This is a genomic window from Citrobacter sp. GW821-FHT07H02, from assembly GCF_059418505.1.
Window position 1 is genome coordinate 1 of sequence record NZ_JBWKPZ010000012.1, and the last position, 57,671, is coordinate 57,671.

Consider the following 57,671-nt stretch of genomic DNA (forward strand, 5'->3'; position numbering starts at 1 on the left):
TGCGTGCCGTTGTTCCGTGTCAGTGGAGGCGCATTATAGGGAGTTATTTCAGGCTGACAAGCGGAAATTTAAAATAATTTTCCAAGTGTTTTCTTTTTAAGCAAAACACATTTAAACAGCCAGTTTTTCGAGCGTTTTGAAGCCATAGCGCTGTAAAACGGGTAATAACTGTTCAGTCTCCGGCGTTGCCGCCATGCAAAACGCAACATTCGCATCCGTTGATTTTGCATCTGGCGCTTCATGTTCTAACAGCCAGGCAGTACGACGCGCAATTGCAGCACCGGAATCGACCAGCCGCGTCCCTTCAGGAAGCACCTGTAATAATTCTTCCTGTAATAGAGGGAAATGCGTGCATCCCAATACCACCGTATCCGGCGGCTCTTGCATGCGAAGCCAGGGACGCAGAATGCGTCGCAACTCTTCCAGGGGAACAGGAGCGCCGTGTAACTTGGCTTCAGCCAGTTCTACCAACTCTGCAGAGCCCAACAAGGAGATCTGACATTCATTAGCAAAGCGCGCAATCAGCTCATGGGTATAAGGGCGTTTAACCGTCCCTCGCGTCGCCAGTAGCCCCACCACACCATTCGCCGTCAGTCTCGCTGCCGGTTTAATAGCAGGAACGACCCCTACAACCGGGAAAGCAAACTTTTCACGTAATGCAGGCAGTGAAACCGTACTGGCCGTGTTACAGGCAATCACGGCCAGCGCGAGAGGGTAACGCTGCTGAACTGCAGTGACAATTTCAACAACGCGCTCAACGATAAACTCTTCGCTTTTTTCCCCATAGGGAAAAGCAACGTTATCGAATGCGTATATATAGTGGAGATCCGGCAGGAGATGCCGAATCTCATCATAAACTGACAGCCCACCAACGCCGGAATCAAACACCAGCACGGTGGGACGTGGATCAGAAGGTGTAGCTGCCAGACAAGGTGTATTCCCGTCCTGCAGTTGGGTAGCCATAAACCGTCTCGTAATCTTTGTCGAACAGGTTAGCTATTTTACCACGAACTGTCAGTTGTGAGGTGAGTGGATATGAAACGGCAAGATCCCACAAACTCACGCCACCCATTTTGACATTCTCATAAGTGACAAAGTCAGTATCGTAACGGGTACCTAAATACTGGTACGTCAGGCCCCAGTCAAAATCATGCACCTGCCAGTCAAGTTGGTATTTGACCAGTTGTTTTGAGCGACGAGGCAGAGGTTGGTCGGTAATGGCATTACGGGCATCAACATAATCGTAGCTGAGCGTATGCGCCAACGGTCCCGTATCAAAGTTTGCGGTTGCCTCAACCCCTTTAATACGGACCTCCCCCTCGTTGTAATATTTCTGGGCATGATCGTCATAATCGATCATGTCATCGATATCGTTACGATAACCTGAAATACGCCAGCTAACGCCTGCCGTTAACCCTTCAAACGCGCCTTCCCACTGCTTACTTTCTTCAGGATTAAGATCTGAATTGCCGTAGAAGCCATACAGTTGGCCCAGATTCGGGGCTTTGTAAGAGGTGCCGTAGGAAGCAATAAAACGATAGCCTTCAATAAATTCCCATCCGGCGCTGGTTTGCCAGGTACTATGACGGCCAAACTGGGAATTATCATCACTGCGCACTGCACCTTCAAAGGTGAAGTCACCGAGTTGCTGCAGCCCTGTCAGGTAGAGACCCGTGTTGCGCTGTTCATTACCTTCAGCCACATAACCCGTTCCGGGCGTCGTGGTTTGTTTCTGCCAGTCGATACCTGTCCCCACATTACCGTGACCAACGACGACACTGTTTGACCACTGGACATTATATTGCTTCATATCATCCAGCGTCGCGGAATCATCATAACGACCATATTCAGGGTCGTAGTTATAGTCCTTGCTATGGCTATAACTGGAAACCAGTTGAGATTGAATGCTCTCGCCGTTGAAGCGCAATCCGGCATCCCAGCTCTGGCTATAGAGTTGACGAGTGTCGATCAGCGGTGTGCCTGGCCAGTAGTAAGAGTCATAATTAGTACGGTTATCATAGCCATAGCCACGCACAAACCCGCTCCATGTCTCGGAAAAATTATGCTCCAGCGCACCATAAAGCGTCTTGCTCTGGAAGCCATCCCGATCGGATTGCGGCTGGACGCCTGTACCACCGTAAGCGACAACATCAAAACCACGCGTATAAGCGTAATCTCCCATCAGCGTGACGCGTGTGTTTTCACCAACCTGTTGCTGCGTTGAAATATTATAGTTCTGATAACTGTTCGTTCCCCATCCGGCAGACAACTCTGTGCCTGATTTCTCGCGCGTTGTAATGATGTTTACCACGCCGCCAATTGCATCCGAACCATAAATAGCTGAACGCGGGCCTCGGATGTATTCAATACGCTGAACGAGAGCCACCGGGAACTGGCTGAGATCCGCAGAACCACTAACCCCCGCCAAATTCAAACGGACACCGTCAACCAACACCAGCACATGGCTGGAATTCGTCCCGCGAACAAAAATGGAAGAGAGCTGTCCGGATCCACCGCTTTGAGAAATATCTACCCCAGGCAGACGACGTAGTACATCGTTCACGGAAGTCGATTGCCAGCGATCAATATCCTGACGCGTGACCACAGTCACAGGAGCAAGCACGGCACTGAGGGGTTGTTGAAAACGGTTTGCAGTAACGACCATGGTGTCCGGGTTAACATCCTGCGCCCACCCGGAAAATGCTGTGACGGAGAGCGCCGTCAACAGCGAGGTTTTTTTTATCATTGTAAAGCATCCACAATATAAGAAGGATGCCGCAGGCCCCATCGATAGTACGCGATGATGAAAACCAGATGCGACGTTAGCCGGCAGGTCTTCGGGCTTGGAAGATTATCCATATACAAGATAAAAAGAGATGAAGACTTCCCACCTGACGGCAGTGTCTGCTTACGCATCCATCTCATCATTCCTTACCGCTGCGCGTCAGCCCCAGATTTACACTGGGTTCCCTTTTAACTCACAGGACCGGAGCACGGATGCTACATTCTGCTATAACCTATTGTCCAGGCTGGATATCACAAATCCGTAATCATCAATGACTGGACATCTGATGAGCAATCCCTACAATCCCCGCGTACTTTTATTATTCAGGATGCATCATGACCCCCGAACACCTTCCGACAGAACAGTATGACGCGCAGCTTGCCGAGAAAGTCGTCCGTTTGCAGAGTATGATGGCGCCGTTTTCTGACCTGATGCCGGAAGTGTTTCGCTCGCCGGTCAGTCATTACCGTATGCGTGCCGAATTTCGTTTATGGCATGACGGTGCTGACCTGTACCACATCATGTTTGATCAGCAGACCAAAAACCGCATTCGCGTCGACAGCTTCCCGGCCGCCAGCGAGCTGATTAACCAACTGATGACCGCCATGATTGAAGGCGTTCGTGACAATCACACCCTACGCCACAAGCTGTTCCAGATTGATTACCTCACGACGATGAGCAATCAGGCGGTGGTAACGCTGCTGTACCATAAAAAACTGGATGATGCCTGGCGTACAGAAGCCGAAGCCTTACGGGATGCGTTACGCGCAAAAAATCTGAATGTGCATCTGATTGGTCGGGCGACGAAAACCAAAATTGAGCTGGACCAGGATTTCATTGACGAACGTCTACCGGTTGCCGGGAAAGAGATGATTTACCGCCAGGTAGAGAACAGCTTTACCCAACCCAACGCTGCAATGAACATTCACATGCTGGAATGGGCGCTGGATGCCACCAAAGGATCGGCGGGCGACCTGCTTGAGCTGTACTGCGGTAACGGTAACTTTTCGTTAGCGCTGGCGCGCAATTTTGACCGCGTACTGGCGACGGAAATCGCCAAACCGTCAGTGGCAGCAGCACAGTACAATATTGCTGCGAATCACATTGATAACGTGCAAATTATTCGTATGGCTGCGGAAGAGTTTACCCAGGCGATGAACGGCGTGCGCGAATTCAACCGTCTGCAGGGCATTGATCTGAAGAGTTATCAGTGCGAAACCATTTTTGTCGATCCGCCACGCAGCGGTCTGGACAGTGAAACCGAAAAAATGGTGCAGGCGTATCCGCGTATCCTCTACATCTCCTGTAACCCGGAGACGCTCTGCAAGAACCTGGAAACATTAAGCCAGACGCACAATGTGTCACGCCTGGCGTTGTTCGATCAGTTCCCGTATACGCACCATATGGAGTGCGGGGTCTTGCTGACAGCGAAGTAAAACATGTTGCCGTTGTAGGCCTGATAAGCGTAGCGCCATCCGGCAACATTGCCTGATGGCGGCATAAATGCCTTATCCGGCCTACTGCATTACTCTGCCAATTCCTGCTTACGATTGCGAACCTTAAAGCCAATCCAGAACACCAGAGCCACCGACAGCACCGCCGGGAAGAAGTTGGAGCCGATATCCGGATATTCCGCACGTACCACGGTACTGTAAAGCAGCACACCCAGAATAAAGCAGGCGGCAGCAAGACCTGGTAGCCCTACAGGCATCGTGCGATTTTGATAGCGTTGATGCAGGCAATACACCGCCAGTATCAGCGCAATTAACGGGAAGACAGAAAATGGCACAATGGAGCTAAACAGCGCCGCAAATGTACCATTGATTGACAAGCCAGCGACCAGCGCCAGCAATAACGTACCTTTATCTTGACCTGACTGTTTCATTGCTCATCCTTCACGTTACTCGGAGTGATGTGACATTTTCTCTTGTTCACGGCGATACCAGTAATATGCCCCTTTCGCAATCATGCGCAGTTGCAATACCAGTCGCTCTTCTAATTGCCGACGCTGTTCTGCGCCAACATCCAATGCCTCCGCACCCGCACTGAAGACAATCGTCACCATGGCTTCGGCCTGAGCTTCAGTGAACGCACGTGGCATATGGTTTTCGAGTTCAAGATAGTCCGCAAGTTCCGCGATGAAATGTTGAATTTCACGCGCAACGGCCGCACGAAATGCGGCAGAGGTACCCGAACGTTCACGCAATAATAAACGGAAGGCGTTTGGATTGTTGCCGATGAACTCCATAAATGTGGAGACCGAGGTGCGGATCACACTCCCGCCTTTGGCAATACGCTGACGCGCCTGGCGCATCAGCTGGCGTAGCATTAAACCGCTTTCATCGACCATCGTCAGACCAAGCTCATCCACATCACGGAAATGGCGGTAAAACGAGGTTGGCGCAATGCCCGCTTCCCGCGCAACTTCACGCAGGCTCAGACTGGCGAAACTTCGCTCAGCACTCAGTTGACTGAATGCGGCTTCTACCAGCGAACGCCGGGTTTTTTCTTTTTGTTGCGCTCTAACGCCCATCACGATGTCTGAATCCTTCCGTATGCCTTGTCTGGCACTATACCAGAGATTAAAAGTAACGGGTTTACGCCGGATTGTGAATGATTGTTTACGCGCAGTTTGTGCTTCGACTTCGCAAAAAAGCACAACGATAATTGGGTTATCCCGGCAATAATGTTACTATCCTGTTGCTTTTATGTATAAGAACAGGTAAGCCTTACCATGCCACATTCCTACGATTACGATGCAATAGTAATAGGTTCAGGCCCCGGCGGCGAAGGCGCTGCAATGGGTCTGGTTAAGCTTGGAGCGCGCGTCGCCGTCATTGAGCGCTATCATAACGTTGGCGGCGGTTGTACCCACTGGGGCACCATCCCGTCAAAAGCGCTCCGTCACGCCGTCAGCCGTATCATCGAATTCAATCAGAACCCTCTTTACAGCGACCATTCCCGACTGCTTCGTTCTTCCTTTGCCGATATTCTCAACCATGCCGATAACGTAATAAATCAGCAAACTCGCATGCGGCAGGGTTTTTATGAGCGTAATCACTGCGAAATTTTGCAAGGTAACGCCCATTTTGTTGACGAACACACGCTTGCACTGGAATGCCGTGACGGTACGGTAGAAACGTTGACGGCCGAGAAATTTGTCATCGCTTGCGGTTCTCGTCCGTATCACCCTGGCGATGTCGATTTCTCGCACCCCCGAGTGTATGACAGCGATTCCATTCTCAGCCTGCAACATGAACCGCGCCACGTGCTGATCTATGGCGCGGGGGTCATTGGCTGTGAATACGCCTCAATATTCCGGGGAATGGATGTCAAAGTCGACCTGATCAATACCCGCGATCGTCTGCTGGCATTCCTCGATCAGGAAATGTCCGACTCCCTCTCTTACCACTTCTGGAACAGCGGCGTCGTCATTCGCCACAATGAAGAGTACGAGAAAATCGAAGGGTGTGACGATGGCGTGATCATGCACCTGAAATCCGGCAAAAAACTAAAAGCGGATTGCCTGCTGTACGCCAACGGTCGCACCGGTAACACGGACTCGCTGGCGCTGGAAAATATTGGTCTGGAAACGGACAGCCGCGGTCAGTTGAAAGTCAACAGCATGTACCAAACGGCTTTACCGCACGTGTATGCCGTGGGCGATGTGATAGGTTACCCGAGTCTTGCCTCTGCAGCTTACGATCAGGGACGTATCGCAGCACACGCGCTGGTCAAAGGTGAAGCCACCGCCCATCTTATCGAAGATATCCCCACCGGGATTTACACCATTCCGGAAATCAGCTCTGTCGGTAAAACCGAACAGCAGCTGACAGCGATGAAAGTGCCATATGAAGTAGGACGTGCCCAGTTTAAACATCTGGCGCGGGCGCAAATCGTTGGGATGAATGTCGGAACGCTGAAAATCCTGTTCCATCGTGAAACCAAAGAAATTCTGGGAATCCATTGCTTTGGCGAGCGTGCGGCAGAAATTATTCACATTGGCCAGGCGATCATGGAACAAAAAGGTGGTGGTAACACGATCGAGTACTTCGTTAACACCACCTTTAACTACCCGACCATGGCGGAAGCCTACCGGGTAGCGGCGTTAAATGGTTTAAACCGCCTGTTTTAACGCGTTGTCAAAATGGCCATCCATCGAACCACGGATGGCCTCCGCCAACTGCTCATAACGGCTGCGCAGCGGTGATCCTGGACGATAAACCAACCCAACCGTACGACGCGGTTCAGGCTTAATACAAGGCAGATAAACCACGCCATCACGCTTACGTTCCCGCGGAACCGCCAGCGCAGGCAACAGGGTAATCCCGCTTCCTGCCGCTACCATATTGCGTAATGTTTCCAGACTGGTCGCCCGGAAATGGGTATCTTCATCCGCACCGGCTTCAAAACAGAAGCCCATCGCCTGGTCGCGCAGACAGTGGCCATCTTCCAGCATCAGCAGCTTTTCACCCGCCAGATCGGACATCGGCACGCGATCGCGGTTCGCCCACGGGTGATCTTCATAGATCGCCAGCATCATCGGTTCATCAAACAGCGGGACTTCGATAAACGCCTCGCTCTCCTTCACCAACGCCAGAATAACGCAGTCGAGTTTGCCGCTATCCAGTTGCGCTAACAACTGATGCGTCTGCGCCTCATGCAAATACATTTCTAACTTCGGGAAGGTCTGATGCAGCATGGGAATAATATGCGGCAGCAAATAAGGGCCAACCGTTGGGATCAAACCAATATGTAGCGGCCCAGACATTGTCTCGCCTTGCTGGCTTGCCATTTCCTTGAGCACTTTGACCTCACGCAGTACGGTACGCGCCTGATCCACCAGCAGCAAACCTGCCTGAGTGAACAGAACTTTACGACTCGTACGCTCCAGTAGCATCACGCCCAGCTCATCTTCCAGCTTGCGGATCTGCCCGCTCAGCGTCGGTTGGCTAACGTGACAGGAATCCGCCGCCCGCCGGAAGTGACGATGTTCGGCTAATGCCACCAGGTATTCAAGATCACGAATATTCATTATTCATCCTCCGTCGCCACGATAGTTCATGGCGATAGGTAGCATAGCAACGAACGATTATCCCTATCAAGCTTTCTGACTAATAATACATCACAGAAACGGAGCGGTACCTCTTTAACCCCTTGAAGCCACTGCCCGTTCAGAGAGTTTCTCTCATACTCGACATAACGAAAGCCAACGTGAACTTTTGCGGACCCCGTGGTCCGCTTTTTTTTTGCATAAACATTACCACTGCCGTCAATTACGACCTGCTGTAAGCAGGAAAGCCCCCGATAAAGGGGGCCTGAGAAGCATTAAATAGCGATCTTCACTCAATGCGATCCTTCACAATGAAGAAATAGCAAACCGCCCCGGTAAACGTAACGCAGGCCGCGATCACCAGTGCAAGATTAAAGGAATGGGTCGTATCCACCACCCACCCCGTAACGACGGGAGCAAAAGAGGCAAAAATGAAGCTACCAAAATTTTGAATCGCAGCCACCGAGGCCACTTTTGTTTCAGACACCATAACCTGAACCAGTCCCCAGGCCGACGTGCCAGCAAAATGTACGCAGAATAGCGCCATTGAAATAAAGGCGACAGCCTGCGCAGGCGTAGAAGATTGAACAACCAGCAGAGTCCCCAGCGCTGACATTATCAGACCTACAACAATTGCCGTTTTACGCGTTTTCGTAAGGTCATATCCATGTTTAGCTAATCGGTCTACGGCAATCCCGTTTACCCACATTCCCACCGCAGCAGCAAGAAAAGGGATGGCTGCCACCCAGCCCGTCTTCGCTAAACTAAATCCTTGCTCTGCCTGTAAATACCCCGGCAACCAGGCAATATAGAGCCAGCCTGTATAGTTGACGCCTGAGAATCCAAGAATCATCCCCCAGGTGGTACGGTGCCTGAAAAGCGCCAGCCATTCTCTAAAATGCAGTTTAGGTCGAGGCTTAGCAGGTACAGACAGCCAGGCCCGCTCAACATCCATCAAAACGAACTGCGCACGATTGCGATACCAGGCATACCAGCAGAGGCCAACCAAAATCCCCGCGACACCAATAATGACGAACATGGTTCTCCACCCCCATGCAATTTGCATAAGAACCAGTGCAGGAGGTGCAATAGCCTGGCCGATAACCGTGGAGGAGTTAAAAATTCCTAGCGCAGTCCCTCGCTCTTTTTGCGCATACCAGTCCGTAATGGATTTCACACCCGCAGGCATAAAAGGGGCTTCACCGATGCCAAGACCAATACGCATGATGATAAAATGGCTAAATGAGTTAACCATGCCGGTTAATACTTGCATTAACGACCAGAAAATTAAGCCAGCACCCAATACAATTCTTGGACCAAAGCGATCGAGCAAAATGCCCGAGGGAAGCTGTGAAAACCCATAAGAAAGTGAAAATGCAGAAAGTAGCACACCAAATTCTGTAGCCGATAATCCCAACTCACCACGAATAGCTTCACCTGCTACGCTCAGAGAAGAGCGATCTAAGAAATTAACTATTCCAGCCATGAATAATAAAACTAATGTTACCGTCTGGATATTGTTAATTCGTTTTGGTTTATTTTTAATTGCATCAACTGATACTTCAACATCCATTTTTAGTTCCTCCGGGCGGATTAATAAATGCAATTACTATTTTGAATATGATTTACACACTGAACCAATAACAATAGTGAGGATGAGGAGGTTGTTATTCGTTGTGTTTTAAAGAATTACCCATTCCATAGCGTACCGTCTTCCAGACGTGCTACCGGTAAACATGTGGGCTTATGCGGGGGTTTTGCTGCTCTCTTTTCGCCAAATGAGAGACCTGGCCCAACGCCTCCATCATCAGTCGTCATATTGAGCGTGATAAAATTACGCCCCGGACAAGTCATAAAAACTTCAGCGCCTACAATTTTCATTGTTTATTTCCTGAAATGTAAATAAGCACTTAAAATGCTATGCTTTTAACCTACTACCATACAAGATTAAAAAATTGAAAACAGAAGACTGATCACATAAAAAATGACCTATCCGATAATAGAAATAATAGTAAGTGAATCTCTAACCCTATTCTAAGTAATCATTAAAATAACACGTTACAGGTTTTCGTTATTACCAACAAGCCATCACCAATAGACACCACTTAATACTGCCGCAACAATAAAATTCATAACTCCCTTTATTAAAACACTTTAAGTTTGATAATTCATACGGCAATAAAAGAGATGAAAAACCATTAGCAGATGAAGTAATAAAGAAAGGGTGATGACATGCCAAATAATGATTTAATTATCTAATCTGATGGTGGATGGTTAAGATTGAGGAGTATCGTGAATGGCAGAGATTTCAGATATGACAGAAAACTCACACTCTCCCGTATTCCGGAGAGTGTGAGTAGAAATCGTTAACTCAGGCGCGCTTTCGCGTAGTCGATCGCCTGAGCAACCTGCTGCGGCGAAACGCCTCCTTTTGCCGCCCGTTTATCCAGACAGGATTGCAGCGACAGGATCGGATAGACATCATCGCCAATCACCGCACTGAACTTCTGCAAATCATTCAGCGACAACGCTTCCAGCGGCTTACCCTGACGAATCGCTTCGACCACCGTTTCGCCCACAATATGATGCGCTTCACGGAACGGTACGCCTTTGGCGACCAGATAATCCGCCAGTTCCGTCGCGTTGGCATAACCCTGCTGCGCTGCTTCCTGGCAGCGAGGACGCTTCACCTGAATGCCATCCAGCACCAGCGCCGCCATATGCAGACAATCCAGCCAGGTGTCGAGCGCGTCGAACAGCCCCTCTTTGTCTTCCTGCATATCTTTGTTATACGCCAGTGGCAGACCTTTCAGCGTCATCATCATGCCGGTCAGTGCGCCCTGCACACGGCCACATTTGCCGCGGATCAGTTCCAGCGCATCCGGGTTTTTCTTCTGCGGCATCAGAGAAGAGCCGGAAGTCACGCGATCGGAAAGCTCAACAAAGCCCGCTTCGCCGGTATTAAAGAAAATCAGATCTTCTGCGAAGCGTGACAGGTGGACCATCCCGATAGATGCGTCGGACAGCAGTTCAAGGACATGGTCACGATCGGAAACGCTGTCCAGGCTATTACGGGTTGCCGATGCAAAGCCCAGCCAACCGGCCAGCTGTTCACGGTCAATCTCATAAGCAGTACCCGCCAGCGCGCCGCAACCTAATGGGCTGACGTCCAGACGCTTAAGCGCATCCTGCAAGCGGCTCTCATCGCGGGCCAGCATTTCAACGTAAGCCAGGCACCAGTGGGCAAACGTGACTGGCTGCGCGCGTTGAAGATGGGTATAACCCGGCATCACCGCGTCCTGGTTATTTTGCGCGGTTTCCACCAGCGCACTTTGCAGTTGACGGGTAGCGTTCAGCAGCTCCGCGACGGTATCTTTGCACCACAGCTTCAGATCGGTCGCGACCTGATCGTTGCGGCTACGTCCGGTATGCAGCTTTTTGCCTAACTGGCCGACCTTGTCGATAAGCTTACCTTCGACCCAGCTATGAATATCTTCGGCATCGCTTTGCAGGATCTGCTGCGGGTCAAGACGTACCTCTTCCAGCAAATTGTTCAGTGCTTCTTCAAGCTGCAACTGCTCGTCTGCGGTCAACACGCCAACGGTTACCAGCGCTTTGGACCAGGCCACAGAGCCGACGATATCCTGCTCCGCCAGGCGATAGTCGAAGCGCAAAGAGTCGTTGAACTGTTTGAACCGTTGATCCGCTGCCTGTGTAAAACGCCCACCCCAAAGTGCCATAACAAATTTCCTTAATAATCAAATTTTTGCCCGGTGGCACTGCGCTTACCGGGCCTACAAGCCCACGTAGGCCGGATAAGCGAAGCGCCATCCGGCACAGAATCTTACGCCAGAATACGCGTACCGATAGGCGTACCATTAAACAGCGCCGGGAGTTGTTCCGCATGACGCCAGGAGGCGATATCCACCGGACGGCCCAGCGTACGCGCCGCATCCAGAGCCGCATTTACCTTCACAATCATGCCATCAGTAATGATGCCCTGTTCAATCAGTTGTTCCGCTTTGTCGGCGGTCATCTCGGCAATACGCTGGCCTTTCCCGTCGAGAATTCCGCTCACATCGGAGAGCAGAATGAGATCCGCACCGAGCGTTGCCGCCAGCGCTGTCGCCGCCTGATCGGCGTTGACGTTCATCAACTCGCCTTCTTCGGTCACACCGATTGAGCTAACCACCGGCAGAAAACCACTTTCCAGCAGGGTGTTAATCAGCACAGGCGAACCCGGCTGCGCCAGTCCAACATGGCCTAACGCTTCGTCGAGCTGAGTCACTTTTACGCTGTCACCGTCGCCAAGATAAAGACCCACAGAGGCAATATGATGTTTCTTCGCCCACGCCAGCAGGGTTTTGTTTGCCGTCCCCGCCAGCGCACCGGTAATGATGTCGATCTGGTCGGCAGGCGTCACACGCAGGCCGTTTTTCTTTTTCACCGGCAGGTTGAGCCCTTTCATCAGCTCATCCACCACACAGCCGCCGCCATGCACAATGACCAGCGGACGCTGATGCGACTCACGATAGTTCACCAGCGCGGTAAACAGACGCTCCAGCGCCTCTTCGCTATCAAGTAATACGCCGCCCAGCTTGATAATCAATGGATTCATCATTGCACCCTTAAATAAGAGACTGCGTTTCGGCAAAGCCAAAACGAATGTTAGCGCACTGCATGGCCTGCGCCGCTGCGCCTTTCAATAAGTTGTCTTCGGTTGCCACAACAATCAGGTGCTCGCCCTGTACTGCGAATCCGATATCGCAGAACGGTAACCCAACCACGTTTTTCAGCGCCGGAACGCCTTTGTCATACAGACGTACCAGCGGTTTATCGCCATACGCCTGCTGCAATACCTTCCCTACCTGAGCCTGCGTGACACCCGGTTTCAGGCGGCAGGTAATGGTTTCCAGAATGCCCCGTGGGAAGTTACCCAGATGCGGCGTGAAGATCACGTCTGCCCCCAGATGCGTTGCGATTTCCGGCTGATGGCGGTGAGTAAACACGCCGTACGGTTGCAGGCTCACTTCGCAGAAGCTATTCGAGATTGCAGCCTTGCGCCCGGCTCCGCTCACGCCACTGGTGGCGTTGATCACCGGCCACTGGGAGAGTTCCAGCAGATCGGCATCAATCAGTGGTTTCAGCGAAAGCTGCGCTGCCGTGGGATAACACCCCGGTACGGCAATCAGGTTTGCCTCTTTCAGTTTATCGGCGTTCCACTCAGCCAGACCGTACACCGCCTGCTCCAGCAGTTCAGGGTGCTGATGCGTAAAACCATAATATGTCTCGTAGAAGGCGCCATCATTAACGCGGAACGCACCGGAGAGGTCGAACACCACACAGCCTGCCGCCAGAAATTGCGGCGCGAGATCGTGGCTCACCTCATGGGCAGTGGCGAGGAACACCACATCCACCCCTGCGCTAAACTCGCTAATATCAGACATCGGCTGCAACGCCAAATCGACAATGCCCTTTAACTGCGGATGTAAATCAGAGATTAATTTTCCTGCATCATTGCTTTGCGCTGAGACGGTCAAAGCGGTTATGGTCATATCAGGATGGCGATTTACATAGGTCACAAGCTCTGCGCCAGCGTAACCACTGGCACCCACAATCAGCGTATTCAACATCGGGGCTGTTCACCTTCTTACGTCTATGTGATCGGGAAGACGGGAATCTTCCTCACCGGGTTAAGGTTTTTCACCTCACCTTACACTTGGTGGGTTTTATTACGCTTAACGTTATTGTATTTTTATTCACAAATACTGCATGAATATTGATACTATCATGACCTAAGGTGTGTCAACAATGAAAAACGATTTACCGCCATTTATCGAGATTTACCGCGCTCTGATTGCCACACCATCGATTAGCGCAACCGAAGAATCACTGGATCAAAGCAATGCGTCTTTAATCACTCTGCTGGCTGAATGGTTTAAGGATTTGGGCTTTCAGGTTGACGTTCAGCCCGTCCCCGGAACCCGTCATAAATTCAATATGCTCGCAAGTATTGGACAAGGTGCGGGTGGTCTGTTGCTGGCCGGGCATACCGACACCGTACCGTTTGATGATGGACGCTGGACGCGCGACCCTTTCACGCTGACCGAACACGACAATAAGCTCTACGGTCTGGGCACGGCTGACATGAAAGGTTTCTTCGCGTTTATTCTCGACGCCCTGCGCGACGTGGATGTGACAAAGCTGAAGAAACCGCTCTACATTCTGGCGACCGCCGATGAAGAAACCAGCATGGCGGGCGCACGCTATTTTGCAGAGACCTCCTCTCTGCGCCCGGACTGCGCGATTATTGGCGAACCAACATCGCTGCAACCGATACGCGCCCACAAAGGCCATATTTCAAACGCGGTACGTATTCTGGGTCAGTCGGGACACTCCAGCGATCCGGCGCGTGGCGTTAATGCGATTGAACTGATGCATGACGCTATTGGCCACATCATGCAACTGCGCGACGACCTGAAAGAACGTTATCACTACGAAGCGTTTACCGTCCCGTACCCGACGTTAAATCTGGGTCATATTCATGGCGGTGATGCGGCGAACCGCATCTGCGCCTGTTGTGAACTGCATATGGATATCCGCCCGCTGCCGGGCATGACGCTGAATGATCTTAACGGCCTGCTCAATGATGCCCTGGCGCCAGTGAGCGAACGCTGGCCGGGTCGCCTGACGGTGTCAGAATTGCACCCGCCCATCCCAGGCTATGAGTGTCCGCCCAATCATCAACTGGTTGAAGTGGTCGAAAAGCTGCTGGGGACGAAAACGGACGTGGTGAACTACTGCACCGAAGCGCCGTTTATCCAGACGCTATGCCCAACGCTGGTGCTCGGACCGGGTTCCATTAACCAGGCCCATCAGCCGGATGAATATCTGGAAACACGCTTCATTAAGCCAACCCGTGAATTAATCACTCAAGTGATACATCACTTCTGCTGGCACTAACGATCCCTCGCCTCGCCCATCCGAAGGGAATACGCGAGGCGATATTTTTACATTTTCATAAGCAATACTTATCTGATTCTTGCTGAATTAAATAACGTAAATTGCCGCCATTTATTCGTTTGCTGAACCGATTTCGCAGCAATTGACGTCACGTCTTTTACGTGGCTTTATAAAAGACGACAAAGAACAATGTCCGAAAGATTCCATATTGCAGCAAGGCCGCGCACCAGCACATCTCAGGGAACTGACATAAGCCAGTGACCCCGATGGGCGAGCGCAGCCAACACCGCTGCGGCGTGAAAGATACAGGGCAATCAAATTAAAGATGGGGTGTCTGGGGTCATATGAACGAACAATATTCCGCGTTGCGTAGTAATGTCAGTATGCTCGGCAAAGTGCTGGGAGAAACCATCAAAGATGCGTTGGGAGAGAGCATTCTTGATCGCGTAGAAACAATCCGTAAGCTGTCGAAATCTTCTCGCGCTGGCAATGAAGCCGACCGCCAGGAATTGCTCACTACGTTACAGAATCTGTCTAACGACGAGCTTTTGCCGGTTGCCCGTGCGTTCAGTCAATTTCTGAATCTGGCCAATACCGCTGAGCAATACCACAGTATTTCGCCGCATGGCGAAGCTGCCAGCAACCCGGAAGTGATCGCCCGCACCCTGCGTAAACTAAAAAACCAACCCGATCTCGACGATGCCACCATCAGAAAGGCCGTGGAGTCCTTGTCCCTGGAACTGGTGCTCACCGCCCACCCGACAGAGATCACTCGCCGCACGCTGATCCATAAAATGGGTGAAGTTAACACCTGCCTGAAGCAGCTTGATAACAAAGACATCGTCGATTACGAACGTCATCAACTGATGCGCCGTTTGCGTCAGTTGATCGCCCAGTCCTGGCATACCGATGAGATCCGCAAGCTACGCCCAAGCCCGGTGGATGAAGCCAAATGGGGCTTTGCCGTTGTAGAAAACAGTCTGTGGCAGGGGGTACCTAACTACCTGCGTGAGCTGAACGAACAGCTCGAAGAGAATCTGGGTTACACGCTGCCCGTTGATTTCGTTCCCGTCCGTTTTACCTCCTGGATGGGCGGTGACCGTGACGGCAACCCGAACGTAACGGCAGATATTACCCGCCATGTGATGCTGCTAAGCCGCTGGAAAGCCACCGACCTCTTCCTGAAAGACATTCAATTTTTAATTTCCGAACTGTCCATGGTCGATGCCACGCCGGAACTGTTAGCGATGGTCGGCGAAGAAGGTGCATCGGAGCCTTACCGCTATCTGATGAAAAACCTGCGCGCGCGCCTGATGGCAACTCAGGCCTGGCTGGAAGCACGTCTGAAAGGTGAGAAGCTGCCGAAACCGGCAGGTCTACTGACCCAAAACGAACAGCTATGGGAGCCTCTGTACGCCTGTTATCAGTCACTTCAGGCATGTGGCATGGGCATCATCGCCAACGGCGAACTGCTCGACACCCTTCGCCGCGTAAAATGCTTTGGCGTACCGCTGGTCCGCATTGATATCCGTCAGGAGAGCACCCGTCATACTGAAGCGCTGGGCGAACTGACCCGTTACCTCGGTCTTGGCGATTATGAAAACTGGTCAGAAGCCGACAAGCAGGCCTTCCTGATCCGCGAACTGAATTCCAAACGTCCGCTGCTGCCACGTAACTGGGAACCCAGCAATGAAACCCGCGAAGTGCTTGATACCTGTCAGGTCATCGCCGAAGCGCCTCTCGGTTCTATTGCCGCTTACGTCATATCGATGGCAAAAACACCGTCTGACGTACTGGCCGTTCATCTGCTGTTGAAAGAAGCCGGTATTGGCTTTGCCATGCCTGTCGCGCCACTGTTCGAAACGCTGGATGACCTGAACAATGCCGATAGCGTGATGACGCAGCTGTTGAATATCGACTGGTATCGCGGGCTTATCCAGGGCAAGCAGATGGTCATGATCGGCTACTCTGACTCCGCGAAAGATGCCGGTGTGATGGCCGCATCCTGGGCGCAGTATCAGGCGCAGGACGCTCTGATCAAAACCTGTGAAAAAGCAGGCATTGAACTGACACTGTTCCACGGGCGCGGTGGCTCCATTGGTCGCGGCGGTGCCCCGGCTCATGCCGCACTCCTCTCCCAACCGCCAGGCAGTCTGAAAGGCGGACTGCGCGTCACCGAACAAGGCGAGATGATCCGCTTCAAATACGGTCTGCCGGAAGTGACCATTAGCAGCCTGTCGTTGTACACCAGCGCGATTCTGGAGGCTAACCTGTTGCCGCCGCCAGAGCCGAAAGAAGACTGGCGTCATATTATGGATGAGCTGTCTGTCATCTCTTGCGATATGTATCGCGGCTACGTACGTGAAAACAAAGACTTTGTGCCGTATTTCCGCTCGGCAACGCCAGAACAGGAACTGGCTAAGTTGCCGCTTGGCTCGCGTCCGGCAAAACGTCGACCCACCGGGGGCGTTGAATCACTGCGCGCCATCCCGTGGATCTTTGCCTGGACGCAAAACCGCCTGATGCTCCCGGCCTGGTTAGGTGCTGGTACCGCACTGCAAAAAGTGGTCGAAGATGGCAAGCAGAGCGAACTGGAAACCATGTGTCGTGACTGGCCGTTCTTCTCCACACGTCTTGCGATGCTGGAAATGGTGTTCTCAAAAGCGGACCTGTGGCTGGCAGAATACTACGACCAGCGTCTGGTCAAAAAAGAGCTGTGGCCGCTGGGTGCAGAGTTGCGCCATCTGCAGGAGGAAGACATCAAGGTGGTGCTGGCGATCGCCAACGACGCCCATTTAATGGCTGATCTGCCGTGGATTGCCGAGTCTATCCAGTTAAGAAACGTCTACACTGACCCGCTGAACGTCCTGCAGGCAGAGTTGTTACACCGTTCGCGCCTGGCGGAAGAACAAGGCAAAGAACCTGATCCACGCGTTGAACAAGCGCTGATGGTCACCATCGCTGGCGTGGCTGCCGGCATGCGTAATACCGGTTAATTCCCCCCAGTAAACCGCCCTGTGACATAGTCCAGGGCGGGCATTTCAAACTGATGTTATAGTCTCCATAGATTCATTCTATTCTGTCTGCATTTCATTCACTGAGTGGATATTTATTATTCATCTTGATGGTTCAGATTTTCTTAAGGTTTGGGTGCTACGTTTGGCGCCACTATTAAAGACAGGCTTACTCTATGCAATCCTTAAATTTCCAGCCTAAGCCAGCATTCAGCTGGAAAGCTCTGGGCTGGGCACTTCTCTATTTCTGTTTTTTCTCAACGTTACTGCAAGCGATTATCTGCATTACCGGGTTCAGCGGCACAAACGGGCTACGTGACTCGTTGCTGTACAGTTCGCTCTGGCTGATCCCGATTTTGCTGTTTCCCAGCCGGACGCGTGTTATTGCCGCCGTGGTAGGTATCGTACTGTGGGCAGCATCACTGGCAACGCTCTGTTATTACGTCATTTACGGTCAGGAGTTTTCACAAAGCGTCCTGTTCGTGATGTTTGAAACCAATGCCAACGAAGCCAGCGAGTTTCTGGGTCAGTATTTCAGTCTGAAAATCATTGTCATTGCGATAGCCTATACCGCTGTAGCGGTGCTGCTGTGGACACGTCTTCGCCCCATTTATATTCCGGGACGCTGGCGTTGGTTCGTCTCCTTTGCTCTGCTGTACGGCCTTTTTCTGAACCCGTTCGTGGTCAAGTCAGCAGTTAACGGCGCACCGTATGAAAAGACGCTAAATGTCCTGTACTCGCGCATGGAACCTGCGGCCCCGTGGCAATTTGTTATTGGCTATTCTGAGTATCAGCGCCAGCTGACCGCGCTAAACAATCTGTTGAGCCAGAACCACGCGCTGCCGCCGCTGGAGAACTTTAAAGACAATTCCGGTGATGCTCCGCGCACACTTGTCCTGGTGATTGGCGAGTCCACCCAACGTGGTCGCATGAGTTTGTACGGCTACCCGCGTAAAACCACGCCGGAACTGGACGCCCTGCGCAACTCAGACCCTAAGTTGAGCGTCTTCACTAACGTAGTGACCTCACGGCCATACACGATTGAGATCCTGCAACAGGCACTGACTTTCGCCAATGAACAGGAGCCCGATCTGTATCTGTCGAAGCCGTCACTGATGAACATGATGAAACAGGCAGGTTATAAGACCTTCTGGATCACCAACCAACAGACAATGACCGCCCGTAACACCATGCTGACCGTGTTCTCAAAACAGACCGACAAGCAGTTCTATATGAACCAGCAACGCACTCAAAGTGCACGCGAATATGACACCAACGTGCTGACACCGTTTAAAGAAGTGTTAGCCGACCCGGCACCGAAGAAATTCATTATCGTTCACCTGCTGGGTACGCACATTAGGTACAAATTTCGTTACCCGGAAAACCAGGGCACGTTTGATGGTAAGACCGACCACGTCCCTGCCGGGCTGAGCGACGATGAGCTGGAGTCGTATAACGATTACGACAATGCCAATCTGTACAACGATCACGTGATTGCCAGTCTGATTAATGACTACAAAGCAACCGATCCGAACGGCTTCCTGCTCTACTTCTCTGATCACGGCGAAGAGGTGTACGACACGCCGCCGCATAAAACACAGGGGCGTAACGAAGAAAATCCAACGCGCCATATGTATACCGTCCCCTTCCTGTTGTGGACGTCGGAAAAATGGCAGGCTGCGCATCCGCGTGATCTCTCACAGGATGTCGACCGTAAGTACAGCAGCTCCGAGTTTATTCACACCTGGTCTGACTTAGCAGGATTAACCTACGATGGTTATGACCCAACGCGTTCCATCACCAGCCCGCAATTTAAAGAAGTGACGCGCTGGATTGGTAATCCCTACAAGAAAAACGCGCTGATAGATTACGACACCCTCCCGTATGGGGATCAGGTCGCAAATCAGTAACAGACGTCATCGTTCGATTGAAGGTCACTCTTTTTAGAGTGGCCTTTTTTTATGATGCCAGTTAATGTTGCCCTGTCAGCGCCAGGTAAGGGAACATCATGTATCACGACGTCAGCCACCTTCTTTCTCGTCTCATTAATGGTCCCACGGCGCTACGTCAGATTTATTTCGCTACGGCCAACGGTCCGATCCCTGAGCTGGCTTATCGGGTTGATTTTCCGCGCCTGGAGATTGTGCTGGACGGTGAGTTCGCCGATGCAGGGATCTCTGGAACTCCTGCTGCACTGACGCCAGGAGACGTTTTGTACGTCCCGGCTGGCGGCTGGAACTTTCCGCAATGGAGAGCGCCCGTCACCACGCTCAGTATTCTGTTTGGCAAGCAGCAGTTAGGTTTTAGCGTGGTTCACTGGGACGGAAAACACTACCAAAATCTGGCCACACAGAATGTGGCGCGCCGTGGCCCCCGCATTGGCTCTTTCTTGCTGCAAACGCTGAATGAAATGCAAATGCAGCCGCAGGAACAGCAGACCGCCAGACTGATCGTGGCCAGTCTGCTGAGCCATTGCCGCGACCTGCTCGGCAGTCAGATCCAAACCGCATCACGAAGCCACGCGCTGTTCGAAGCTATTCGCGATTATATTGATGAACACTACGCCACACCGCTCACCCGGGAATCGGTCGCCCAGGCCTTCTACATCTCGCCAAACTACCTCTCGCACCTGTTTCAAAAAACCGGCGCTATTGGCTTTAACGAATACCTGAACCACACACGGCTGGAGCATGCGAAGACACTGCTCAAAGGTTACGATCTTAAAGTCAAAGAAGTGGCCCACACCTGCGGGTTTGTCGACAGCAACTATTTCTGTCGTCTGTTTCGTAAAAATACGGAGCGTTCACCGTCAGAGTATCGTCGGCAATACCACAGCCAACTCACCGAGAAGGACGTTAATCCAGAATGATGTGGGTATGCTGCGGCTAATGCCTGGCTGATATCCACTTCCACTAAACGATTAACGAGTCTTTCTCAGGATCTGCACCAACTCCCCCCATGCCCATCATGTTGTTGTAGCAAACAACAGGTAATCCAACGTGACGAAGACAGTGGATAAAAATGTTATTTACTGGATTTTTGTAATATCAAAACAAGAATGACATCTGCAATATGGCGACTTGTGAAGCATATCGCATTTTGATACTTACATTACATTTGTCCAGTTTTTGGCAGATTTGTCACATAGCGTAGCCTGATACAACTCTTTTATCCTGTAACCAGAAAACGGTTATGGGGAGAGGCAATACCCAATCATTCCGCCACCCGCTGGTTAACGCAGCCTCTGCCGAGACGATTGCCAGCCCGCTGCAACACGAACTGGAACTGTAAAAGGACAAATGATGGAACTGTATCTGGATACCGCCAACGTGGCGGAAGTTAAACGTCTGGCGCGTCTCTTTCCGATCGCTGGGGTGACGACGAACCCCAGCATCGTGGCAGCCAGCAAAGAGTCTATCTGGGATGTGCTGCCCCGGCTGCAAAAAGCCATTGGTGAAGAAGGAACGCTGTTTGCCCAGACAATGAGCCGCGACGCGCAAGGCATGGTGGAAGAGGCCAAACGCCTGAGCGATGCGGTTCCAGGGATCGTGGTGAAAATCCCGGTCACGTCCGAAGGGTTAGCCGCTATAAAACAGCTGAAAAAAGAAGGCATCACGACGCTGGGTACCGCCGTGTACAGCGCAGCGCAAGGGCTACTTGCCGCGCTGGCTGGCGCGAAATATATCGCACCCTATGTGAACCGCATTGATGCTCAAGGTGGCGATGGTATTCGTACGGTACAGGAACTGCAAACCTTGCTGGAACTTCACGCGCCAGAAAGCATGGTGCTCGCCGCCAGCTTCAAAACCCCGCGCCAGGCGCTGGATTGCATGCTGGTAGGATGCGAAGCAATCACCCTGCCATTAGATGTAGCGCAACAAATGCTGAATACCCCTGCGGTAGAGTCGGCTATAGAGAAGTTTGAGCAGGACTGGAAAAACGCATTTGGTCATATCAACCTGTGAGGGAAATAGAGTATGGATCGCATTATTCAATCACCTGGTAAATACATCCAGGGTGCTGATGTCATCACCCGTCTTGGCGACTACCTCAAACCGATGGCGGAACGCTGGCTGGTTGTCGGCGACAAATTTGTCTTAGGTTTTGCCCAGGCAGCCCTGGAAAAAAGCTTTAAAGATGCCGGACTGGTACTGGAAATTGCGTCATTTGGCGGCGAATGTTCGCAAAATGAAATTGATCGCCTGCGTGGCGTGGCGGAAAAAGCGCAGTGCGGCGCGGTGCTGGGTATCGGCGGCGGTAAAACGCTGGACACCGCAAAAGCGCTGGCCCACTTTATGGGAATTCCGGTAGCCATTGCGCCAACCATTGCCTCAACCGACGCACCGTGCAGCGCGCTCTCCGTTATCTACACTGACGCGGGTGAGTTCGACCGTTACCTGTTGTTGCCGCAAAACCCGCATATGGTCATTGTTGATACCAAAATCGTTGCCGGCGCGCCTGCGCGACTGTTAGCTGCAGGTATCGGTGATGCGCTGGCGACCTGGTTTGAAGCCCGTGCCTGTTCACGTAGCGGCGCAACCACCATGGCAGGCGGTAAATGCACGCAGGCGGCGCTAGCGCTGGCCGAACTGTGCTACAACACACTGATCGAAGAAGGTGAAAAAGCCATGCTGGCCGCTGAGCAGCATGTGGTGACACCGGCTCTGGAACGCGTCATTGAAGCCAACACCTACCTGAGCGGCGTGGGCTTTGAAAGCGGCGGTCTGGCGGCAGCACATGCCATACACAACGGCCTGACGGCGATTCCGGACGCGCATCACTACTATCACGGTGAAAAAGTCGCTTTCGGGACGCTGACACAACTGGTTCTGGAAAATGCGCCGGTCGAAGAGATCGAAACCGTTGCCGCGCTGTGCCATTCCGTCGGTTTGCCTATCACCCTGGCGCAACTGGATATTAAACAGGATATTCCGGCAAAAATGCGCACGGTTGCAGAAGCCTCTTGCGCAGAAGGCGAAACGATTCACAACATGCCTGGCGGCGCGACACCGGATGAAGTCTATGCCGCCCTGCTGGTTGCCGACCAGTATGGTCAGCGTTTCCTGCAAGAATGGGAATAAAATCCGACTGAGGTTCCCGGCATTGTCCTGACACCGTTAGTTTAAGACCGAGATATCCGGGGCGACCACCGGGTTTGGCGTCCCTCCGGGAACCAAATCCCGGTGTTTCCCCTCATTCATTGGCTTAAGTGAACGGTGTCAGGCATTGTCCGGGCATTTTTTTAGGTTCTTTTTACTGCAAATTACCAGGAAGAGATGGCCGTCACGACGATGACGTAACCTTTTGTACCTGCGCCTCACGCTTTTTATAGCTGACGATAGCCAGCGCCAGAACGATCAGCACAATGCCGCCGCCTTCCACGACGCCGGGATTCTCACCGAGCAGCCACCAGGAAAACAGAACGCCGCAAACCGGAACCGCCAGGGTACTTAAGCTGGCAATACTGGCAGGCAGATTCCTCAGAACAAACAGCCACAAACTCCAGGCCAGCGCCGTCGCCAGAATCGCGCTATAACCCAGCGCCCAGAATACGATGGGCTGCCAGTCAACTTCAGGCTGCGGAACCCACCAGGCCACCAAGCTCATGATCAGCGCCGCATACAGCATCTGCCATGCGGTCAACGCGAGTAAATCGATACGAGGATGGCGGGCATACATCCGCTTGGCGACAATAGCGCTCGCTCCCCAGCTTATCCCGGAAAGGATCGCCAGCAACGCGCTCTTCAGCGAAGAATAATCCAGTTGCCACGGCTGCATCACCAGCAGTAAACCAATTGCCGCAATCATAATCGCCGCGTATTGCAAACGCCGTAATCGTTCGCCCAGAAACAGCGCCGCCAGAATCACCACCCAAAACGGCATGGTATACGTCAGAATAGCCACCTTCCCCGCACCGCCGCTCATCAGCGCCCATTGCGCCAGTCCTATCATGCCGCAGGTCTGTAATAGCGCAATCGCCAGCGTGTATTTGAATGGCGTCGGGCGCAGCCCACGGCCGCGTAAGAGCAGTACGATAAATAAGATTAAGGCTCCGAAGATACAGCGCAGTGAAGTGAAGTCGAACGCGCCAATATAGCTCGTGACTTGCTTCATAAAGATCCAGCTATAGCTCCAGATAAGGGTGAGGGTAATAAGACCACTGATTGCCAGTGAGTGACTCTTTCCTGAGGCTGACATGATAAATCCAGTAAATTGGTGTTCCCGGCAAATACTATACGCTGACAAATACACTTCAGCGACGACAATCACGCCGCCGCTGAAGTGTTATCCGGTTACATCACTACCAGTGATTACAGCAGATCGAAACGGTCCAGGTTCATCACTTTCACCCATGCCGCGACAAAGTCTTTCACAAACTTCTCGTGGGCATCACTGCACGCGTAAACCTCCGCCAACGCACGCAGCACGGCATTTGAACCAAACACCAGGTCAGCGCGAGTCGCCGTGTATTTCACTTCGCCGTTTTGACGATCGCGGCCTTCAAACAGCTCCGCAGACTCATCGGTCGCTTTCCATTCGTTGCGCATATCCAGCAGATTAACAAAGAAATCATTGCTGAGTACGCCTGGACGCTCGGTGAAAACGCCATGCTGGCTGCCATCATAGTTGGCGCCCAGAACACGCATCCCACCCACCAGCACCGTCAACTCCGGCGCGGTAAGCGTCAGCTGCTGCGCTTTATCAATCAGCAGAGATTCCGTTGTCGCCTCGCCGGGCTCGCCGCGATAGTTGCGGAAACCGTCTGCAACAGGCTTAAGCAGTTCAAACATTTCAACGTCGGTTTGATCCTGACGCGCATCAACACGCCCTGGTGTAAACGGCACGCTAATGCTCACGCCCGCTGCGCTTGCCGCCTGCTCTACACCCACTACACCAGCCAGAACGATAATATCGGCCAGTGAGGCTTTACCGGAAGATTTCTGAATGCCTTCCAGTACGGGCAGAACGCGAGCGGCCGTCGCGTTAACATCCCAGTATCTCTGAGGATCCAATGCCAGCCGCGCACCGTTAGCGCCACCGCGTTTATCACCACCACGGAAGGTCGATGCCGATGCCCATGCCACCGACACCAGCTCGCTGACGGAAAGCCCGGAACCTGCAATCGCAGACTTCAGGTTAATAATGTCTTCCTGAGTCGGATTGAATACCGGCTGTGGCAGCGGATCTTGCCAGATCAAATCCTCTTTCGGCACTTCCGGTCCAATGTAACGCGCTTTTGGCCCCATATCTCTGTGCGTCAGTTTGTACCAGGCACGTGCGAAAGCTTCGTTAAACGCCTGAGGATCGTTCAGGAAACGACGGGAAATTTTCTCGAATTCCGGATCGAAACGCAGCGTCAGGTCCGTCACCAGCATGGTAGGTTTGCGTTTCTTCGACGGATCAAACGGATCCGGAATAATTTCAGGCGCGTCGACCGCTTCAAACTGGATCGCGCCCGCCGGGCTGCGCGTCTGCACCCATTCGTATTTGAACAGGTTTTCAAAGAAATAATTGCTCCACTGGGTTGGCGTCTGTGACCAGACCACTTCCAGACCGGAGGTAATGGAATCCGCCCCGACACCCGTGCCATGGCTGCTCTTCCAGCCTAAACCTTGTTGCTCAATAGGTGCTGCTTCCGGGTCCGCGCCCACATGCGATGCTGAGGCTGCGCCGTGAGTTTTACCCAGCGTATGTCCGCCCGCAATGAGCGCCACGGTTTCTTCGTCGTCCATCCCCATGTTGCCGAAGGTGGCGCGAATAGCGGATGCCGCAGAGAGAGGTTCCCCGCTGGCGTTAGGCCCTTCCGGGTTAACGTAGATCAGCCCCATTTCGGTGGCGGCTAACGGACGTTTTGCCAACGCTTCCGGGTCGCGATGGGTCAGCCAGGCTTTCTCATCACCCCAGTTGACGTCGAGATCCGGTTCCCACACATCTTCACGACCGGCACCAAAGCCAAAGGTACGGAAGCCTGAGTTTTCCAGCGCGACGTTACCCGCCAAAATAAACAGGTCGGCCCATGAGATTTTCTGGCCATATTTCTGTTTGATAGGCCACAGCAGGCGGCGTGCTTTGTCCAGGCTGACGTTATCCGGCCAGGAGTTTAAAGGCGCAAAACGCTGCTGTCCGCGCCCGGCACCGCCGCGACCATCCACAGAACGGTAAGTCCCGGCACCGTGCCATGCCATACGGATAAAGAGACCGGCATAAGTGCCCCAATCCGCAGGCCACCACGGTTGAGAGTCGGACAGGAGCGCTTTGAGATCCCCTTTCAGGGCGGAGTAGTCGAGTTTGCTAAATTCTTTACGGTAGTCGAAGTCTTCACCCAGCGGGTTCGAACGGTTGGAGTGTTGATTAAGGAGGTCAACGCGAAGTTGCTTTGGCCACCAATCGCGGTTATTCATACCAGCGCCTGCGCTCTGGTCCGGGTTTGCTTGATGGAAAGGACACTTCCCGGCGGACACGTTATTCTGGCTATCGTCGGACATGCTCATCTATATGCTCCCTTTACAGTGTTCTAACTACGATATACACCACCAGAGATAAGATATAGTTGAAATAATCCACAGATTCGATAGCTGATACCTTTTATATTTTTAGTTACAGGGATGTAGATCAATGTGATCAAAAAAAAGCCCTCCGAAGAGGGCGAGGCATTTTATAAACCAGGCCTTACACCCAGCGTGTGGCAAATGGCATAACTCATCTCTGCACGGTTCAGCGTGTAGAAGTGAAAATCTTTTACCCCTTCGCGACTTAGAATCTTCACCATGTCCATCGCGATATTAGCGCCGACCAGTTTGCGGGTTTCCGCGTCATCGTCCAGGCCTTCAAACATTTGTGACATCCAGGCCGGAATACGCACGTTGGTCATGTCAGCAAATTTCTTCGCTTGCTTAAAGTTGGAAACCGGCAGGATGCCCGGAATGATTTCAACATCGATGCCCGCGGAGACACTGCGATCGCGAAAACGCAGATAACTTTCCACATCAAAGAAAAACTGAGTGATAGCACGGCTGGCGCCGGCATCCACTTTACGCTTCAGATTAAGCAGATCGGCCTGGGCGCTTTTTGCTTCAGGATGCACTTCCGGGTAGGCGGCAACGGAGATATCAAAGTCCGCGACCTCTTTTAGCAATCCCACCAAATCAGCCGCATACATCTCCGGCTTACCGCTGCCCGGCGGCAGATCGCCACGCAGCGCAACGATATGGCGAATACCGTTATTCCAGTAATCCTGCGCAATCGTGCGCAGTTCATCGCGTGTCGCATCGATACAGGTCAGGTGCGGCGCCGCTTCCAGACCGGTACGATCCTTAATCCCTTTAATAATGCTGTGTGTACGGTCGCGCTCACCCGAGTTGGCACCGTAAGTCACAGAGACAAATTTTGGCTTCAGGCTACTCAGGCGATCGATGGAGTTCCACAAGGTCTGCTCCATTTCACTGGTGCGCGGCGGGAAGAATTCGAACGAAACGTTAATCTGACCCTGGACTTCTGCCAGGCTCTGATTCAGGGCTTCCCGCTGGTTGGCGTGAAAAAAGCTCATACCTTACCTCATCAATCTTTTGTCATTATATGTTGTGTTGTGAACATCTATCCATTTAGACGTCTAGATGTAAAAATGACGGAAAAGCGGCGTGGCGTCAACTGAAAAATCACCATTAACGGTGAGGAATCCTCAGTGAAGATGAAAATAATTCAAGTTAGTCCGAACAGACAAGGGATTGCAACATCTCTGTTTTAAGCCACTCCAGTCGTGCAGCGTTTTCAGGCAACATTACCAACCCGGCCGTGATACGCAATTCGTTGTCGTTCAACGCGCAGAAAACGACTCCCTGACGCTGAATAGCCGCAAACGAGGCCGGGAGCAGACTCAGACCGTCGCCATGCGCAATGCGCGCGAGCAGTACGTCATGCTCCAGTGGCTCTTCAAGGCAGGAAGGAACGTAATCGACGCGATGAAAAACATCCCGGGTATAGTCGAAGAATGCGGGGTTACGTTCACGTTTAAACCAGAAAAGTGGTCGGTGATTAAGCGCCGCTAAAGAGAGGGGTTCCCTGCCCGCTTCTGGCCAGGCTGCAGGGATGGCAGCAATCAGCGGCTCATGCCAGTTGAGCGGTGTGACGTCCAGACCTGCTGCCTCAAGCGGCAGCGCCACCAGCGCGGCATCCAGCTTCCCGCGCCGTACCTGACGCACCAGTTCAGGTGAACCATGACGCACAATATTCAGTGTCTCAACACGCGTATTAAGCGGCGTTTCCAGAGACGCGAAAACCCCTTGCTCAAATGCCGTTGTTAATCCCAGCCGCAGCGACGGTACGCCAGATTGTGTGAGCTGATGCAGAGCAGCGTACGTTTTTTCTTGCTGCGCCAGCAGCGGACGAATGATCTCCAGCACCCGCTTTCCCTCCTCCGTCAGCGTAAGACCTTTGGTATGACGGACAAACAACGTCACCCCCAGGCGGTCTTCGAGCTGGCGTATATGGCGGCTGAGCGGCGGCTGCGACATAAACAGTCGCTGTGCGGCGCGGCTCATATTGTTCTCTTCCGCCACCACAGCAAAGTAGCGCAGTTGGCGAATATCCAGAGAGTACAGCGGCGGCGTTGTCATACCGAAAAGGTATCACGGAAACGGTATTATCCAAATCATTCTGCGCGCCCTATCCTCACGTCACCTACTGAACAAACGAGGAAGATGTGATGCATTCAGAACGCTTTATAACGGGTCAGGACATGCTGCAACAGGTGGATGGCAAGGGTGGCGATGCCGTCGTCAAAAGTTTGCAAGATATCGCGCCGGACTTCGCCCGCTACCTGATCGAATTTCCTTTCGGCGATATCTATTCCCGTCCGGGGCTGGATTTACGCAGTCGGGAAATTGCAACCGTCGCCGCATTGACCGCGCTGGGTAACGCCACGCCACAGTTGAAGGTGCATCTCGCCGCTGCACTGCACGTCGGGTTAACGCAAGAGGAGATCATTGAAGTGATAATGCAGATGGCGGTTTACGCCGGTTTTCCGGCCGCGTTGAACGGTCTGTTCGCCGCAAAAGAGGTGTTTGCGAAGCAATAAATACGCCGGATGGCGCTGCGCTTATCCGGCCTACGAGTGGTACTTAACGTAGGCCGGAGGGCGACACAGGACTACAGCAGTTGCGCCAGACGGTTGATGTCTGACTGAATGGCCCCGGCAGTCACATCACGACCGGCACCCGGCCCACGAATGACCAGCGGGTTATCGCGATACCAGCGGCTTTCGATGGCGAAGACATTATCGCACGGCAACAACGCTGCCAGCGGGTGTTCCGCACGCACCGCTTCCACGCCGACGCGCGCTTTGCCGTTGGCATCGAAACGCGCCACATAGCGCAGCACCAGCCCCATTTCGTGGGCGGCTTCCAGACGCTGCACCATCTGCTCATTCAGTTCATCGCCATTCTCAAAGAAATGGTCAATTGACCCCTCTTCGCAATGCGCAGGCACCAGCGACTCTACACGCACCTGATCCGGCTCGATGTCGTAACCCGCTTCACGCGCCAGAATCACCAGTTTGCGCATCACATCCTTACCGGAAAGGTCAACGCGCGGATCCGGCTCTGTCAGCCCCTGCTGCCACGCCTGATCCACCAAATCGGTAAAGGGAACCGTGCCGTCAAACTGCAGGAACAGCCACGATAGCGTGCCGGAGAAGATCCCGCTGATCGACAGAATGGTATCGCCACTGTCGATCAGGTCGCGCACCGTGTGGTTGATCGGCAAACCCGCACCCACGGTGGCGTTGTACAACCAGTGACGCCCGGTTTTTTCAAACGCGTCATGGATCTGGCGATACTTATCGCTGGTACTCGCCCCAGCCAGTTTATTGGCGCTGATGACGTGGAAACCGTGGCTGGCAAAATCAAGATACTGATCGGCTAGTTGCTCACTGGCAGTCACATCCAGCACCACCAGATCGTCATACGGGTGCGCACGCATCCACAGGAACAGCGACTCTTCATCCTGCTCAATGGCTTCGTCGTTAAAGAACGCCAGCGCGCGGCTGGCATCCAGCCCTTCATAGTTCAGCAGGCTACGGCGGCTGTCCACCACGCCTGCCAGCACAAATTCAAAACCGGTACGCGCCGAGAGCGTGCTTTGCTCGCGAGCAAACAGCTCCAGCCAGCGTGAGCCGATGTTGCCTTTGCCAAACAGCATCAGACCGATCCGTTTTTCCGCCCGGAAAATCGACTGGTGCAAGCCCTGAATCAGGCTCTCGGTCGGCCCGGTGCGAAGGACCGCCACCAGGCTAATGCCCTCTTCCGACTGCCAGGTAAACTCAACCGGTTGACCTTTCAGCTGCTGCCAGAAACGGTGGCAGTGCAGCGGGTTACGGGTGACGCCAGCGCCGACCATAGCCACCAGCGCCAGCCCCTGACGCAAACGCAGCTCGCCCGGTAAACCTGCTTCATCGAGAATTTTCAGCGCGCTGTCGGCCACTTCGGAGGTGTAGCAAAACTGCAGCAACTGGCGGTCATTATGGACGCCAACGGCCAGCGGACGCACCTGCGCCCGTTTCAGAATCTGATCGATATCTTTGTATGCCAGCTTAAAATCCTGGCTTGCAGGTACCTGAAACTCAATCAGGCAGACATCATCATGGCTGGTCACAATCCGCGCGCCTGTACCAGAAGCCAGCACGCGTTCGATACGGGTGGAACCCTGATCCGGCGTGTAGCTACAGCGCAATTGCAGATCGATATCGCTTCCGGAGACCGGCTGCAACGTACGGGCATGCAGAACCGGCGCCGCCAGACGCGCCAGCTCGCTGGCTTCATCCAGACGCAGCAGCGGCAGCAGGCAGGCATCTTTCACTTTACGCGGATCGGCGCTGTACACCCCGGCCACATCGCTCCAGATAGTGACGCGGGAGGCTCCGGCCAGTGCGCCAATTTGCGTAGCGGAATAGTCAGAACCGTTACGGCCCAGCAGTACCGTTTCGCCCGCATTACAGCGGCTGATAAATCCGGTCACCACCAGGCGTTTTCCCGGATGCTGCGCCAGCAGTTGCTGCAATAATGGGTAAGAGAGCCCCTCGTCTACCTGCGGCTGTGCGGCGCGCTCGGCACGTAAGAACTCACGCGCGTCCAGCCATGCAGACGCCAGTCCCTGTTGGTTAAGCACCGCCGACATCAGACGCGCCGACCATACTTCACCGTGCCCGACCACTTCCGCATAAACAGCATCGGTCACGCCGCTGTCGAGCAAACCCGCCAGCCGTTCCAGGTCATTGACGAAGGCGCTGAGCAGGTCGTCTGCGACCTCTGCCGGTAATAATCCACTGATAAGATCGCTCTGATAGCGACGCAACGTCTGCTGAACCTGATGCGCAGAGAGTCTGTCGGTCTGGCTTAATTTCAGCCAGCTAATCAACTGGTTGGTGGTACTGCCTGCGGCGGAAACGACCATCATATCGTCAGGCTGTGAGTACTCTGCCATGATGCCTGCGACACGCAGATAACATTTCACGTCTGCCAGACTACTGCCACCAAATTTATGCAGTTGACGACCCGTCGTCCCTGCCTGCGCAATCACACTCATGTTTACCCCTTGTTTGCAGCCCGGAAGCCATTTTCCAGGTCGGCAATTAAATCTTCGCCATCTTCAATACCCGTGGAGATACGCAGCAACGTCTCGGAGATCCCGGCGGCGGCACGCGCTTCCGGCGCCATGCCCGCATGCGTCATCGTCGCGGCATGAGAGATCAGACTCTCAACGCCCCCTAAGGATTCCGCCAGCGTAAACAAAGACAGCCCGCTCAGGAAGCGGCGCAACGTCTGCTCATCGCCATCCAGTTCAAAACTCAACATGGCGCCAAAGCCTTTTTGCTGGCGCGCAGCAATCTCGTGCCCCTGATTCTCCGGCAAAGACGGATGATACAGTTTTTTCACCAGCGGCTGAGTTTGCAGATAATCAACAACGGCCTGCGCATTGCGTTGAGCCACTTCCATACGCGGCGACAACGTACGCAACCCACGCAACAACAGGTAGCTATCAAACGCGCCGCCAGTTACGCCGATATTATTCGCCCACCACGCCAGTTCAGTCACGGTATCCGGATCTTTGGCAATCACCACGCCTGCCACCACATCCGAGTGACCATTCAGATATTTAGTGCATGAATGCAACACCAGATCGGCACCCAATGCCAGCGGATTTTGCAACGCCGGGCTTAAAAACGTGTTGTCCACGACGCTTACCGCCCCAGCCTCACGCGCCAGCGTGCAGATTTTCGCAATATCCACCACGCGTAACAATGGATTACTTGGGCTTTCCACTAACACCAGTTTGGGTTTTTCTGCCAGCGCGGCCAGCAGAGCCTGCTCATCACCTTGATCCACAAACAGCACACGATAGCAGCCACGTTTTGCCAGGCTGTCGAATAAACGGTAACTGCCGCCGTAACAGTCATGCGGCGCTACCAGCAGATCGCCAGGCTTCAGGAACACCGTCGTCACCAGGTGAATCGCCGACATACCGGTATTGGTGAGCACCGCGCCTGCGCCACCTTCAAGCTCTGCCAGCGCGCGCTGGACCACATCGCGCGTGGGATTGCCACGTCGGGAGTAATCGTGTGCACGAGGTTCATTAAAACCGGTAAAGTTATAGGTGCTGGAAAGGTGAATCGGCGGGACAACGCAACCGTACTGCTCGTCGTCGTTTAACCCGCTACGCACTGCGATGGTGGCCTGTTTACGCGTCATGTTGAGAAGTTCCTGGGCTGAGTCAGTGAAAGTCAGACCTCAGAGTAAACATAGTTATAATAGACGTCAATACATCTGGACATCTAAACTTCTTTGCGTATAGATTGAGCAAACGGAAAATAGCCGTTAAAATTATACGCATTAGCGCACATCCGCGACGGCTAACTTCGTGTAAGGGCCGCGCCACTACGGTAAACTACGCGCAATTATGGCCTGGATTCAGTTTCCGGCCTCATATTAATGACGAAGAGGATTAAGTATCTCATGGCTGAATGGAGCGGCGAATATATCAGCCCATACGCTGAGCACGGTAAGAAGAGTGAGCAAGTCAAAAAAATTACGGTTTCCATTCCTCTGAAGGTGTTAAAAATCCTCACCGATGAACGTACGCGTCGTCAGGTGAATAACCTGCGTCACGCCACCAACAGCGAACTGCTGTGTGAAGCGTTCCTGCACGCGTTCACCGGACAACCCTTGCCGAATGACGACGATCTGCGTAAAGAACGTAGTGATGAAATCCCGGAAGCGGCAAAAGAAATTATGCGTGAACTGGGGATCGACCCGGAGACGTGGGAATACTAAAGCAGTAAAGAGCGGCGTGGGGTTACCCTGCCGCTTTTTTTAAAGGTGTAACAAGGACGTTTACCGATGAAACAACAAAGGCAGAGGTTTCCCCCCTGCCTTTCAGACTCATAACCCCATCACTTTCATAGGATACTCACGGGTTATTTGCTAATCCCATTGAATTTATTCAGAGTTTCCTCCATTTTGAGCGTTTCTTTTCGGCCCAGTGGATAGAAATAAATCAAAATCAGTGCTGCCAGAAACAGGCATAAGGCCGGTATGAGATTCGCCATCGTGTAAATGTTTTCCTGCACGGCGCTGGTTTGTACAGCCCCGCCCGTTGACGAGGATTGATAACCGATGATAGCCAGCATAAAACCGCCAATGGCCCCTGCGCATGCCTGACCCACTTTGCGGGCAAAGAAGTTCACACCATAAACGGTGCCATCCTCACGTTCGCCAGTGACATACTGATGATAATCGCACACGTCAGTCATAAACGCCCAAATCATCAGGTTGAATAACCCGGCCCCCAGCGTCGCAAGGAACAGGAAGACCAGATAGACTTTCGCATCCGTAATGTGGATGAAGTACATAATCAGATACATCACCACCGAAAATAACAGCGCGCCGACGCTGGCTTCTTTTTTACCAAACCGCTTCGTGAGCCAGGACGCCGACGGCGCCAGCAGAATCAGGGAACCAAAGGTAAACAGGAGTGCGACAGACATTGCGGCTTTATTGTGGAAATAGTCATTAAACAGATAGGTCATATTGGTGCCGGAGAGTCCCTGATTAATAACAATAAGCAGATCCACAATGACTAAAACGATCAGTGCTTTATTACGTAATAATCCCTTCAGCAAAACAGAAACGGGCATGCTCTCTTTCTTTTCCACGCGCACGCGTTCTGTCGTTAAGTGACAGGTCAGTGTTAAAAAGATAAAAGCCAGTATTGAGCAGCCAATCGCAATCCAGAAGAAATGTTGCCCGGAAATAACCTGACTTCCGTCAACCAGGGTTGTATACATCAGAATGGGAATAAAAAAGCCGGTTGCCCCGCCACCAATCGCCGAACCAATGCTGCGGTAGGTCGAAAGCGAAACACGATCGTCCGGATTCGAGCTAATCGCTGCTGACATGGCACCATAAGGAATGTTAACGGTCGATAACAACGAACCATAAATAAAATAAGAACAGCAGATATAAATAATTTTCGCCGTTTCAGAAAATTCATGAACAAACGGCAGAAAAAGAACGACCGAAATGATACAGAAAGGGTATCTCATGCGACGAACCCAGGGATTAAAACGCCCGTAAGCGGTCAGTTTAGATGTATCGCATAAGCGCCCTACGGCGACATCAACAAACGCATCAAAGAGTTTTGTCACAAAATAGAGTGACCCGACAATGACGCCGGAAACACCGAGCACGTTAGTGTAATAAATCATTAAAAAACTATTCACTAACCCAAGAATAAAACAGTTCCCCAGGTCACCACATAAATAACCAATTTTATCTCTGAATCCGAAAGGCCTAATGGCAATGCTTGTACTTCCTATAACATGTTCATCACTAGACATTATGTCAACTCCTTAGACACGTTATTCACGCGAAGTATGCGTACGTCCTGATACTCAGGGTAATAATAAGACGCGCTACCACTAACTCTATTTTCTATACTCGCCATACTTCTGGTTGCATGTGCATTGGTTGCACTCGCTCGCCCTAATCGCTTATTATCGGAATTCACGCCCTTGCTGCGTTATTCGGCTTGTAGTCTCACGCCTGCATGATCAGGGAAAACGTTGTTCAAGACGCTGATGCGTGTTGAAATGCAATTCGAATGATGTTTTGTATATATAAATGGGATTAACAATTAGAAGTTATAACCAAGACCAACACGATAACGTGTCTGGCGATCGTCCGTCGTTGTCGTGTTATAACCTGAGGAGACGTTACCAATTTCAACAAACGGGACCCAGGAACCTATCTTATAAGCAACACGGAAGTTATATTCATAATCTTCTTTTTTGTTATTATACAAATCTTCACTATCAGCAATTTTATAAATGCCGTTTAGTTCAAACATCCAGTCATTGATGTTATAACCGAGCCAGGCTTCTGGACGATAAACCATGCGGTCATCTTTACCGTCAGCGTTTCTACGCGCATATTCCTGACGGTAGCGGAACGCCGTCCACCAGTTGTCATTGATATTATATTGCACGCGAAGGTAAGGCTTATATATCGCGATATTATCACCCGTTTCGACTGCGATACCTGGCTGCCAGATAAGATCATGCCAGGTGAATTGATAGCTTGCAGTATACTCGTTACCGTTGCTTTCCATATTATTCCACGCATCATTAGATTGCGCATCATCGGAACGTGAAATGGCTTCTACTGCCACACCAAAACCAGTAGCAAAACGGTGAGACATATAAACACGATCATAGTTACGTCCATCGTCATAATATTCATGACGATAATCAACATAACCTGCGTGTGCGGCCGCAGAGAATAATGGAATAAGTAGTAACGCGGACTTTAATTTCATGACCATCCCTTTTTATACAAAATTAAGAAATCAATCCACATGCTTCTCCGAAAAGGAGCAGACAAAAAGGATTTATGAATAATTTTAAATTTCTAAATGATTGTATTTAAGCAGGAGAGATAAAACCTTTTAAATTTTGCCAACAAAAAAAATAAATGGCAAAAACGAAAAGATAAAAACGATGAAGGTCACTAATAGAAATAATTTACCTATAAAATAGAAACACTGTTTTATTTTATAGGTAAAGATTATTCATTCAACAAAGAAATGGTTTTTTCAATTTTAAATCTGCAGACACAAAAAAAGCGCCGTAAGGCGCTTTTTTCTGAGGAGCAAAACTTATTTGCTGCCCGGGATGCTGAAACGCTTGTTGAAGCGGTCAACACGGCCACCGGTTGCAACATCACGCTGCTTGCCAGTGTAGAACGGGTGGCACTGGCCACATACGTCCAGGTTCAGATCGTGACCAACGGTGGAGCGGATCTGGATGGAGTTACCGCAAGAGCAGTTTGCAGTAATCATTTCGTATTTCGGGTGAATATCTTTTTTCATGGGAAACCTCAGTTAAGGCCGCGTCGCTCTTCCAGCCCTAACGCCAGACACCACGCGATGTTGATAGTATAGTTTTGACGCAATCAATTTGCATCAAAGGCGGCGAATCATACAGAAATTAGCCAGCGTATGCAAACTGATCCGCGCTCCCTTACCACAATGTGTATACTAACCCGCCAGATTTCAAGTCAGGATGATGACATGCCCGTTGCGCACGTTGCCTTACCCGTTCCGCTTCCCCGTACCTTTGACTATCTCTTGCCGCAGGGCATGAGCGCTAAAGCCGGGTGTCGTGTGCGCGTGCCGTTTGGTAAACAGCAAGAACGCGTTGGGATTGTTGTCTCCGTCAGCGACCAAAGCGAATTACCGCTTAATGAACTCAAAGCGGTGGTCGAGGTGCTGGACGTCGAACCGGTTTTTTCAACCTCAGTCTGGCGTTTACTGCTGTGGGCTGCGGATTATTACCATCATCCTGTCGGTGATGTGCTATTTCATGCCCTGCCTATTTTGTTGCGCCAGGGCAGACCTGCCTGCAACGCCCCGATGTGGTACTGGTTTGCCACGGAAGAGGGACAGGCTGTCGACCTCAACAGCCTGAAACGCTCGCCAAAACAACAGCAGGCGCTGGCCGCGCTACGCCAGGGTAAAATCTGGCGCGATCGGGTGGCGGATCTCGACTTTACTGATGCGGCACTGCAGGCGCTGCGTAAAAAAGGGTTGAGCGATCTGGCGAGCGAGACGCCAGCCTTTACCGACTGGCGCACGCACTATGCCGTCTCGGGTGAACGCCTGCGGCTGAACACAGAGCAAGCAACAGCGGTGGGCGCGATTCACAGCACGTCAGACAGTTTCTCGGCCTGGCTGCTGGCTGGTGTCACGGGTTCTGGCAAAACGGAAGTGTATCTTAGCGTGCTGGAAAACGTGCTTGCCCAGGGAAAACAAGCGCTGGTGATGGTGCCGGAGATCGGCCTGACCCCACAAACGATTGCCCGTTTTCGCGAGCGCTTTAATGCGCCTGTCGAGGTGTTGCACTCCGGCCTGAATGACAGCGAACGTCTCTCGGCATGGCTGAAGGCCAAAAATGGTGAAGCGGCGATTGTTATCGGCACCCGCTCATCGCTGTTTACGCCATTTAAAAATCTCGGCGTCATCGTCATTGATGAAGAACACGACAGCTCTTACAAGCAACAAGAAGGCTGGCGCTATCATGCCCGCGACCTTGCTGTTTATCGCGCCCACAGCGAGCAGATCCCCATCATTCTCGGCTCCGCCACACCGGCGCTGGAAACGCTCTGCAATGTGCGGCAGAAAAAGTACCGCATGCTGCGCCTGACCCGTCGGGCAGGCAATGCCCGTCCTGCCATGCAGCATGTGCTCGACTTGAAAGGCCAGAAGGTGCAAGCCGGACTGGCTCCCGCGTTAATCACGCGTATGCGTCAGCATCTGCAGGCCGATAATCAGGTTATTCTGTTCCTTAACCGTCGGGGATTTGCCCCTGCGCTGTTGTGTCACGACTGCGGCTGGACCGCAGAATGTCCGCGCTGCGACCACTACTACACGTTGCATCAGGCACAACACCATTTACGCTGTCACCACTGCGACAGCCAACGCCCGGTGCCGCGCCAGTGTCCTTCCTGCGGCTCCACGCACATGGTGCCGGTCGGGTTAGGCACTGAGCAACTTGAACACGCATTGGCCCCCTTCTTTCCGGGGGTGCCGATTTCCCGTATCGATCGCGATACCACCAGCCGTAAAGGGGCGCTGGAGCAGCATCTGGCGGAAGTACATCGCGGCGGTGCACGCATTTTGATCGGCACGCAAATGCTGGCCAAAGGTCACCATTTCCCGGACGTCACCCTGGTGGTGCTACTGGACGTTGACGGCGCGCTGTTCTCAGCGGATTTTCGCTCGGCTGAACGCTTTGCCCAGCTCTATACCCAGGTTTCCGGGCGTGCAGGACGCGCCGGTAAGCAGGGTGAAGTCGTGCTGCAAACACATCATCCGGAGCACCCACTGCTGCAAACGCTGCTGCACAAAGGTTATGACGCATTTGCAGAGCAAGCGCTGGCCGAACGGCAAACGCTCCAGCTTCCTCCCTGGACCAGCCATGTCATTGTACGGGCGGAAGATCATAACAATCAGCAGGCACCGCTATTCCTGCAGCAGTTGCGCAACCTCATTCAGGCCAGCCCGCTGTCGGATGACAAGCTCTGGGTTTTGGGGCCGGTTCCCGCCCTGGCACCCAAACGCGGCGGTCGCTATCGCTGGCAAATTTTGCTCCAGCATCCGTCCCGGATACGGCTGCAACATATCGTCAGCGGCACGATGGCGCTGATCAATACACTGCCCGATTCACGCAAGGTCAAATGGGTGCTGGATGTCGATCCGATTGAGGGATAACCCCCTCATGATGCGAGGTGGATCGAAATATTCAGGACTCATCACACTTTTTATGAAAATTCTGTAACCGCTTCCATTAACTATCTGATAAAAATGATCCTGACATTAGTTTTCCAGGGATAGGTCTGCGCCTGCATGCCCCAGGCGAGGAGAGAGAGTGAAACCGAAGAATCAGGTTGCTGCCGCTACAATGAAAGATGTTGCTCTAAAGGCGAAAGTCTCAACGGCAACCGTGTCCCGCGCGTTAATGAACCCAGATAAAGTCTCCCAGTCGACCCGTAGCCGGGTGGAACAGGCAGCTATGGAGGTGGGCTATTTACCGCAATCGATGGGGCGAAACGTTAAACGCAATGAATCACGCACAATCCTGGTGATAGTCCCGGATATCTGCGATCCATTTTTCAGTGAAATTATCCGTGGCATCGAAGTGACCGCGGCAAAGCAAGGCTATCTGGTGTTGATCGGCGATTGCGCCCACCAGAATCAGCAAGAGAAAACGTTTATCAATCTGATCATCACCAAGCAGATTGACGGTATGCTGCTGCTCGGTTCACGTCTTCCCTTTGACGCCAGTATCGAAGAACAGCGCAATCTGCCGCCCATGGTGATGGCGAACGAATTTGCACCCGAACTGGAGTTGCCGACCGTTCACATCGATAACCTGACTGCCGCCTTTGATGCCGTGAATTATCTGCATGAACAAGGGCATCAGCGTATTGGCTGTATCGCCGGCCCCGAAGAGATGCCGCTTTGCCACTACCGTTTACAAGGCTATGTTCAGGCATTGCGTCGTAGCGGTATTACGGTTGATCCGCATTATATCGCTCGCGGCGATTTCACCTATGAAGCCGGTGCGAACGCGCTTCAACAACTGCTCGAACTGCCGCAACCGCCTACGGCCGTGTTCTGCCATAGCGATGTTATGGCGCTCGGGGCACTTTCCTGGGCCAAACGCCGTGGTTTGAGAATTCCCGACGATCTGTCCATTATTGGTTTCGATAACATCGCGCTGGCGGAATTTTGTGATCCACCCCTGACTACCGTTGCACAGCCACGCTTTGAAATTGGACGAGAAGCTATGCTTTTATTGCTCGATCAACTGCAAGGACAGAATGTCAGCAGTGGTTCACGTTTACTGGACTGCGAGCTTATTATTCGGGGTTCAACGCGCGCTTTAACTTAAAGTAAACGCTTTAAGACTCCCCTGTCTGGTCAAAGGCCCGTCGCTTAAGTAACATGGCGGGCTGACGAACGAATAAATACAGCGAAACGATAGTGGCACAACGAGATTATGTACGTCGCGGCCAACCGGCACCTTCGCGGCGCAAAAAGAGCACCTCACGGAAAAAGCAACGCAACATACCTGCGGTCTCACCAGCAATGGTCGCAATTGCAGCCGCCGTTCTTGTGGCCTTTATCGGTGGTCTGTACTTCATTACTCATCACAAGAAAGAAGAGTCCGAAACACTGCAGGGCCAGAAGGTCACCGGTAATGGATTGCCGCCAAAACCGGAAGAGCGCTGGCGCTACATCAAAGAGCTGGAAAGTCGCCAGCCTGGCGTACGTGCGCCTACTGAACCCTCTGCGGGCGGCGAAGTGATGAACCCGGACCAGCTCACCAATGAACAACGTCAGTTACTGGCACAGATGCAGGCGGATATGCGCCAGCAGCCGACACAGCTGAACGAAGTGCCGTGGAACGAGCAGACGCCTGAACAGCGTCAGCAAACATTGCAGCGCCAGCGCCTGGCCCAGCAACAGGTGCAACAACAGCAGTGGGCCAATACTCAGCCGGTTCAACAGCCGCGTACGCAGCCTCGCGTGACTGAGCAGTCTTCTCAGCAGCCGCAGCAGCAAACACGCACAGCGCAAACCGCCCCTGTACAGCAGCCTCGTCAGACGCAGCAACCCAAACAGACTGCGGCCGCGCAGCCTTATCAGGATCTGTTGCAAACACCGGCGCACACCACCGCTTCACAGCCAAAAACGCAACAGGCCGCACCGATTGCGCGAGCAGCGGAAGCGCCGAAGCCAACGACAGAGAAGAAAGATGAGCGCCGCTGGATGGTGCAGTGCGGCTCGTTTAAAGGCGCAGAGCAGGCAGAAACCGTACGTGCGCAGCTGGCCTTTGAAGGTTTTGATTCCCGAATTACCACCAATAACGGCTGGAATCGCGTGGTGATCGGCCCGGTGAAAGGCAAAGAAAATGCCGACGGTACCATCAACCGCCTGAAGATGGCGGGTCACACAAACTGCATTCGACTCGCTACTGGGGGTTGAAACCCCCAAAATCCCCCCCATCTATACTTGCATTATGCCCCGTAGACTGTGCGGGGCCAGTATTCTGCATTTGTAACCAAGGGGTCTGCTCGTGACAACAATAGTAAGCGTACGCCGTAATGGCCATGTAGTCATCGCCGGTGATGGTCAGGCCACACTGGGTAATACCGTAATGAAAGGCAACGTGAAAAAAGTTCGCCGCCTGTACAACGACAAAGTCATTGCGGGCTTTGCCGGCGGCACTGCGGATGCCTTCACACTGTTTGAATTGTTTGAGCGCAAATTAGAAATGCATCAGGGTCACCTGGTCAAAGCCGCCGTGGAGCTGGCGAAAGACTGGCGTACCGATCGCATGTTGCGCAAACTCGAAGCGCTGCTGGCGGTAGCAGATGAAAATGCCTCTCTCATCATCACCGGTAACGGTGACGTCGTGCAGCCCGAAAACGATCTGATTGCCATCGGCTCAGGCGGCCCGTACGCCCAGGCGGCAGCACGCGCTCTGCTGGAAAACACCGAGCTCGGCGCGCGTGAAATCGCTGAAAAGGCGTTGGATATTGCAGGTGATATCTGCATCTATACCAACCACTTCCATACCATCGAAGAATTACCGTCTAAAGCGTAAGGATCTCCCATGTCTGAAATGACCCCACGCGAAATCGTCAGCGAACTGAACAAGCACATTATTGGCCAGGACGCAGCGAAACGCTCCGTTGCTATCGCCTTACGTAATCGCTGGCGCCGCATGCAGCTCAACGAAGAGCTGCGCCATGAAGTGACCCCGAAAAATATTCTGATGATCGGCCCGACCGGTGTCGGTAAAACCGAAATCGCCCGTCGCCTGGCGAAACTGGCCAACGCGCCATTCATCAAAGTTGAAGCCACCAAGTTCACCGAAGTGGGCTATGTCGGCAAAGAAGTTGATTCTATCATCCGCGATCTGACGGATTCAGCCATCAAAATGGTTCGCGTCCAGTCTATCGAGAAAAACCGCTTCCGCGCGGAAGAGATGGCGGAAGAGCGTATTCTTGATGTGCTGATCCCACCGGCGAAAAACAACTGGGGCCAGGCTGAACAACCGTCTGAGCCGTCTGCTGCACGCCAGGCATTCCGCAAAAAACTGCGTGAAGGTCAGCTCGATGATAAAGAAATCGAGATCGATCTCGCCGCAGCACCGATGGGCGTTGAAATTATGGCGCCTCCGGGAATGGAAGAAATGACCAGCCAGTTGCAGTCTATGTTCCAGAACCTGGGCGGCCAGAAACAAAAACCGCGCAAACTGAAAATCAAAGATGCAATGAAGCTGTTGATTGAAGAAGAAGCGGCAAAACTGGTCAACCCGGAAGAGCTGAAACAGGACGCAATCGACGCGGTTGAGCAGCACGGTATCGTGTTTATCGACGAAATCGACAAAATCTGTAAGCGCGGCGAATCCTCCGGCCCGGATGTCTCCCGCGAAGGCGTACAGCGCGACCTGCTGCCGCTGGTTGAAGGCTGCACCGTCTCCACCAAACACGGTATGGTCAAAACTGACCACATTCTGTTTATCGCTTCCGGCGCATTCCAGGTGGCAAAACCATCTGACCTGATCCCTGAGTTACAGGGTCGTCTGCCGATCCGCGTTGAGCTGCAGGCGCTGACCACCAGCGACTTTGAGCGTATTTTGACTGAACCTAACGCTTCTATTACCGTCCAGTACAAAGCGTTGATGGCGACCGAAGGTGTGAACATTGAGTTCACCGAAGACGGTATCAAACGTATCGCTCAGGCAGCATGGCAGGTGAACGAAACCACCGAGAACATCGGTGCCCGTCGTTTGCACACCGTGCTGGAACGTCTGATGGAAGATATTTCTTATGATGCAAGCGATCTGAACGGTCAAAGCATAACAATTGATGCGGATTATGTGAGCAAACATCTGGATGCGCTGGTCGCAGATGAAGATCTGAGCCGTTTTATCCTATAATCGCGTTCAATGCATTTTCATCATTGTTGATGGGGCTGAAAAGCCCCATTTTTATTGGCGCTAAATATGACTGAACAACAACAAATTAGCCGCTCACAAGCCTGGCTGGAAAGTTTACGACCCAAGACCCTACCGCTCGCCTTCGCGGCGATCATCGTCGGTACGGCCCTGGCATGGTGGAAAGGATTCTTCGACCCGCTGGTCGCTGTGTTGGCGTTGATTACTGCAGGGCTGCTGCAGATCCTGTCAAATCTCGCTAACGACTATGGCGATGCCGTCAAAGGCAGCGACAAACCTGACCGCATCGGCCCACTGCGTGGAATGCAAAAAGGGGTTATCACTCAGCAGGAGATGAAGCGGGCGTTGATCGTCACCGTCGCGCTCATTTGCCTGTCCGGTCTCGCGCTGGTCTTCGTGGCATGCAACACACTGACAGATTTTGTCGGTTTCCTGGTGCTGGGCGGCCTGTCGATTATCGCGGCCATTACCTACACCGTGGGTAACCGCCCGTATGGTTACATCGGTCTGGGCGATATTTCCGTACTGGTGTTCTTTGGCTGGCTGAGCGTCATGGGTAGCTGGTATTTGCAGGCACACACGCTGATTCCTGAACTGATTCTACCGGCAACCGCCTGTGGTCTGCTGGCAACAGCGGTGCTCAACATCAATAACCTGCGTGACATCAACAGTGACAAAGAAAACGGTAAAAACACGCTGGTTGTGCGTTTAGGCGCGGTCAACGCCCGTCGCTATCACGCCTGCCTGCTGATGGGGACTCTGGTCTGCCTGGCGCTGTTTAACCTGCTCTCTTTGCAAAGCCTGTGGGGATGGTTGTTTATTCTGGCGGCGCCGCTACTGATCAAACAGGCGCGGTATGTGATGCGCGAAATGGAACCGACTGCGATGCGCCCAATGCTGGAACGAACGGTCAAAGCCGCGCTATTAACTAACCTACTGTTTGTGGTTGGCATTTTCTTAAGTCAGTGGCCAGTTTAACTGACAAATATCAATTAACAATTGATGATTTTGCCAACAGTACACATAGCGCGATATACTAAAAATTCTCGCAGCAACTGAACGTTGATCCTATGAAATACGATACTTCCGAGCTTTGTGACATCTACCAGGAAGATGTCAACGTCGTGGAACCGCTGTTCTCTAACTTTGGAGGACGGTCGTCGTTTGGCGGACAAATCATTACGGTAAAATGTTTCGAGGACAACGGGTTGCTGTATGATCTGCTCGAACAAAATGGCCGTGGACGCATCCTGCTGGTCGATGGCGGTGGTTCTGTCCGTCGTGCGCTGGTCGACGCCGAACTGGCGCGTCTGGCTGTACAGAATGAATGGGAAGGTCTGGTCATCTACGGCGCAGTGCGTCAGGTAGACGATCTGGAAGAGCTGGACATTGGTATTCAGGCGATTGCCGCCATTCCGGTGGGTGCGGCAGGTGAAGGCATCGGGGAAAGCGATGTACGCGTCAATTTTGGCGGCGTGACGTTCTTTTCCGGCGACCATCTGTATGCCGACAATACCGGGATAATCCTTTCCGAAGACCCCCTAGATATCGAGTAATCAAAAAAGGCACCGAAAGGTGCCTTTTTTATTTGTCATCATTCTTTTCATAATGAATGATGAGTAGTTTAATCTCGCCCTTCTCTTCTTCCTCAGAAACGCTCATCATATCGTGTCGTTCCGGATAATTATCAATAAAAGCATTAAGTCTATCCTTTAAATTCTGAACATCTTGTTTCTTCACACCCTCGAACACGAGAGTACTTATTTGCAGACCGCTTCCTTCATCTACCAGACTAGTAAAGTACCAATTATCAGTTATTTTCGGTGCTTGTTTAAGTGGTTTTGGCGTCATCAAATAATATTTGATGATATTAGTCTGAGTATACTTTTCATCAATAAATGGCCTGGTGATTATAAGTAAATACAATAGCGTAAATGTAGCCATCATAAATAATATGATGAAACCCCTATGTTTTTTCATATGTGTATCTCACGGATGATTGAAGGATCCGATATCGGGGCAATCAAACACATAAACGCGGGTAGTTTTCCTGAATAAGGTTGATACTTAATATTTTTATCCGTAGGGTCTGGAAACAACAAAGGAAGTACAGTTTTGTTTTTAAATTGCCCTACCGGACCATAGTAATCCCATATACGATAAGCTATTTCTTTCGAACATATATGAAGGAAAGGGGTATAATCTGCGTAATTTACCGCCTGGCAAAAACCAAAAAGATTTGAAACCAAATCTTCTGCACTATAACTACTGTCTGTTATAAAAACGTACGGCCAAAAATTCTGTAAAGACTCAAATTGCACAGAAGTACTCAAAAAAATGGATAAAGCTACTCCTTTTAATAATTTCTCATCAAGCCCTCTTCGCACCAGAAACTTCCTGTAAATTCCCGTAGTGGTTCTCAATCCAGCAATATTTTTTGACATGCTTTGAAAGTAACTGACCTCAAAATACTCATTATCACCACTGTGATAAGATGTCATTTGTGACCATAACATTTCAGCACCACGTGGATTTGCATGCCCCAGGTCAATCCAACCTAAATTATCAGTATAAATAAGACCATGTGTAATATCTCGAGTAATAAACCTGTCTGAATCGTCAATAATATCGCTTCTAGCCGTCATCTCGCATTCCTTGTGGGTAACTGTACGAAACGATTCTAATCTCGCTAAATAAAAAAGCACCCATGATGGGTGCTTTTTAAAAGAAATTCGGAATTAGACTTCTTCCATACGGCCGAGGAGAGCCTGCAGACGATCCTGCCAGCCGCTCTGCTGTTCTTTCAGACTGTGGTTCTCGCGCTCCAGTTCTTCACGCTGGTGCTGTGCAGACTGAACATCCTGTACCAGGCTGTTGTTCTTTTCTTTCAGCTCTTCAATTTCCATCTGTAGCAGCGTGATGGTATCAATCGCCTGCTGTACTTTTGCTTCCAGTTTCTCAAACACTTCTAATGACATGGTCATACCTCTCCTGAATTGCAAGGCGACGCTTTAATGTAAACGCGCACAACATATAGTGCCGATTGTATGAAGCCCCGTCGCCGCTGTCCAGCGGCATACCGCGCAGATCGCGGTTTGCAACACTTTTCATCTTTGTCCTGGTGACATCAATTCAATATCGCTAAAGTGGTAACATATTGGTTAATGAAATGATTCAGCTCACACTCTTGCTTTGTCTCAAAATGCGCTTCATAGCGCGATAACGCTCATTTTGTTGACGCAGTACACACATTTCAATTTCGATATTTCTCGCTTTTGCTCGTTAACGCTAAATTAACAGCGTGCCTACAGGGCATCGCGGATGTCAGTGACCTCCTCGCATACAATAAACATTAAACTCTCTTCAGGATCCGATCATGAGTCAAACATCAACCTTAAAAGGCCAGTGCATTGCTGAATTCCTCGGTACCGGGTTGTTGATTTTCTTCGGTGTGGGGTGTGTCGCTGCACTCAAAGTAGCCGGGGCTACTTTTGGTCAGTGGGAAATCAGTGTCATCTGGGGTCTGGGCGTAGCGATGGCTATCTACCTGACGGCAGGTGTTTCTGGCGCGCACCTGAATCCAGCAGTGACCATCGCACTGTGGCTGTTTGCGTGTTTTGACAAGCGCAAAGTTGTACCTTTCATCATTTCTCAATTTGCCGGTGCTTTCTGCGCTGCGGCGTTAGTTTACGGGCTTTACTACAACCTTTTTGCCGACTTTGAACAAACGAATCATATCGTGCGTGGCAGCGTCGAAAGTCTCAATCTGGCAGGGACGTTCTCTACTTATCCAAACCCACATATCAATTTTGTGCAGGCCTTCGCGGTTGAAATGGTGATTACCGCTATTCTGATGGGGGTCATTCTGGCACTGACTGATGACGGTAATGGCGTGCCTCGCGGCCCACTGGCACCACTGCTCATCGGCTTACTGATCGCCGTTATTGGTGCATCAATGGGTCCATTGACGGGATTTGCGATGAACCCGGCACGTGACATCGGCCCGAAAGCTTTCGCCTGGCTCGCTGGCTGGGGCAATATTGCCTTTACCGGTGGCAAAGACATTCCTTACTTCCTGGTGCCGCTGTTCGGCCCTATTGTGGGCGCCATTTTAGGGGCATTCGCTTATCGCAAACTGATTGGCCACCATTTACCTTGCGATACCTGTGTCGTGGAAGAGAAAGACGCCACGACGACTTCACAACAAAAAGCTTCGCTGTAATGTGACTACGGGAAAAAATGATGACTGAGAAAAAATATATTGTTGCGCTCGACCAGGGCACTACCAGTTCTCGCGCGGTCGTAATGGACCACGATGCAAATATCATAAGTGTTTCGCAACGCGAATTTGAGCAAATCTATCCAAAAGCAGGATGGGTAGAACATGACCCAATGGAAATCTGGGCCACCCAAAGCTCTACGCTGGTAGAAGTGCTGGCGAAAGCAGACATCAATTCCGATCAGATTGCGGCTATTGGTATTACTAACCAGCGTGAAACCACCATCGTCTGGGAACGTGAAACCGGTAAACCAATCTACAACGCGATTGTCTGGCAGTGTCGTCGTACCGCCGACATTTGCGAGCGCCTGAAGCGCGATGGTATGGAAGAGTATGTTCGCAACAATACCGGTCTGGTGATTGACCCGTACTTCTCTGGCACCAAAGTGAAGTGGATCCTCGATCACGTAGAAGGCTCACGTGAGCGAGCTCGTCGCGGCGAACTGCTGTTTGGCACCGTGGATACCTGGCTCATCTGGAAAATGACTCAGGGACGCGTTCACGTCACGGATTACACCAACGCCTCACGTACCATGCTGTTCAACATCCACACGCTGGACTGGGATGACAAAATGCTGGACGCGCTGGACATTCCGCGCGCCATGCTGCCGGAAGTTCGTCGTTCTTCTGAAGTGTACGGTCAGACCAACATTGGCGGTAAAGGCGGCACACGTATTCCAATCGCGGGTATTGCAGGTGACCAGCAGGCCGCGCTGTTCGGCCAGCTGTGCGTAAAAGAAGGGATGGCGAAAAACACCTACGGTACCGGCTGCTTTATGCTGATGAATACCGGAGAGAAAGCCGTTAAATCCGAAAACGGTCTGCTGACGACCATTGCCTGCGGCCCGACAGGCGAAGTGAACTATGCGCTGGAAGGTGCCGTGTTCATGGCCGGCGCGTCTATTCAGTGGCTGCGCGACGAGATGAAACTCATCAGCGACGCGTTCGACTCCGAATACTTTGCGACCAAAGTGAAAGATACCAACGGCGTGTATGTCGTACCGGCCTTTACCGGTCTGGGCGCTCCCTACTGGGACCCGTATGCGCGTGGCGCTATCTTTGGCCTGACCCGTGGCGTGAACTCTAACCACATCATCCGTGCCACCCTGGAATCCATTGCCTATCAGACGCGTGACGTGCTGGAAGCAATGCAGGCTGACTCCGGTATTCGTCTGCACGCCCTGCGCGTGGACGGCGGCGCTGTTGCCAACAACTTCCTGATGCAGTTCCAGTCAGACATTCTCGGCACTCGCGTTGAGCGCCCGGAAGTACGCGAAGTCACCGCGTTGGGCGCCGCCTATCTGGCCGGTCTGGCAGTGGGTTTCTGGCAGAATCTGGATGAGCTGCAGGAAAAAGCGGTCATCGAACGTGAATTCCGCCCAGGTATCGAAACCACCGAGCGTAATTACCGTTACAGCGGCTGGAAGAAAGCGGTCAAACGCGCCCTGGCGTGGGAAGATCACGAAGAATAATGTTGTAATACCGGATGGCGGCTTCGCCATCCGGTAAAACCTTCGCGTGAAGGCGACTCTGCACACGCACACACATCAATAATCCCATCCCCTCCCCTGTGCTACACTTCGCGCAATTTCTTTCTGCTACGGGTTTGCTATGAGACGAGAACTTGCCATCGAATTTTCCCGCGTGACCGAAGCGGCTGCGCTGGCTGGCTACAAATGGTTGGGGCGCGGCGATAAAAATACCGCTGACGGCGCGGCTGTTAACGCCATGCGCATTATGCTCAATCAGGTCAATATTGACGGGACGATTGTCATCGGCGAAGGCGAGATCGATGAAGCGCCAATGCTGTTTATCGGCGAAAAAGTCGGTACTGGACACGGCGACGCGGTAGACATTGCTGTCGATCCTATCGAAGGCACCCGCATGACGGCGATGGGCCAGGCTAACGCGCTGGCGGTTCTGGCTGTCGGCGACAAGGGCTGCTTCCTGAACGCGCCGGATATGTACATGGAAAAGCTGATCGTGGGTCCGGGAGCAAAAGGGTCTATCGATATCAACCTGCCGCTGGCGGAAAACCTGAATAATGTGGCAAAGGCACTCAGCAAACCGCTGAGCGAACTGACCGTCACCATTCTGGCGAAACCACGCCATGATGACGTAATCGCAGAGATGCAGACGCTGGGCGTGCGCGTATTTGCGATTCCTGACGGTGACGTTGCCGCCTCTATTCTTACCTGCATGCCAGACAGCGAAGTCGACGTGCTGTACGGGATTGGCGGCGCGCCGGAAGGTGTTGTGTCCGCCGCCGTGATCCGCGCACTGGATGGCGATATGCAGGGCCGCCTGCTGGCGCGTCATGATGTCAAAGGCGATAGCGAAGACAATCGTCGCATTGGCGAGCAAGAACTGGCGCGCTGCGAGGCGATGGGCATTGAAGCGGGTAAAGCGCTGCGTCTGGACGAAATGGCGCGCAGCGACAACGTCATTTTCTCCGCGACCGGGATCACCAAAGGTGACCTGCTGGAAGGGATCAGCCGTAAAGGCAACATCGCGACCACCGAAACGCTGCTGATCCGCGGGAAGTCACGCACCATTCGCCGCATCCAGTCAATTCATTACCTCGATCGCAAAGACCCGGACGTACAGGCGCACATCCTTTAAAATCTGACACAAATTCCTTCACATTGCGTCGCGACGGCAAGCGAGCAATATCCCAGGCGCATAGATAACGATGTGACAGGGTTGCGCGAATGCTGCCAACAAAGAGGCAGCGTGAAGGATGACGTGTAATTTGATCAATAGAGCCTTCCGGCCCATATGGGCTGGAAATCTTTCGCCCAACGAACGAAGATAGGGCTATTGGATCGGAACAGGAGAAGACCATGGCAGAGTGGGTAACAGGCAAAGTGACTAAAGTGCAGTACTGGACTGAGGCGCTGTTGAGTCTGACCGTTCACGCCCCGGTTCATCCCTTCACGGCGGGTCAATTTACCAAGCTCGGACTGGAGATTGACGGCGAGCGCGTCCAGCGCGCCTATTCTTATGTCAACGCCCCCGAGAATCCCGATCTGGAGTTTTACCTGGTCACCGTTCCCGACGGAAAACTGAGTCCACGTCTGGCGGCGCTGAAACCCGGCGATGAAGTCCAGGTCGTCAGTGAAGCTGCCGGTTTTTTTGTGCTGGATGAGGTTCCCGAGTGCGACACGCTGTGGATGCTGGCGACGGGAACGGCAATTGGCCCTTACCTGTCAATTCTGCAACAGGGTAAAGACGTCGATCGTTTTAAAAATCTGGTGCTGGTGCATGCCGCACGTTACGCCGCTGACTTAAGCTATTTGCCGCTCATGCTGGAGTTACAAGCACGCTACGAGGGTAAATTACGAATTCAAACGGTGGTAAGCCGGGAAACTATCGCGGGTTCGCTAACCGGGCGTATACCGGCGCTGATTGAAAGCGGTGAGCTGGAAAAAGCGGTTGGCTTGCAGATGAATAAAGAGACCAGCCACATTATGCTTTGCGGCAATCCACAGATGGTTCGCGACACGCAGCAATTGCTGAAAGAGACCCGGCAAATGACCAAACACCTGCGCCGCCGACCGGGCCATATGACCGCCGAACACTACTGGTAATTTTTTGCCCGATGACAGCAGCGCAATCAATCACGCCTTATACTTAACGTCCTGCGTATCTTTACCAAATTTATTCTCGCCCTGGGTGCCGACAAATGCGCCCAGGTCTACCAGCATCATGACCAGAATCACTGTTGGGACAAAACGTCCGACGACCCACTGCCACATGCCCGGCAGCATCACCCAGTTGCCCGCCAGCAGCATCCACGCCAGAATCATCAGTAACGCCCACAGGCCTGAACGTCCTCTGTCATGCAGCCGTTTTACCATTACCGCCGCCGTCGGCCAGAGCATACATACCAGAGCAAACGCCGCCGTTTTAATCTCAAGCCATTGTTTACTGGCCAGAGTGAACAGAACCAGCATACCGACAAACCAGAGGCCGACCCAAATCCAGAAATCACGGCGCCCGATACGCCCTTTAAATGAGAATAACCACTGCTGTATGGTCATGTAAGTTCCTTTATTATTGCCCTACCCCACAGTTTACCCTTTTGACAAGCCAGGCAGTTATCGTTTTAATCGTGAGCAGCCATAACGAAAGGTAAGATTGATGAAGCCAGGATGTACGCTGTTTTTACTATTGTTTTCTGTGATTTCCGTAAGCACACCGGTGCAGGCAGCAGAACCCTCGACGACGACGGCGCCGTATCTGCTGGCTGGCGCCCCGACGTTCGATCTCTCGATCAGCCAGTTTCGCGAAAACTTTAACAGCCAAAACCCTAAGCTTTCACTGAACGAATTTCGCGCTATCGACAGCAGTCGGGACAAAGCCAATCTGACGCGCGCCGCCAGCAAGATCAACGAAAACCTGTACGCCTCTACGGCGCTGGAGCGCGGCACGTTAAAAATCAAAAGCATGCAGATAACCTGGCTCCCCATTCAAGGGCCAGAGCAAAAGGCGGCAAGGACGAAAGCGCTGGAGTATATGGCGGCCGTCATTCGTAGCGTCGCGCCGTTACTGACGAAGGAACAAAGCCAGAAAAAACTGCAGCGGTTGCTTATTGCAGGCAAGAATAAGCGCTACTACGCTGAAACCGAAGGCGCAATTCGCTATGTTGTCGCAGATAACGGCGAAAAGGGACTGACCTTCGCTGTTGAACCGATTAAGCTGGCACTATCTGAAGGTCTGGAAGGGGCGAATAAATGACAAAAAGCAAAGCCTTTCCAGCGACGAATCTCTATACTGTTTCACAGACCATGCTGCCCTGAAGGGTGGCCATATTCCTTAATTCGCTGATAAAGCGTGGAGAATTGAAATGCGACATCCTTTAGTGATGGGTAACTGGAAACTGAACGGCAGCCGCCACATGGTAAACGAGCTGGTTGCTAACCTGCGCAAAGAGCTGGCTGGCGTTGCTGGCTGTGGCGTTGCTATCGCTCCGCCGGAAATGTACATCGACCTGGCGAAACACGCTGCGGCCGGTAGCCACATCATTCTGGGCGCGCAGAACGTTGACCTGAACCTGTCTGGCGCGTTTACCGGTGAAACTTCAGCAGAAATGCTGAAAGATATCGGTGCTCAGTACATCATCATCGGTCACTCAGAGCGTCGTACTTATCACAAAGAGTCTGATGAACTGATCGCTAAGAAATTCGCAGTTCTGAAAGAGCAGGGCCTGACCCCGGTTCTGTGCATCGGTGAAACCGAAGCAGAAAACGAAGCGGGCAAAACAGAAGAAGTGTGTGCACGTCAGATCGACGCAGTACTGAAAACTCAGGGCGCAAGCGCATTCGAAGGCGTGGTTATCGCTTACGAACCTGTATGGGCGATCGGTACGGGCAAATCTGCTACTCCGGCACAGGCTCAGGCGGTTCACAAATTCATCCGTGACCACATTGCTAAAGCTGACGCGGCAATCGCACAGCAGGTTATCATCCAGTACGGCGGTTCTGTAAACGCGTCCAACGCAGCAGAACTGTTCGCTCAGCCGGACATCGACGGCGCGCTGGTTGGCGGTGCTTCACTGAAAGCTGATGCTTTCGCCGTGATCGTCAAAGCTGCAGAAGCGGCTAAACAGGCGTAATCGCTGTTGTGGCGGTAGATGCGTCATCTACCGCCACATTTTTATTTACCAGTATCCCAGCCAGTGCCACCAGACCGCCCCGACGATCCCCCAGACAGTCAGGTTTACCACGCTCATCACCAATCCCGTTTTCCACCATTCCGCAAGTGTGACGTATCCGGAGCCAAAGATGATCGGCGCGGTGCCCGTACCATAATGCGTTAACGACATCATCAGCGATGAAGAAAAAGCGAGCATTAAGCCCAGCAATGCCGGCGGCGCGCCCAGTGCTAATCCTGCTGCGAAGAACGCCGCAAACATCGCCGTAATATGCGCGGTCGTACTGGCAAAAAAGTAGTGAGAGTAAACATAGAGCAGAACCAGTAACAGTGTGGCGACGCCCCAGTGCACGCCAAGATGATCGATCGTATTCCCCACGCTCACGGCCAGCCAACTCACCAGACCCAACTTGCTGAGAAACTCAGCCATCATTACCAGTGCCGCAAACCACACGACGGTATCCCAGGCACTGCGACATTTAAGAATGTCATCCCAGCTCAATACCCCTGAAATCAGCAATATTGAGAGCCCAATTAAGGCAGCGCTGGTCGGGTTAACTGTCCAGCCACTCCCCATAATGAGCGCCGGGATCCCCGCCCACAAACACAGCAGCAGCGCAAAAACGGCGAGCGTAATTTTCTCGGCAAGCGCCAACGGACCAAGTGATTCCAGCTTTTGTCGCGCGAACTGCGGCGCATCAGGCGTGCGGGTAATGGCAGGGGGATAAAGCCACCAGATGACGAGCGGCATCAGCACCAGTGACACCACCGCAGGGAGCAGCGCGGCTATCGCCCACATCCCCCAGGTCATGTTCAAAACCCCATCAGTACCTTTGGTTAAAAAGCTCACTATCAGTGGGTTAGGCGCAGTCGCAGTAATAAACATCGCCGAGCTGATGGGGTTAATATTGTAGTTCACCAGCGCCAGATAACGGCCCGTCGACCCATTTTCGCTATTCCCCGGTTGCGACCCCAGGCTTTCCGCGATAGCACGCATGACCGGATGGATGATACCGCCACCGCGCGCGGTGTTACTGGGGGTCACTGGCGCAATCAATGTTTCAGCCAGCGTCAATGCCCAGGCGATACCCAGCGTTCGTTTACCAAACAACGCGATAAATCCATAGCCAATACGCGCCCCCAGCCCCGTTTTCAACAAACTTTGCGAGAGCATAATCGACAAACCAATCAACCAGATCAATTGGTTAGAAAAGCCGCTCAGGGCATCATTCAGTGCCGCAGAGGGTTTACCTGGATTAGTAACGCCCGTCATTGCCACCAGCATAATCGCAATGATTGCGATAGCGCCAATAGGCAGGGCTTTACCGATAATAGCCGCGATAGTACCTATAAATAATGCCAGTAAATGCCAGGCTTCAGGCGTCACACCGGAAGGGTTGGGGACAGCAAACCACAACATCAGGGTAATGAAAACCGAAAGAAATGCAGGCCAGAGACGAATGGGGGTTAACCGGTCCATGTATTAATCCTTGAATTTCTTCTGAACGAGTGTGTTCACGGCTATTAACCGATATTTATGCTGATAAAACAATCAGCTACATCACAAAACAGAAGGGGTGACCATTCAAAATATATCGGGTCTGTGACGCCGCGCAGCTACAATTTTCCCAGCACGCTAAACCACAGATAATCCAGCGGCAGCAACACCATCCAGGTGACCAGCGCCAGTGCCAGACACAGCAACATCCCTGCTCTGGCCGGTACTTTCCCTAACGCCATCGCCACGACAATCGGCGATGCCTGATACGGCAGTAGCGGTGTGGAATAGCCCAGTACCTGAATCATAATGACCGAAAGCAGCGGGAACCCGGTCGCATCAGAAAAACTCTCTGCCAGCGTGGTGTACAACGCCGGAACGCCATTGGCGGTCATGATAAAGTTGAGGACGGTGGTGATCCCGGTCAGCGTGACAAAGTTGGTGAAAGGATTTTCTGCGTTCAGAGGCATAATCTGCAACAGCGCCTCTCCGACCGCGCTACCAATCCCGGTATGCGTCACGGTAATCGCCAGCCCCAGAATACCCGCCACATAGATGCACGTGCGGATATTCACGCCACTGGAAAACTCCTCGCCATTGATAAAGCCTACGCGCGGCAGCAGGGTAATCACGGCCGCCGCCAGCCCGGTCCACGCCGGACCAATACCATGCCAGGTTTCACTGACCCACATCACCAGCACCACCGCCAGCATCCAGGATAATCGCTTTTCATCGCGACTCATGGGCGCAGGCGATGAGGTATCGTCCGGCACATGGGGCTTCCCCGGAAACAGCCAGCAAATCAGGAGGACAAGCGCTGCCCCTTTGAGCCAGCCGAGAACGGGGGTGTGCAGCAACAAATACGGCAAATAATTCAAATGGATGCCATACGAACCTTCCGTTGCGCCGCTCATGACAAGGTTAGGCACGTTAGCAGGGAGGATTGTGGCGGAAAGCTGGAAGGTGCCAAAACCCACCGCCAGCGCCAGACCGTACCAGGCGCGTGAATTGTCAGCAATTCCGGCGCGTTTCGCCATTGCCGCAACAATCGGCATCAGCAATGCGATACGCCCCATGTTGGAAGGCATGACAAACGCCAGTGCATAACTGAGTAACACCACACTCGCCACCATCAACGGCCAGGAGTCGGTTAGCCTTGCCGACAATGCCCTCGCCGCCCGGTCCGCCAGCCCCGTTTTACGGATCGCAATTCCCAGCACAAATCCGCTAAATACCAGCCAGAATGCCGAAGAGGCAAAGCCGCCGAAGATAACGTCCGGCGGCGCAATCTTTGCCACCATCGCAACGGTAAAAAACAACAACGCCGTAATAAATTCCGGCAGCAGGGACGTCGCCCAGAGCAGAATGGTGAGACCGACAAGCAGTGAAGGGATGAACAGAGGGTGCGAAAACCAGAGCGACATGCCTGTCTCCTGTTGTTTTTTTCAACAAGGATACGGGGACAGGCTGATAGAGTAAACGCCAGATATGGTGGGTTACTTCAGAATATCACATTGATGATCCTGAATTTCCTCGGCAGACGCCAGGTTGAACGCCAACAGATTGCGTTGTGTTGCCAGCAATACAAAAGTGTCATCGCTCTGGCGCACCATTGCCAGTGCGTAGCTACCCATATGATCGCGCGCTTCTGGCACCTCTTCCGCCAGCATCATAAAGGGACTGCGCTGCGCCAGTTCGTTCTCGGTGACCCGACGGGCCAGATACTCGTGTCCGCGTAATCCACCCGCGAGCGGCAACCAGCGAGTGCCGATTTTTGCCATATTGTCATCAAGTTGCGCTCTAACGTCCTTGCGCAAACAGGAGATATGGATGTGGAAATGGTTTTGCGTCCGCCCGGTGCGTGAGTTGATTGCCAATGACACGGCGCTGTCAGGGATCTCCTGTCCGTACTTTTGGCTCATAAAACTACGCGCCTGCCAGGCCAGCCAGAAGAAATTGGGCGTGAACGGCTCCGTCAATAAGGGACTCTCCGTGCCGTTAATGCGGTAAGTTGGCATTAACAGATATTGCAGAGGGCCATTTCTGTCTTTAAACACCACATAACCTGCCTCCGGCGTCACTTCTGTACAGGGCGCCGGATTGTGATGCTGACGCTGATTAGGTACGCACTGCTTCAGGACTTTCTCCCGTAGCGCATCCGGATTTCCTGCAAATTTCCAGTAGCCGATACCCGCTGCGGCGGCGATGACGACAATCGCCAGTGAAAGATAACCTGCTTTTTTCATTGTGCGTTTCCTGTATCTCATTGAAGTGCAAGAGTAACGCAAAATGATGACAATTAAAAAAGCCCGATGGCATAGCGCCAGCGGGCCTGAAAATCGCAGAAATGGTTAGCGTTTGCTGATTTGGTCGAAGGTTCCACCGTTTGCAAAGTGCTCTTTTTGCGCTTTTGTCCAGCCGCCGAACGCCTCATCAATGGTGAAGAGTTTCAATTTCGGAAAAGCGCCTTCATATTTCTTCGCAACATCAGGATTGCGCGGACGATAGTAGTTTTTCGCTGCAATCTCCTGGCCTTCCGGCGAATAGAGGTACTTCAGATAGGCTTGCGCCACCTCAGTGGTGCCTTTTTTCTCAGCCACTTTATCGACGACCGAAACGGTCGGTTCCGCCAGGATTGACTCGCTCGGGGTCACAATCTCGAATTTGTCTTTACCGAGTTCATGAGTTGCCAGCAGCGCTTCGTTCTCCCAGGCAATCAGGACATCACCAATCCCGCGTTCTACGAAGGTGTTGGTTGAACCACGAGCACCGGAATCGAGGACTTCCACATTCTTAAACAGCGCCTTCACGAAGTCCTGGGCTTTCGCCTGGTCGTTGTTGTTGTGGTGCAGGGCGTAACCCCACGCCGCCAGATAATTCCAGCGTGCGCCGCCTGAGCTTTTCGGGTTCGGCGTGATGACGGATACGCCAGGTTTTACCAGATCGTTCCAGTCATGAATTTGCTTTGGATTCCCTTTACGCACCAGGAAGACGATGGTGGAGGTGTAAGGCGCAGAGTTATCCGGCAGACGTTTGATCCAATTTTTATCAATGCGACCACGTTCCGCAATGGCGTCTACATCGTAGGCCAGCGCCAGGGTTACCACATCCGCCTCAATGCCGTTAATCACGGAGGTCGCTTGCTTGCCGGAACCACCATGTGACTGGCGGGTCACCACGTTATCACCCGTTTGCTGTTTCCAGTGCGCGCTAAACGCTTTGTTGTACTGCTCGTACAACTCACGCGTTGGATCATACGAAACGTTAAGTAATTGAATATCCTTCGCCAGAACGCTGGTGGATGCCAGCAACAACGTTAATCCCACGCCCCATTTGTTCATCGCCC

General features: G+C 52.4%; 49 protein-coding genes, 1 pseudogene and 1 riboswitch. Of the genes and pseudogenes, 23 read left to right on the top strand and 27 right to left on the bottom strand.

The features are described 5' to 3' along the window. Window positions 1-111: 111 nt before the first annotated feature. The gene (gene murI / locus AC07NP_RS13205; protein WP_192613839.1) at window positions 112-963 is read right to left on the bottom strand and encodes a glutamate racemase; all 852 of its coding nucleotides are present in this window, start codon (window positions 961-963) and stop codon (window positions 112-114) included. Beyond that, a complete protein-coding gene (btuB, locus tag AC07NP_RS13210) occupies window positions 908-2,746 on the bottom strand; it encodes a TonB-dependent vitamin B12 receptor BtuB (protein WP_494660747.1) in 1,839 nt (612 codons plus the stop codon). The genes murI and btuB overlap by 56 nt, the downstream gene beginning before the upstream one ends. A 65-nt stretch (window positions 2,747-2,811) precedes the next feature. Further along, window positions 2,812-3,006: riboswitch (cobalamin riboswitch) on the bottom strand. A 114-nt stretch (window positions 3,007-3,120) separates the two neighbouring features. Between btuB and trmA the strand changes: the two genes are divergently transcribed. After that, window positions 3,121-4,221: a tRNA (uridine(54)-C5)-methyltransferase TrmA gene (gene trmA / locus AC07NP_RS13215; protein WP_494660748.1), complete on the top strand. Its 1,101-nt coding sequence runs from the start codon at window positions 3,121-3,123 to the stop codon at window positions 4,219-4,221. Between the two features lie 89 nt (window positions 4,222-4,310). On the opposite strand, the gene AC07NP_RS13220 is transcribed toward trmA, so the two are convergent. Together AC07NP_RS13220 and fabR are read right to left on the bottom strand one after the other, a co-directional pair. After that, window positions 4,311-4,670 carry a YijD family membrane protein gene (locus tag AC07NP_RS13220; RefSeq protein WP_203359353.1) on the bottom strand — a complete coding sequence of 120 codons (360 nt, stop codon included), beginning with the start codon at window positions 4,668-4,670 and terminating at the stop codon, window positions 4,311-4,313. 15 nt (window positions 4,671-4,685) lie between these two features. Then, window positions 4,686-5,321 (bottom strand): HTH-type transcriptional repressor FabR, encoded by a 636-nt coding sequence (fabR, locus tag AC07NP_RS13225; protein ID WP_162380271.1) that lies wholly within the window; start codon window positions 5,319-5,321, stop codon window positions 4,686-4,688. Window positions 5,322-5,519: 198 nt separating this feature from the next. Here fabR and sthA point away from each other — a divergent pair, with 198 nt between their 5' ends. After that, on the top strand, window positions 5,520-6,920 hold the full coding sequence (gene sthA, locus AC07NP_RS13230; protein ID WP_203359354.1) for a Si-specific NAD(P)(+) transhydrogenase: 1,401 nt from the start codon (window positions 5,520-5,522) through the stop codon (window positions 6,918-6,920). Here the strand turns inward: sthA and oxyR are convergent. The 6 genes and pseudogenes from oxyR to argC form a co-directional block, all read right to left on the bottom strand. Continuing rightward, complete coding sequence (gene oxyR / locus AC07NP_RS13235; RefSeq protein ID WP_192613843.1) at window positions 6,903-7,820, bottom strand: DNA-binding transcriptional regulator OxyR; 918 nt, start codon at window positions 7,818-7,820, stop codon at window positions 6,903-6,905. The two genes, sthA and oxyR, sit on opposite strands and share 18 nt — an antisense overlap. A gap of 307 nt (window positions 7,821-8,127) precedes the next feature. Then, window positions 8,128-9,411 carry an MFS transporter gene (locus AC07NP_RS13240; protein ID WP_494660749.1) on the bottom strand — a complete coding sequence of 428 codons (1,284 nt, stop codon included), beginning with the start codon at window positions 9,409-9,411 and terminating at the stop codon, window positions 8,128-8,130. Between the two features lie 212 nt (window positions 9,412-9,623). Continuing rightward, a pseudogene (locus AC07NP_RS13245) lies at window positions 9,624-9,719 on the bottom strand (starvation-sensing protein rspA); the annotation flags it as partial. Window positions 9,720-10,204: 485 nt separating this feature from the next. Then, complete coding sequence (argH, locus tag AC07NP_RS13250; RefSeq protein WP_494660750.1) at window positions 10,205-11,578, bottom strand: argininosuccinate lyase; 1,374 nt, start codon at window positions 11,576-11,578, stop codon at window positions 10,205-10,207. Between the two features lie 104 nt (window positions 11,579-11,682). After that, entirely contained in the window at window positions 11,683-12,459 is a 777-nt protein-coding gene (gene argB / locus AC07NP_RS13255) for an acetylglutamate kinase (protein WP_494660751.1), read from the bottom strand. 7 nt (window positions 12,460-12,466) lie between these two features. Then, complete coding sequence (gene argC, locus AC07NP_RS13260; RefSeq protein ID WP_494660752.1) at window positions 12,467-13,471, bottom strand: N-acetyl-gamma-glutamyl-phosphate reductase; 1,005 nt, start codon at window positions 13,469-13,471, stop codon at window positions 12,467-12,469. Between the two features lie 178 nt (window positions 13,472-13,649). On the opposite strand from argC, the gene argE reads away from it, so the two are divergent. From argE to gldA, 6 genes are all read left to right on the top strand, one after another. Further along, window positions 13,650-14,801, top strand: coding sequence for an acetylornithine deacetylase (argE, locus tag AC07NP_RS13265; RefSeq protein ID WP_494660753.1), 1,152 nt, complete (start codon window positions 13,650-13,652; stop codon window positions 14,799-14,801). A 344-nt stretch (window positions 14,802-15,145) separates the two neighbouring features. Further along, a complete protein-coding gene (gene ppc / locus AC07NP_RS13270; RefSeq protein ID WP_494660754.1) occupies window positions 15,146-17,797 on the top strand; it encodes a phosphoenolpyruvate carboxylase in 2,652 nt (883 codons plus the stop codon). Between the two features lie 194 nt (window positions 17,798-17,991). Next, window positions 17,992-19,725, top strand: a complete 1,734-nt coding sequence (locus tag AC07NP_RS13275; RefSeq protein WP_494660755.1) for a phosphoethanolamine transferase CptA — start codon at window positions 17,992-17,994, stop codon at window positions 19,723-19,725. A gap of 98 nt (window positions 19,726-19,823) precedes the next feature. Then, the gene (locus AC07NP_RS13280; protein ID WP_494660756.1) at window positions 19,824-20,684 is read left to right on the top strand and encodes a helix-turn-helix transcriptional regulator; all 861 of its coding nucleotides are present in this window, start codon (window positions 19,824-19,826) and stop codon (window positions 20,682-20,684) included. A gap of 433 nt (window positions 20,685-21,117) precedes the next feature. Further along, a complete protein-coding gene (gene fsa, locus AC07NP_RS13285; protein ID WP_203361344.1) occupies window positions 21,118-21,780 on the top strand; it encodes a fructose-6-phosphate aldolase in 663 nt (220 codons plus the stop codon). Window positions 21,781-21,792: 12 nt separating this feature from the next. Beyond that, window positions 21,793-22,896, top strand: a complete 1,104-nt coding sequence (gene gldA / locus AC07NP_RS13290; RefSeq protein ID WP_494660757.1) for a bifunctional L-1,2-propanediol dehydrogenase/glycerol dehydrogenase — start codon at window positions 21,793-21,795, stop codon at window positions 22,894-22,896. A gap of 202 nt (window positions 22,897-23,098) precedes the next feature. On the opposite strand, the gene AC07NP_RS13295 is transcribed toward gldA, so the two are convergent. The 4 genes from AC07NP_RS13295 to AC07NP_RS13310 all read right to left on the bottom strand — a co-directional run bounded on the left by AC07NP_RS13295 (window position 23,099) and on the right by AC07NP_RS13310 (window position 28,428). Further along, window positions 23,099-24,013: a DMT family transporter gene (locus tag AC07NP_RS13295; protein ID WP_494660758.1), complete on the bottom strand. Its 915-nt coding sequence runs from the start codon at window positions 24,011-24,013 to the stop codon at window positions 23,099-23,101. Between the two features lie 113 nt (window positions 24,014-24,126). Then, a complete protein-coding gene (gene katG / locus AC07NP_RS13300) occupies window positions 24,127-26,307 on the bottom strand; it encodes a catalase/peroxidase HPI (protein WP_494660759.1) in 2,181 nt (726 codons plus the stop codon). Between the two features lie 164 nt (window positions 26,308-26,471). Continuing rightward, window positions 26,472-27,362: a methylenetetrahydrofolate reductase gene (gene metF / locus AC07NP_RS13305; RefSeq protein WP_494660760.1), complete on the bottom strand. Its 891-nt coding sequence runs from the start codon at window positions 27,360-27,362 to the stop codon at window positions 26,472-26,474. A gap of 157 nt (window positions 27,363-27,519) precedes the next feature. Next, window positions 27,520-28,428 carry a LysR family transcriptional regulator gene (locus AC07NP_RS13310; protein ID WP_494660761.1) on the bottom strand — a complete coding sequence of 303 codons (909 nt, stop codon included), beginning with the start codon at window positions 28,426-28,428 and terminating at the stop codon, window positions 27,520-27,522. A gap of 89 nt (window positions 28,429-28,517) precedes the next feature. Here AC07NP_RS13310 and AC07NP_RS13315 point away from each other — a divergent pair, with 89 nt between their 5' ends. Further along, on the top strand, window positions 28,518-28,889 hold the full coding sequence (locus tag AC07NP_RS13315; protein WP_494660762.1) for a carboxymuconolactone decarboxylase family protein: 372 nt from the start codon (window positions 28,518-28,520) through the stop codon (window positions 28,887-28,889). A gap of 71 nt (window positions 28,890-28,960) precedes the next feature. On the opposite strand, the gene metL is transcribed toward AC07NP_RS13315, so the two are convergent. Together metL and metB are read right to left on the bottom strand one after the other, a co-directional pair. After that, complete coding sequence (metL, locus tag AC07NP_RS13320; RefSeq protein WP_494660763.1) at window positions 28,961-31,393, bottom strand: bifunctional aspartate kinase/homoserine dehydrogenase II; 2,433 nt, start codon at window positions 31,391-31,393, stop codon at window positions 28,961-28,963. A 2-nt stretch (window positions 31,394-31,395) separates the two neighbouring features. Beyond that, on the bottom strand, window positions 31,396-32,556 hold the full coding sequence (gene metB, locus AC07NP_RS13325) for a cystathionine gamma-synthase (RefSeq protein WP_192613863.1): 1,161 nt from the start codon (window positions 32,554-32,556) through the stop codon (window positions 31,396-31,398). Window positions 32,557-32,820: 264 nt separating this feature from the next. Here metB and metJ point away from each other — a divergent pair, with 264 nt between their 5' ends. Then, complete coding sequence (gene metJ, locus AC07NP_RS13330) at window positions 32,821-33,138, top strand: met regulon transcriptional regulator MetJ (protein ID WP_162380293.1); 318 nt, start codon at window positions 32,821-32,823, stop codon at window positions 33,136-33,138. 143 nt (window positions 33,139-33,281) lie between these two features. Here metJ and AC07NP_RS13335 read toward each other — a convergent pair whose 3' ends face one another. The 3 genes from AC07NP_RS13335 to rpmE form a co-directional block, all read right to left on the bottom strand. Then, window positions 33,282-34,703 (bottom strand): MFS transporter, encoded by a 1,422-nt coding sequence (locus AC07NP_RS13335; protein WP_203359371.1) that lies wholly within the window; start codon window positions 34,701-34,703, stop codon window positions 33,282-33,284. A 296-nt stretch (window positions 34,704-34,999) separates the two neighbouring features. Continuing rightward, on the bottom strand, window positions 35,000-35,680 hold the full coding sequence (locus AC07NP_RS13340; protein ID WP_494660764.1) for an oligogalacturonate-specific porin KdgM family protein: 681 nt from the start codon (window positions 35,678-35,680) through the stop codon (window positions 35,000-35,002). Between the two features lie 339 nt (window positions 35,681-36,019). Next, window positions 36,020-36,232: a 50S ribosomal protein L31 gene (rpmE, locus tag AC07NP_RS13345; protein WP_103177500.1), complete on the bottom strand. Its 213-nt coding sequence runs from the start codon at window positions 36,230-36,232 to the stop codon at window positions 36,020-36,022. Between the two features lie 201 nt (window positions 36,233-36,433). On the opposite strand from rpmE, the gene priA reads away from it, so the two are divergent. The 7 genes from priA (at window position 36,434) to rraA (ending at window position 44,449) form a co-directional block, all read left to right on the top strand. Then, the gene (priA, locus tag AC07NP_RS13350; RefSeq protein WP_494660765.1) at window positions 36,434-38,632 is read left to right on the top strand and encodes a primosomal protein N'; all 2,199 of its coding nucleotides are present in this window, start codon (window positions 36,434-36,436) and stop codon (window positions 38,630-38,632) included. Window positions 38,633-38,789: 157 nt separating this feature from the next. Then, complete coding sequence (gene cytR / locus AC07NP_RS13355) at window positions 38,790-39,815, top strand: DNA-binding transcriptional regulator CytR (RefSeq protein WP_203359374.1); 1,026 nt, start codon at window positions 38,790-38,792, stop codon at window positions 39,813-39,815. Between the two features lie 92 nt (window positions 39,816-39,907). Further along, window positions 39,908-40,912, top strand: a complete 1,005-nt coding sequence (gene ftsN, locus AC07NP_RS13360) for a cell division protein FtsN (protein ID WP_494660766.1) — start codon at window positions 39,908-39,910, stop codon at window positions 40,910-40,912. A gap of 91 nt (window positions 40,913-41,003) precedes the next feature. Continuing rightward, a complete protein-coding gene (gene hslV, locus AC07NP_RS13365) occupies window positions 41,004-41,534 on the top strand; it encodes an ATP-dependent protease subunit HslV (protein WP_007369227.1) in 531 nt (176 codons plus the stop codon). A gap of 9 nt (window positions 41,535-41,543) precedes the next feature. Then, window positions 41,544-42,875, top strand: a complete 1,332-nt coding sequence (gene hslU / locus AC07NP_RS13370; RefSeq protein ID WP_192613867.1) for an ATP-dependent protease ATPase subunit HslU — start codon at window positions 41,544-41,546, stop codon at window positions 42,873-42,875. Between the two features lie 66 nt (window positions 42,876-42,941). After that, a complete protein-coding gene (gene menA / locus AC07NP_RS13375; protein ID WP_203359376.1) occupies window positions 42,942-43,871 on the top strand; it encodes a 1,4-dihydroxy-2-naphthoate polyprenyltransferase in 930 nt (309 codons plus the stop codon). A gap of 92 nt (window positions 43,872-43,963) precedes the next feature. Then, complete coding sequence (rraA, locus tag AC07NP_RS13380) at window positions 43,964-44,449, top strand: ribonuclease E activity regulator RraA (protein WP_103779966.1); 486 nt, start codon at window positions 43,964-43,966, stop codon at window positions 44,447-44,449. Between the two features lie 28 nt (window positions 44,450-44,477). On the opposite strand, the gene AC07NP_RS13385 is transcribed toward rraA, so the two are convergent. The 3 genes from AC07NP_RS13385 to zapB all read right to left on the bottom strand — a co-directional run bounded on the left by AC07NP_RS13385 (window position 44,478) and on the right by zapB (window position 45,877). After that, a complete protein-coding gene (locus tag AC07NP_RS13385) occupies window positions 44,478-44,873 on the bottom strand; it encodes a hypothetical protein (RefSeq protein ID WP_494660767.1) in 396 nt (131 codons plus the stop codon). Continuing rightward, window positions 44,870-45,538 carry a hypothetical protein gene (locus tag AC07NP_RS13390; RefSeq protein ID WP_494660768.1) on the bottom strand — a complete coding sequence of 223 codons (669 nt, stop codon included), beginning with the start codon at window positions 45,536-45,538 and terminating at the stop codon, window positions 44,870-44,872. Before AC07NP_RS13390 ends, AC07NP_RS13385 begins: the two co-directional genes overlap by 4 nt. A 93-nt stretch (window positions 45,539-45,631) precedes the next feature. Beyond that, window positions 45,632-45,877: a septal ring assembly protein ZapB gene (gene zapB / locus AC07NP_RS13395; protein WP_162379680.1), complete on the bottom strand. Its 246-nt coding sequence runs from the start codon at window positions 45,875-45,877 to the stop codon at window positions 45,632-45,634. A 392-nt stretch (window positions 45,878-46,269) separates the two neighbouring features. Between zapB and AC07NP_RS13400 the strand changes: the two genes are divergently transcribed. The 4 genes from AC07NP_RS13400 (at window position 46,270) to fpr (ending at window position 50,762) form a co-directional block, all read left to right on the top strand. Then, complete coding sequence (locus tag AC07NP_RS13400) at window positions 46,270-47,115, top strand: MIP/aquaporin family protein (RefSeq protein ID WP_203359378.1); 846 nt, start codon at window positions 46,270-46,272, stop codon at window positions 47,113-47,115. 20 nt (window positions 47,116-47,135) lie between these two features. After that, complete coding sequence (glpK, locus tag AC07NP_RS13405; RefSeq protein WP_203361346.1) at window positions 47,136-48,644, top strand: glycerol kinase GlpK; 1,509 nt, start codon at window positions 47,136-47,138, stop codon at window positions 48,642-48,644. A 139-nt stretch (window positions 48,645-48,783) separates the two neighbouring features. Beyond that, entirely contained in the window at window positions 48,784-49,794 is a 1,011-nt protein-coding gene (gene glpX / locus AC07NP_RS13410; protein WP_494660769.1) for a class II fructose-bisphosphatase, read from the top strand. A 221-nt stretch (window positions 49,795-50,015) separates the two neighbouring features. Further along, window positions 50,016-50,762 carry a ferredoxin--NADP(+) reductase gene (fpr, locus tag AC07NP_RS13415; protein ID WP_494660770.1) on the top strand — a complete coding sequence of 249 codons (747 nt, stop codon included), beginning with the start codon at window positions 50,016-50,018 and terminating at the stop codon, window positions 50,760-50,762. 30 nt (window positions 50,763-50,792) lie between these two features. On the opposite strand, the gene AC07NP_RS13420 is transcribed toward fpr, so the two are convergent. After that, the gene (locus AC07NP_RS13420; RefSeq protein ID WP_192613876.1) at window positions 50,793-51,215 is read right to left on the bottom strand and encodes a DUF805 domain-containing protein; all 423 of its coding nucleotides are present in this window, start codon (window positions 51,213-51,215) and stop codon (window positions 50,793-50,795) included. 100 nt (window positions 51,216-51,315) lie between these two features. Here AC07NP_RS13420 and AC07NP_RS13425 point away from each other — a divergent pair, with 100 nt between their 5' ends. After that, on the top strand, window positions 51,316-51,912 hold the full coding sequence (locus AC07NP_RS13425; RefSeq protein ID WP_494660771.1) for a YiiQ family protein: 597 nt from the start codon (window positions 51,316-51,318) through the stop codon (window positions 51,910-51,912). Window positions 51,913-52,021: 109 nt separating this feature from the next. Beyond that, window positions 52,022-52,789, top strand: a complete 768-nt coding sequence (gene tpiA, locus AC07NP_RS13430) for a triose-phosphate isomerase (RefSeq protein WP_192613878.1) — start codon at window positions 52,022-52,024, stop codon at window positions 52,787-52,789. A 45-nt stretch (window positions 52,790-52,834) separates the two neighbouring features. Here the strand turns inward: tpiA and AC07NP_RS13435 are convergent, their stop codons facing one another. The 4 genes from AC07NP_RS13435 to sbp all read right to left on the bottom strand — a co-directional run bounded on the left by AC07NP_RS13435 (window position 52,835) and on the right by sbp (window position 57,666). Continuing rightward, window positions 52,835-54,307 (bottom strand): DASS family sodium-coupled anion symporter, encoded by a 1,473-nt coding sequence (locus AC07NP_RS13435; RefSeq protein ID WP_494660772.1) that lies wholly within the window; start codon window positions 54,305-54,307, stop codon window positions 52,835-52,837. A gap of 137 nt (window positions 54,308-54,444) precedes the next feature. Then, on the bottom strand, window positions 54,445-55,749 hold the full coding sequence (locus AC07NP_RS13440; protein ID WP_203359384.1) for an SLC13 family permease: 1,305 nt from the start codon (window positions 55,747-55,749) through the stop codon (window positions 54,445-54,447). A gap of 72 nt (window positions 55,750-55,821) precedes the next feature. Next, on the bottom strand, window positions 55,822-56,571 hold the full coding sequence (locus AC07NP_RS13445) for a CDP-diacylglycerol diphosphatase (protein WP_494660773.1): 750 nt from the start codon (window positions 56,569-56,571) through the stop codon (window positions 55,822-55,824). A gap of 105 nt (window positions 56,572-56,676) precedes the next feature. Next, window positions 56,677-57,666, bottom strand: a complete 990-nt coding sequence (sbp, locus tag AC07NP_RS13450; RefSeq protein WP_494660774.1) for a sulfate/thiosulfate ABC transporter substrate-binding protein Sbp — start codon at window positions 57,664-57,666, stop codon at window positions 56,677-56,679. Window positions 57,667-57,671: the final 5 nt, after the last annotated feature.

What these genes read in the sequence shown, in the direction of transcription:
- murI (WP_192613839.1), bottom strand. Translation starts at nt 963, where the DNA reads ATGGCTACCCAACTGCAGGACGGGAATACACCTTGTCTGGCAGCTACA.
- btuB (WP_494660747.1), bottom strand. Translation starts at nt 2,746, where the DNA reads ATGATAAAAAAAACCTCGCTGTTGACGGCGCTCTCCGTCACAGCATTT.
- trmA (WP_494660748.1), top strand. Translation starts at nt 3,121, where the DNA reads ATGACCCCCGAACACCTTCCGACAGAACAGTATGACGCGCAGCTTGCC.
- AC07NP_RS13220 (WP_203359353.1), bottom strand. Translation starts at nt 4,670, where the DNA reads ATGAAACAGTCAGGTCAAGATAAAGGTACGTTATTGCTGGCGCTGGTC.
- sthA (WP_203359354.1), top strand. Translation starts at nt 5,520, where the DNA reads ATGCCACATTCCTACGATTACGATGCAATAGTAATAGGTTCAGGCCCC.
- oxyR (WP_192613843.1), bottom strand. Translation starts at nt 7,820, where the DNA reads ATGAATATTCGTGATCTTGAATACCTGGTGGCATTAGCCGAACATCGT.
- AC07NP_RS13240 (WP_494660749.1), bottom strand. Translation starts at nt 9,411, where the DNA reads ATGGATGTTGAAGTATCAGTTGATGCAATTAAAAATAAACCAAAACGA.
- argH (WP_494660750.1), bottom strand. Translation starts at nt 11,578, where the DNA reads ATGGCACTTTGGGGTGGGCGTTTTACACAGGCAGCGGATCAACGGTTC.
- argB (WP_494660751.1), bottom strand. Translation starts at nt 12,459, where the DNA reads ATGATGAATCCATTGATTATCAAGCTGGGCGGCGTATTACTTGATAGC.
- argC (WP_494660752.1), bottom strand. Translation starts at nt 13,471, where the DNA reads ATGTTGAATACGCTGATTGTGGGTGCCAGTGGTTACGCTGGCGCAGAG.
- argE (WP_494660753.1), top strand. Translation starts at nt 13,650, where the DNA reads ATGAAAAACGATTTACCGCCATTTATCGAGATTTACCGCGCTCTGATT.
- ppc (WP_494660754.1), top strand. Translation starts at nt 15,146, where the DNA reads ATGAACGAACAATATTCCGCGTTGCGTAGTAATGTCAGTATGCTCGGC.
- AC07NP_RS13275 (WP_494660755.1), top strand. Translation starts at nt 17,992, where the DNA reads ATGCAATCCTTAAATTTCCAGCCTAAGCCAGCATTCAGCTGGAAAGCT.
- AC07NP_RS13280 (WP_494660756.1), top strand. Translation starts at nt 19,824, where the DNA reads ATGTATCACGACGTCAGCCACCTTCTTTCTCGTCTCATTAATGGTCCC.
- fsa (WP_203361344.1), top strand. Translation starts at nt 21,118, where the DNA reads ATGGAACTGTATCTGGATACCGCCAACGTGGCGGAAGTTAAACGTCTG.
- gldA (WP_494660757.1), top strand. Translation starts at nt 21,793, where the DNA reads ATGGATCGCATTATTCAATCACCTGGTAAATACATCCAGGGTGCTGAT.
- AC07NP_RS13295 (WP_494660758.1), bottom strand. Translation starts at nt 24,013, where the DNA reads ATGTCAGCCTCAGGAAAGAGTCACTCACTGGCAATCAGTGGTCTTATT.
- katG (WP_494660759.1), bottom strand. Translation starts at nt 26,307, where the DNA reads ATGAGCATGTCCGACGATAGCCAGAATAACGTGTCCGCCGGGAAGTGT.
- metF (WP_494660760.1), bottom strand. Translation starts at nt 27,362, where the DNA reads ATGAGCTTTTTTCACGCCAACCAGCGGGAAGCCCTGAATCAGAGCCTG.
- AC07NP_RS13310 (WP_494660761.1), bottom strand. Translation starts at nt 28,428, where the DNA reads ATGACAACGCCGCCGCTGTACTCTCTGGATATTCGCCAACTGCGCTAC.
- AC07NP_RS13315 (WP_494660762.1), top strand. Translation starts at nt 28,518, where the DNA reads ATGCATTCAGAACGCTTTATAACGGGTCAGGACATGCTGCAACAGGTG.
- metL (WP_494660763.1), bottom strand. Translation starts at nt 31,393, where the DNA reads ATGAGTGTGATTGCGCAGGCAGGGACGACGGGTCGTCAACTGCATAAA.
- metB (WP_192613863.1), bottom strand. Translation starts at nt 32,556, where the DNA reads ATGACGCGTAAACAGGCCACCATCGCAGTGCGTAGCGGGTTAAACGAC.
- metJ (WP_162380293.1), top strand. Translation starts at nt 32,821, where the DNA reads ATGGCTGAATGGAGCGGCGAATATATCAGCCCATACGCTGAGCACGGT.
- AC07NP_RS13335 (WP_203359371.1), bottom strand. Translation starts at nt 34,703, where the DNA reads ATGTCTAGTGATGAACATGTTATAGGAAGTACAAGCATTGCCATTAGG.
- AC07NP_RS13340 (WP_494660764.1), bottom strand. Translation starts at nt 35,680, where the DNA reads ATGAAATTAAAGTCCGCGTTACTACTTATTCCATTATTCTCTGCGGCC.
- rpmE (WP_103177500.1), bottom strand. Translation starts at nt 36,232, where the DNA reads ATGAAAAAAGATATTCACCCGAAATACGAAATGATTACTGCAAACTGC.
- priA (WP_494660765.1), top strand. Translation starts at nt 36,434, where the DNA reads ATGCCCGTTGCGCACGTTGCCTTACCCGTTCCGCTTCCCCGTACCTTT.
- hslU (WP_192613867.1), top strand. Translation starts at nt 41,544, where the DNA reads ATGTCTGAAATGACCCCACGCGAAATCGTCAGCGAACTGAACAAGCAC.
- menA (WP_203359376.1), top strand. Translation starts at nt 42,942, where the DNA reads ATGACTGAACAACAACAAATTAGCCGCTCACAAGCCTGGCTGGAAAGT.
- rraA (WP_103779966.1), top strand. Translation starts at nt 43,964, where the DNA reads ATGAAATACGATACTTCCGAGCTTTGTGACATCTACCAGGAAGATGTC.
- AC07NP_RS13385 (WP_494660767.1), bottom strand. Translation starts at nt 44,873, where the DNA reads ATGAAAAAACATAGGGGTTTCATCATATTATTTATGATGGCTACATTT.
- AC07NP_RS13390 (WP_494660768.1), bottom strand. Translation starts at nt 45,538, where the DNA reads ATGACGGCTAGAAGCGATATTATTGACGATTCAGACAGGTTTATTACT.
- zapB (WP_162379680.1), bottom strand. Translation starts at nt 45,877, where the DNA reads ATGACCATGTCATTAGAAGTGTTTGAGAAACTGGAAGCAAAAGTACAG.
- AC07NP_RS13400 (WP_203359378.1), top strand. Translation starts at nt 46,270, where the DNA reads ATGAGTCAAACATCAACCTTAAAAGGCCAGTGCATTGCTGAATTCCTC.
- glpK (WP_203361346.1), top strand. Translation starts at nt 47,136, where the DNA reads ATGACTGAGAAAAAATATATTGTTGCGCTCGACCAGGGCACTACCAGT.
- glpX (WP_494660769.1), top strand. Translation starts at nt 48,784, where the DNA reads ATGAGACGAGAACTTGCCATCGAATTTTCCCGCGTGACCGAAGCGGCT.
- fpr (WP_494660770.1), top strand. Translation starts at nt 50,016, where the DNA reads ATGGCAGAGTGGGTAACAGGCAAAGTGACTAAAGTGCAGTACTGGACT.
- AC07NP_RS13420 (WP_192613876.1), bottom strand. Translation starts at nt 51,215, where the DNA reads ATGACCATACAGCAGTGGTTATTCTCATTTAAAGGGCGTATCGGGCGC.
- AC07NP_RS13425 (WP_494660771.1), top strand. Translation starts at nt 51,316, where the DNA reads ATGAAGCCAGGATGTACGCTGTTTTTACTATTGTTTTCTGTGATTTCC.
- tpiA (WP_192613878.1), top strand. Translation starts at nt 52,022, where the DNA reads ATGCGACATCCTTTAGTGATGGGTAACTGGAAACTGAACGGCAGCCGC.
- AC07NP_RS13435 (WP_494660772.1), bottom strand. Translation starts at nt 54,307, where the DNA reads ATGGACCGGTTAACCCCCATTCGTCTCTGGCCTGCATTTCTTTCGGTT.
- AC07NP_RS13440 (WP_203359384.1), bottom strand. Translation starts at nt 55,749, where the DNA reads ATGTCGCTCTGGTTTTCGCACCCTCTGTTCATCCCTTCACTGCTTGTC.
- AC07NP_RS13445 (WP_494660773.1), bottom strand. Translation starts at nt 56,571, where the DNA reads ATGAAAAAAGCAGGTTATCTTTCACTGGCGATTGTCGTCATCGCCGCC.
- sbp (WP_494660774.1), bottom strand. Translation starts at nt 57,666, where the DNA reads ATGAACAAATGGGGCGTGGGATTAACGTTGTTGCTGGCATCCACCAGC.